Annotated in this window: 56 protein-coding genes, 2 rRNA genes and 1 pseudogene (2 of these 59 cut by a window edge); 20 read left to right on the top strand and 39 right to left on the bottom strand. The window is 41.2% G+C overall.

Going from position 1 to position 57,671, the window contains the following annotated elements; all coding sequences use genetic code 11:
- Positions 1-327, bottom strand: the 5' portion of a protein-coding gene (locus ACYVRH_RS01240) for a methyl-accepting chemotaxis protein (RefSeq protein WP_461255111.1). It extends 2,154 nt beyond the left edge of the window; only the first 327 of its 2,481 coding nucleotides appear in the window; it begins with the start codon at positions 325-327; its stop codon lies beyond the left edge, outside the window.
- A gap of 226 nt (positions 328-553) precedes the next feature.
- Here ACYVRH_RS01240 and ACYVRH_RS01235 point away from each other — a divergent pair, with 226 nt between their 5' ends.
- The 5 genes from ACYVRH_RS01235 (at position 554) to ACYVRH_RS01215 (ending at position 4,767) form a co-directional block, all read left to right on the top strand.
- Positions 554-1,384, top strand: a complete 831-nt coding sequence (locus ACYVRH_RS01235) for a glycoside hydrolase family 11 protein (protein ID WP_461255110.1) — start codon at positions 554-556, stop codon at positions 1,382-1,384.
- A gap of 73 nt (positions 1,385-1,457) precedes the next feature.
- Positions 1,458-1,901, top strand: a complete 444-nt coding sequence (locus ACYVRH_RS01230) for a GNAT family N-acetyltransferase (RefSeq protein WP_461255109.1) — start codon at positions 1,458-1,460, stop codon at positions 1,899-1,901.
- A 13-nt stretch (positions 1,902-1,914) separates the two neighbouring features.
- The gene (locus tag ACYVRH_RS01225; RefSeq protein WP_461255108.1) at positions 1,915-2,646 is read left to right on the top strand and encodes a lysostaphin resistance A-like protein; all 732 of its coding nucleotides are present in this window, start codon (positions 1,915-1,917) and stop codon (positions 2,644-2,646) included.
- Positions 2,647-2,655: 9 nt separating this feature from the next.
- A complete protein-coding gene (locus ACYVRH_RS01220; protein ID WP_461255107.1) occupies positions 2,656-3,294 on the top strand; it encodes a hypothetical protein in 639 nt (212 codons plus the stop codon).
- A 105-nt stretch (positions 3,295-3,399) separates the two neighbouring features.
- On the top strand, positions 3,400-4,767 hold the full coding sequence (locus tag ACYVRH_RS01215; RefSeq protein WP_461255106.1) for an endo-1,4-beta-xylanase: 1,368 nt from the start codon (positions 3,400-3,402) through the stop codon (positions 4,765-4,767).
- A gap of 16 nt (positions 4,768-4,783) precedes the next feature.
- On the opposite strand, the gene ACYVRH_RS01210 is transcribed toward ACYVRH_RS01215, so the two are convergent.
- From ACYVRH_RS01210 to ACYVRH_RS01145, 14 genes are all read right to left on the bottom strand, one after another.
- Positions 4,784-5,992 (bottom strand): hypothetical protein, encoded by a 1,209-nt coding sequence (locus ACYVRH_RS01210; protein WP_461255105.1) that lies wholly within the window; start codon positions 5,990-5,992, stop codon positions 4,784-4,786.
- 65 nt (positions 5,993-6,057) lie between these two features.
- Positions 6,058-8,070: a glycoside hydrolase gene (locus tag ACYVRH_RS01205; protein ID WP_461255104.1), complete on the bottom strand. Its 2,013-nt coding sequence runs from the start codon at positions 8,068-8,070 to the stop codon at positions 6,058-6,060.
- A gap of 86 nt (positions 8,071-8,156) precedes the next feature.
- Entirely contained in the window at positions 8,157-8,312 is a 156-nt protein-coding gene (locus ACYVRH_RS01200) for a hypothetical protein (RefSeq protein ID WP_461255103.1), read from the bottom strand.
- A 106-nt stretch (positions 8,313-8,418) separates the two neighbouring features.
- Complete coding sequence (locus tag ACYVRH_RS01195; RefSeq protein WP_461255102.1) at positions 8,419-9,378, bottom strand: AraC family transcriptional regulator; 960 nt, start codon at positions 9,376-9,378, stop codon at positions 8,419-8,421.
- A gap of 227 nt (positions 9,379-9,605) precedes the next feature.
- The gene (locus ACYVRH_RS01190; RefSeq protein WP_461255101.1) at positions 9,606-9,983 is read right to left on the bottom strand and encodes a hypothetical protein; all 378 of its coding nucleotides are present in this window, start codon (positions 9,981-9,983) and stop codon (positions 9,606-9,608) included.
- Entirely contained in the window at positions 9,980-10,621 is a 642-nt protein-coding gene (locus ACYVRH_RS01185) for a DUF998 domain-containing protein (RefSeq protein ID WP_461255100.1), read from the bottom strand. The genes ACYVRH_RS01190 and ACYVRH_RS01185 overlap by 4 nt, the downstream gene beginning before the upstream one ends.
- The gene (locus tag ACYVRH_RS01180; protein ID WP_461255099.1) at positions 10,621-11,046 is read right to left on the bottom strand and encodes a DUF2141 domain-containing protein; all 426 of its coding nucleotides are present in this window, start codon (positions 11,044-11,046) and stop codon (positions 10,621-10,623) included. The genes ACYVRH_RS01185 and ACYVRH_RS01180 overlap by 1 nt, the downstream gene beginning before the upstream one ends.
- 91 nt (positions 11,047-11,137) lie before the next feature.
- Positions 11,138-11,758: a hypothetical protein gene (locus ACYVRH_RS01175; protein WP_461255098.1), complete on the bottom strand. Its 621-nt coding sequence runs from the start codon at positions 11,756-11,758 to the stop codon at positions 11,138-11,140.
- A 174-nt stretch (positions 11,759-11,932) separates the two neighbouring features.
- Positions 11,933-12,835: a carbohydrate kinase family protein gene (locus ACYVRH_RS01170; protein ID WP_461255097.1), complete on the bottom strand. Its 903-nt coding sequence runs from the start codon at positions 12,833-12,835 to the stop codon at positions 11,933-11,935.
- Positions 12,836-12,961: 126 nt separating this feature from the next.
- Positions 12,962-14,797: an ASKHA domain-containing protein gene (locus tag ACYVRH_RS01165; protein ID WP_461255096.1), complete on the bottom strand. Its 1,836-nt coding sequence runs from the start codon at positions 14,795-14,797 to the stop codon at positions 12,962-12,964.
- Positions 14,797-16,113 (bottom strand): acetyl-CoA decarbonylase/synthase complex subunit gamma, encoded by a 1,317-nt coding sequence (gene acsC / locus ACYVRH_RS01160; RefSeq protein WP_461255095.1) that lies wholly within the window; start codon positions 16,111-16,113, stop codon positions 14,797-14,799. The genes ACYVRH_RS01165 and acsC overlap by 1 nt, the downstream gene beginning before the upstream one ends.
- A 6-nt stretch (positions 16,114-16,119) precedes the next feature.
- Entirely contained in the window at positions 16,120-19,602 is a 3,483-nt protein-coding gene (gene acsB / locus ACYVRH_RS01155; RefSeq protein WP_461255094.1) for an acetyl-CoA decarbonylase/synthase complex subunit alpha/beta, read from the bottom strand.
- On the bottom strand, positions 19,590-21,542 hold the full coding sequence (cooS, locus tag ACYVRH_RS01150; RefSeq protein ID WP_461255093.1) for an anaerobic carbon-monoxide dehydrogenase catalytic subunit: 1,953 nt from the start codon (positions 21,540-21,542) through the stop codon (positions 19,590-19,592). The genes acsB and cooS overlap by 13 nt, the downstream gene beginning before the upstream one ends.
- A 58-nt stretch (positions 21,543-21,600) precedes the next feature.
- Positions 21,601-21,990, bottom strand: coding sequence for an ORF6N domain-containing protein (locus ACYVRH_RS01145; protein WP_461255092.1), 390 nt, complete (start codon positions 21,988-21,990; stop codon positions 21,601-21,603).
- 571 nt (positions 21,991-22,561) lie between these two features.
- Between ACYVRH_RS01145 and ACYVRH_RS01140 the strand changes: the two genes are divergently transcribed.
- Positions 22,562-24,622 carry a methyl-accepting chemotaxis protein gene (locus tag ACYVRH_RS01140; protein ID WP_461255091.1) on the top strand — a complete coding sequence of 687 codons (2,061 nt, stop codon included), beginning with the start codon at positions 22,562-22,564 and terminating at the stop codon, positions 24,620-24,622.
- 234 nt (positions 24,623-24,856) lie between these two features.
- A complete protein-coding gene (locus ACYVRH_RS01135) occupies positions 24,857-27,646 on the top strand; it encodes a hypothetical protein (RefSeq protein ID WP_461255090.1) in 2,790 nt (929 codons plus the stop codon).
- Here ACYVRH_RS01135 and ACYVRH_RS01130 read toward each other — a convergent pair.
- On the bottom strand, positions 27,600-27,878 hold the full coding sequence (locus ACYVRH_RS01130; protein ID WP_461255089.1) for an ORF6N domain-containing protein: 279 nt from the start codon (positions 27,876-27,878) through the stop codon (positions 27,600-27,602). The genes ACYVRH_RS01135 and ACYVRH_RS01130 overlap by 47 nt on opposite strands.
- A gap of 205 nt (positions 27,879-28,083) precedes the next feature.
- On the opposite strand from ACYVRH_RS01130, the gene ACYVRH_RS01125 reads away from it, so the two are divergent.
- The 3 genes from ACYVRH_RS01125 to ACYVRH_RS01115 all read left to right on the top strand — a co-directional run bounded on the left by ACYVRH_RS01125 (position 28,084) and on the right by ACYVRH_RS01115 (position 29,201).
- Positions 28,084-28,377 (top strand): CopG family antitoxin, encoded by a 294-nt coding sequence (locus tag ACYVRH_RS01125; protein WP_461255088.1) that lies wholly within the window; start codon positions 28,084-28,086, stop codon positions 28,375-28,377.
- A gap of 334 nt (positions 28,378-28,711) precedes the next feature.
- The gene (locus ACYVRH_RS01120) at positions 28,712-28,990 is read left to right on the top strand and encodes a BrnT family toxin (RefSeq protein ID WP_461255087.1); all 279 of its coding nucleotides are present in this window, start codon (positions 28,712-28,714) and stop codon (positions 28,988-28,990) included.
- A complete protein-coding gene (locus tag ACYVRH_RS01115; RefSeq protein WP_461255086.1) occupies positions 28,977-29,201 on the top strand; it encodes a CopG family antitoxin in 225 nt (74 codons plus the stop codon). The genes ACYVRH_RS01120 and ACYVRH_RS01115 overlap by 14 nt, the downstream gene beginning before the upstream one ends.
- A 268-nt stretch (positions 29,202-29,469) precedes the next feature.
- Here ACYVRH_RS01115 and ACYVRH_RS01110 read toward each other — a convergent pair whose 3' ends face one another.
- The 4 genes from ACYVRH_RS01110 to ACYVRH_RS01095 all read right to left on the bottom strand — a co-directional run bounded on the left by ACYVRH_RS01110 (position 29,470) and on the right by ACYVRH_RS01095 (position 34,521).
- Positions 29,470-29,811: a hypothetical protein gene (locus tag ACYVRH_RS01110; RefSeq protein WP_461255085.1), complete on the bottom strand. Its 342-nt coding sequence runs from the start codon at positions 29,809-29,811 to the stop codon at positions 29,470-29,472.
- A gap of 149 nt (positions 29,812-29,960) precedes the next feature.
- Positions 29,961-32,153 carry a DUF5018 domain-containing protein gene (locus ACYVRH_RS01105; RefSeq protein WP_461255084.1) on the bottom strand — a complete coding sequence of 731 codons (2,193 nt, stop codon included), beginning with the start codon at positions 32,151-32,153 and terminating at the stop codon, positions 29,961-29,963.
- Positions 32,154-32,317: 164 nt separating this feature from the next.
- Positions 32,318-33,751 carry a hypothetical protein gene (locus ACYVRH_RS01100; RefSeq protein ID WP_461255083.1) on the bottom strand — a complete coding sequence of 478 codons (1,434 nt, stop codon included), beginning with the start codon at positions 33,749-33,751 and terminating at the stop codon, positions 32,318-32,320.
- A gap of 95 nt (positions 33,752-33,846) precedes the next feature.
- Positions 33,847-34,521: a hypothetical protein gene (locus ACYVRH_RS01095; RefSeq protein ID WP_461255082.1), complete on the bottom strand. Its 675-nt coding sequence runs from the start codon at positions 34,519-34,521 to the stop codon at positions 33,847-33,849.
- Positions 34,522-34,543: 22 nt separating this feature from the next.
- On the opposite strand from ACYVRH_RS01095, the gene ACYVRH_RS01090 reads away from it, so the two are divergent.
- Entirely contained in the window at positions 34,544-35,806 is a 1,263-nt protein-coding gene (locus tag ACYVRH_RS01090) for a sensor histidine kinase (protein ID WP_461255081.1), read from the top strand.
- The gene (locus tag ACYVRH_RS01085) at positions 35,803-36,423 is read left to right on the top strand and encodes a response regulator (protein ID WP_461255080.1); all 621 of its coding nucleotides are present in this window, start codon (positions 35,803-35,805) and stop codon (positions 36,421-36,423) included. The genes ACYVRH_RS01090 and ACYVRH_RS01085 overlap by 4 nt, the downstream gene beginning before the upstream one ends.
- A 6-nt stretch (positions 36,424-36,429) precedes the next feature.
- Here the strand turns inward: ACYVRH_RS01085 and ACYVRH_RS01080 are convergent, their stop codons facing one another.
- The 8 genes from ACYVRH_RS01080 to ACYVRH_RS01045 form a co-directional block, all read right to left on the bottom strand.
- Positions 36,430-37,191, bottom strand: coding sequence for an ATP-binding protein (locus tag ACYVRH_RS01080; RefSeq protein ID WP_461255079.1), 762 nt, complete (start codon positions 37,189-37,191; stop codon positions 36,430-36,432).
- Positions 37,188-37,973, bottom strand: coding sequence for an ATP-binding protein (locus ACYVRH_RS01075; RefSeq protein ID WP_461255078.1), 786 nt, complete (start codon positions 37,971-37,973; stop codon positions 37,188-37,190). Before ACYVRH_RS01075 ends, ACYVRH_RS01080 begins: the two co-directional genes overlap by 4 nt.
- A 10-nt stretch (positions 37,974-37,983) precedes the next feature.
- Positions 37,984-39,042 (bottom strand): uroporphyrinogen decarboxylase/cobalamine-independent methonine synthase family protein, encoded by a 1,059-nt coding sequence (locus ACYVRH_RS01070; protein ID WP_461255077.1) that lies wholly within the window; start codon positions 39,040-39,042, stop codon positions 37,984-37,986.
- 18 nt (positions 39,043-39,060) lie between these two features.
- Positions 39,061-39,948: a homocysteine S-methyltransferase family protein gene (locus tag ACYVRH_RS01065; RefSeq protein ID WP_461255076.1), complete on the bottom strand. Its 888-nt coding sequence runs from the start codon at positions 39,946-39,948 to the stop codon at positions 39,061-39,063.
- Positions 39,949-40,038: 90 nt separating this feature from the next.
- Positions 40,039-41,058: a PfkB family carbohydrate kinase gene (locus ACYVRH_RS01060; protein ID WP_461255075.1), complete on the bottom strand. Its 1,020-nt coding sequence runs from the start codon at positions 41,056-41,058 to the stop codon at positions 40,039-40,041.
- Positions 41,059-41,133: 75 nt separating this feature from the next.
- Complete coding sequence (locus tag ACYVRH_RS01055; RefSeq protein WP_461255074.1) at positions 41,134-41,679, bottom strand: DUF6560 family protein; 546 nt, start codon at positions 41,677-41,679, stop codon at positions 41,134-41,136.
- Between the two features lie 12 nt (positions 41,680-41,691).
- On the bottom strand, positions 41,692-42,438 hold the full coding sequence (locus ACYVRH_RS01050; protein WP_461255073.1) for a DUF6560 family protein: 747 nt from the start codon (positions 42,436-42,438) through the stop codon (positions 41,692-41,694).
- A gap of 63 nt (positions 42,439-42,501) precedes the next feature.
- Positions 42,502-43,269 carry a tetratricopeptide repeat protein gene (locus ACYVRH_RS01045; protein ID WP_461255072.1) on the bottom strand — a complete coding sequence of 256 codons (768 nt, stop codon included), beginning with the start codon at positions 43,267-43,269 and terminating at the stop codon, positions 42,502-42,504.
- Between the two features lie 84 nt (positions 43,270-43,353).
- On the opposite strand from ACYVRH_RS01045, the gene ACYVRH_RS01040 reads away from it, so the two are divergent.
- Entirely contained in the window at positions 43,354-44,220 is an 867-nt protein-coding gene (locus ACYVRH_RS01040; protein ID WP_461255071.1) for a Cof-type HAD-IIB family hydrolase, read from the top strand.
- A 181-nt stretch (positions 44,221-44,401) separates the two neighbouring features.
- Here the strand turns inward: ACYVRH_RS01040 and ACYVRH_RS01035 are convergent, their stop codons facing one another.
- From ACYVRH_RS01035 to ACYVRH_RS01025, 3 genes and pseudogenes are all read right to left on the bottom strand, one after another.
- Positions 44,402-44,614: a hypothetical protein gene (locus tag ACYVRH_RS01035; RefSeq protein ID WP_461251195.1), complete on the bottom strand. Its 213-nt coding sequence runs from the start codon at positions 44,612-44,614 to the stop codon at positions 44,402-44,404.
- 220 nt (positions 44,615-44,834) lie between these two features.
- Positions 44,835-45,242: pseudogene (locus ACYVRH_RS01030) on the bottom strand (ORF6N domain-containing protein); the annotation flags it as partial.
- 55 nt (positions 45,243-45,297) lie between these two features.
- Complete coding sequence (locus tag ACYVRH_RS01025) at positions 45,298-46,461, bottom strand: pyridoxal phosphate-dependent aminotransferase (protein ID WP_461255070.1); 1,164 nt, start codon at positions 46,459-46,461, stop codon at positions 45,298-45,300.
- A 271-nt stretch (positions 46,462-46,732) separates the two neighbouring features.
- On the opposite strand from ACYVRH_RS01025, the gene ACYVRH_RS01020 reads away from it, so the two are divergent.
- Together ACYVRH_RS01020 and miaA are read left to right on the top strand one after the other, a co-directional pair.
- Positions 46,733-46,930 carry a DNA-directed RNA polymerase subunit omega gene (locus ACYVRH_RS01020; protein WP_461246432.1) on the top strand — a complete coding sequence of 66 codons (198 nt, stop codon included), beginning with the start codon at positions 46,733-46,735 and terminating at the stop codon, positions 46,928-46,930.
- A gap of 5 nt (positions 46,931-46,935) precedes the next feature.
- A complete protein-coding gene (miaA, locus tag ACYVRH_RS01015) occupies positions 46,936-47,910 on the top strand; it encodes a tRNA (adenosine(37)-N6)-dimethylallyltransferase MiaA (protein ID WP_461255069.1) in 975 nt (324 codons plus the stop codon).
- 46 nt (positions 47,911-47,956) lie between these two features.
- Here the strand turns inward: miaA and ACYVRH_RS01010 are convergent, their stop codons facing one another.
- From ACYVRH_RS01010 to ACYVRH_RS01000, 3 genes are all read right to left on the bottom strand, one after another.
- Positions 47,957-49,024, bottom strand: coding sequence for a DMT family transporter (locus ACYVRH_RS01010; protein WP_461255068.1), 1,068 nt, complete (start codon positions 49,022-49,024; stop codon positions 47,957-47,959).
- An 8-nt stretch (positions 49,025-49,032) separates the two neighbouring features.
- A complete protein-coding gene (locus tag ACYVRH_RS01005; protein WP_461255067.1) occupies positions 49,033-49,890 on the bottom strand; it encodes a septal ring lytic transglycosylase RlpA family protein in 858 nt (285 codons plus the stop codon).
- A gap of 163 nt (positions 49,891-50,053) precedes the next feature.
- A complete protein-coding gene (locus ACYVRH_RS01000; RefSeq protein WP_461255066.1) occupies positions 50,054-50,362 on the bottom strand; it encodes a helix-turn-helix domain-containing protein in 309 nt (102 codons plus the stop codon).
- Positions 50,363-50,519: 157 nt separating this feature from the next.
- Here ACYVRH_RS01000 and ACYVRH_RS00995 point away from each other — a divergent pair, with 157 nt between their 5' ends.
- The 5 genes from ACYVRH_RS00995 to ACYVRH_RS00975 all read left to right on the top strand — a co-directional run bounded on the left by ACYVRH_RS00995 (position 50,520) and on the right by ACYVRH_RS00975 (position 54,796).
- A complete protein-coding gene (locus ACYVRH_RS00995; RefSeq protein ID WP_461255065.1) occupies positions 50,520-51,677 on the top strand; it encodes a PDDEXK-like family protein in 1,158 nt (385 codons plus the stop codon).
- A gap of 43 nt (positions 51,678-51,720) precedes the next feature.
- Positions 51,721-52,497 (top strand): hypothetical protein, encoded by a 777-nt coding sequence (locus ACYVRH_RS00990; protein ID WP_461255064.1) that lies wholly within the window; start codon positions 51,721-51,723, stop codon positions 52,495-52,497.
- Between the two features lie 188 nt (positions 52,498-52,685).
- Positions 52,686-53,348, top strand: a complete 663-nt coding sequence (locus tag ACYVRH_RS00985) for a hypothetical protein (protein WP_461255063.1) — start codon at positions 52,686-52,688, stop codon at positions 53,346-53,348.
- A 90-nt stretch (positions 53,349-53,438) separates the two neighbouring features.
- Entirely contained in the window at positions 53,439-54,116 is a 678-nt protein-coding gene (locus ACYVRH_RS00980) for a hypothetical protein (protein WP_461255062.1), read from the top strand.
- A complete protein-coding gene (locus ACYVRH_RS00975; protein WP_461255061.1) occupies positions 54,116-54,796 on the top strand; it encodes a tetratricopeptide repeat protein in 681 nt (226 codons plus the stop codon). The genes ACYVRH_RS00980 and ACYVRH_RS00975 overlap by 1 nt, the downstream gene beginning before the upstream one ends.
- 109 nt (positions 54,797-54,905) lie before the next feature.
- On the opposite strand, the gene ACYVRH_RS00970 is transcribed toward ACYVRH_RS00975, so the two are convergent.
- The 5 genes from ACYVRH_RS00970 to ACYVRH_RS00950 form a co-directional block, all read right to left on the bottom strand.
- Complete coding sequence (locus tag ACYVRH_RS00970) at positions 54,906-55,466, bottom strand: hypothetical protein (protein WP_461255060.1); 561 nt, start codon at positions 55,464-55,466, stop codon at positions 54,906-54,908.
- A 77-nt stretch (positions 55,467-55,543) separates the two neighbouring features.
- Positions 55,544-56,014: a putative toxin-antitoxin system toxin component, PIN family gene (locus ACYVRH_RS00965; protein ID WP_461255059.1), complete on the bottom strand. Its 471-nt coding sequence runs from the start codon at positions 56,012-56,014 to the stop codon at positions 55,544-55,546.
- Complete coding sequence (locus tag ACYVRH_RS00960; RefSeq protein WP_461255058.1) at positions 55,995-56,225, bottom strand: hypothetical protein; 231 nt, start codon at positions 56,223-56,225, stop codon at positions 55,995-55,997. The genes ACYVRH_RS00965 and ACYVRH_RS00960 overlap by 20 nt, the downstream gene beginning before the upstream one ends.
- Before the next feature lie 138 nt (positions 56,226-56,363).
- Positions 56,364-56,479, bottom strand: a 5S ribosomal RNA gene (rrf, locus tag ACYVRH_RS00955).
- An 89-nt stretch (positions 56,480-56,568) separates the two neighbouring features.
- Positions 56,569-57,671, bottom strand: a 23S ribosomal RNA gene (locus tag ACYVRH_RS00950); it runs 1,829 nt beyond the window's last position.

Raw genomic sequence — 57,671 nt, 5'->3', positions numbered from 1 at the left:
ATACAGATCAAGACTGTTGGGTACTATCTCTTTAATCTCACGCAAATATTCCGCGGCGGCTTCTGTGGAAACCGTCGTTTGCTTAAAAAGATGCGTAATGCCGACAGAGAATTGTTTTAGAGCTTCTTCATGTTCCTTAATAAAAGACAACACCATATCTTGCGAACGGGCGACGTTTGTCTTTGTATTTAACTCAGTCAAATTGGTAACAATATGGCGAAGGTTATAAAAAAAGATTACAGATAAAGATACCGTTATAGATAGAATTATGAGTAAAGTGACGCTTGTAAATAATCTTGCGAAAGATGTTTTTTTGGGCTTTTTCATATTATATGTATAAATATATCAGATATAAGCAAAAAAAAATTAACATTACTGATCATTTTCAGAATTTGTCGAAAAAATCATTTTTTCAGACTTAAATGAACAATTTTAATCGTTTTTACCGTTTTTCAGATACTGGAGTATGCCATTCCATTTTTATTTCAAGAAATGATTAAAAATATTCATTTATAATTTACTGTATATTTATATTCAATATAGGAGAATAAAAATGAAAAATCAATCCGTAACCGGTAAGTTTTTGTCAGTATTGATTTGCTGCTTTTTAGCCGCATGCGCGATAACAAAACAAAATGATGAACAAAAAACAAATAAGGAAACACAGAATACAGAATCAAGCAATAAGATAGAATTTTCCGGTATAGTGTTTAATGGCAACAGCCACGGAAGCAAGCCCTTAGAAGGCTCTCCCTATAGTTATGAAATATGGAGCGCCAGCGGAAATAATAATCGGCTTATTTGGTACGGGCCGGAAAAAGGCGGCGGAGCGGCATTCAGAGCCGAATGGAATAACGCGGATACTTTTCTGGGACGAGTTGGGCTATTTTGGAATAAAGGAAAACCATACGCAGAATACGGAAATGTTTTTTGCAATTTTGAGTTTACACGATCCGCCAATGGCACTGCCGGAGGCCACTCGTATCTTGGAATTTACGGTTGGTCAAAAAATCCGATGATAGAATGGTACATTGTAGACGATTGGTATGGAACGGGAATAATACAGCCTCATAATATCGGAGGAGGAGCGGTAAAAAAAGGAGAATTTTCTGTTGATGGCGCAACCTATTTCATTTATCAGGCCACAAGACCCGCCGGTTCCGGCAATATAGAAGGCAGTAAAGACCCTTTCCCGCAATATTTCAGCATACGCCAGGAACGCCGTCAGAAAGGAACAATTTCAATAACAGAACATTTTAAAGCATGGGAAAAAATTGGCTTAAAATTAGGCACAAATATGTACGAGGCAAAATTCCTTGTTGAAGCAGGAGGCGGTACGGGATGGTTCGACGCCTCATATATTTCGTTTTATCAAAAAGATTGAATAAAACATTATTTTTTATGTTAGGAAATAAAATGTAAATATTAATTATTTACATTTTATAAAGGAGGTTTTTATGGAAATAAGGCAGGTTTTTTACAATGATGAATATTGGGCTAAACTTATTGATTTTGTAAAAAAATCATCTTGGCGGGAAAGCCCCATTATAGCAAAAAATTGGGAAAAAAATAATTTTTTGGATTGGGAAAGGATATTTGTCGCAATTGAAAATAATAACATTATAGGGCATTGTTCATTTAATGAAAGGGACAGTGTTCCCAATGTAGAATATACTCCTTATATTCAAGCTGTTTTTGTAAATGAACAGTTTCGCGGCAATAGAATAAGTGAAAAATTAATTTTATGCGCAATGGCCTACGCTAAAACATTGGGATTTGAAAAAGTATATATTGTTAGCGCTCATAAAAATCTTTATGAAAAATACGGATTTATAAAAATAGATGAAAAAGATGATTATAGGGGCGAACGGCAAAATATATATTTTCAAAAAATAAAGTAAATGAGCATGAAAAATGAATCGGAAATTGTTTCTTTTTGTAATTTTGGCTTTTGTTTTTAATTTGATTTTGTTGTTTATCCATATAAAATCAAATATTCGGTTTGAAAAAGTTAGTATTAACCTGCCTCAATTTGCCCCCGCTTTAGCATTTTTTGCTACCATATTATTATTCAGGGATTTATTTAGGCCAATAGTAATAAGTTTTAATAGAATTGTTTTGGTTAAAACATTTCTCGCAATAATTATTCCAATAGCATTATTTACGCTTACTTATTATATTGGAATATTAATTGGCATTGATGTAAAAATACAGCCTAACTTATTTCCAACGCTAATTACTTGCCTATTTGGATTAATAATTGGAAGTATTGGAGAAGAGATAGGTTGGAGAAGTTTTCTTCAACCGGCATTGGAACTTAAATATTCAAGATTTACGTCCTCAATAATAGTTGGATTAATTTGGGGCATATGGCATATAATTCACTATAAAAACGGGCTATTATTTATGATAGGATATGTAATCTTTACCATATCTATTTCAATTGTATTTGTATATTTACTAAAAGGCATACAAAATAATTTAATTACTTCAACAATATTTCATACGGCAATAAATGCGTCTGCTATAACTTTTTTTTACGGCAATTTTACAAATATAAAGTTATGGTTAATAAGTTGGAGTATATGGTTAATTGCCGCAATAATACTAACAATATGTGAAAGAAAATATTATATGAATATTTAGGAAGTATATATGGTTAATGTATGTTTTCAATGCGGTGAATATTGCGCGGAAAAAGAAGTTGATATTACTAATAATATTGCAATATGCCCTTTATGCGGGTATAAAAATAAGTTTTTTTCAATGCCTTTATTTATTGTCGGGGGAGCGAGCGGAACGGGAAAATCAGCAGTATTAAAAGAATTAATTGGAAATATGGATAATGTCGTTTTACTTGAAACAGATATTATATGGCAGGATGAATTTAATAATCCGGAAAACAATTATAGGAAATTTTTTGAAACATGGTTAAGAATAGCCAAAAATATATCACAATCAGGCAGACCTGTAGTGTTATTCGGCGCTGGTTTTGGAGTTCCTGAAAATATAGAACCGTTAACAGAAAGAAGATATTTTTCCAATATATATTATTTGAATATTTATTGTTCAGACGATGAATTAGAAAAAAGATTAATCAAACGCCCTCAATGGAGAAATTGTCAAGATAAAGAATATATTAACAGACAAAAAGAATTTAATAATTGGGTTAAAAATTACGGAAAAGAAAATAAACCGGAAATTGATTTATTAGACACAACAGATTTAACACTTGAAGAAAGCGTAGAAAATGTTAAAATATGGGTTAATAAAAAATGGGAAAAGAAAATATAATATACGGGTGGAACTTCGCATAAATATAGTAAATGGGTATAAAAAATGATCAAAAATGTTCATTTTTTTTTAAATTTTTTTGATATATATTTAATAAGGAATAAAATGTATAAAACAAATGATGTTTTAGAAAACGTCCTTGACGAAATTGAAAGCGGCCTCAAAGACGATATCAACGCGGATATTCTGGCGGATGAATTTTCACTGTCCTCAGTTCATTTACAAAGGCTCTTTAAACAAACGTTCAAAAAGTCGATTGGAACATATATACGCTCCAGAAAATTATCGGCAAGCATAGGGGATTTGTTATATAGCGGTTTAAGCGTTCTGGACATTGCTCTGGAATACGGCTTTAGTTATGAGCAGGCGTATATACTTAGCTTTAAACGGGAATTTGGGTTTACCCCCGGCGATTTACGCAGAAACAAACATTTGGTAAGAACTACAACGCCGCTTAAACCTATCGGTCAAACTTCAATATATAAGAATGATTTTCTTGTCGGCAATATCATTAACGAGAGGCTTATGGACGGCGCTTATTTTAACGTTATAAAAAATCATTTTAATATTATTACTCCAGAGAACAACCTAAAACCTGCTTCGCTTACGACAAACCGAGGCGGCGCGTACAACTGGTCATACGCGGATCAAATGGTGAACAAGTCGATGGAAAACGGCTTGCTTGTTCACGGCCATGTTCTGGTATGGCATGATTGGACTCCCGAATGGATGACCGAAGGAACAAGAACGGAAGTGGAAGACAACCTAAAAAATTATATTACCGACGTATTAACGCATTATCGCGGCAGGATTCATTCATGGGATGCGGTAAATGAGGCTATGAGAGACGGTCTTTGTGCAAGTGACGCTGGAGACTGGAAAAAATGTCTGCGTACCGATTCCCCTTGGTACAAAGCGTTAGGCGCAAGTTACATCGAAACAGCTTTCCGTACCGCGCGGGAAACTGATCCCGATATTACCATATATTACAATGATTATTTTTGTTATGATGATATGTATAAAGTCGAAGCGGTATGTAAAATGATTAACGACATAAATAACCGGTATAAAAAAGAAACAGGACAAGTTCGAAACCTTATCGAAGGGTTGGGTATTCAATCTCATCATCAAGTTAAATATTTTGATGAAAAAAAAATACGCTTGCCTATGGAAAAATTTACGTCTCTGAACATTGAACTTTCAATAAGCGAACTGGATTTAACTGCCGCCGGTTATGAAGAAGGTAAAGGGAAGGACATTATCATGTCCGAATATGATGCCACGGTACAGGCCGGGATATATGCGCGGCTCTTCAGAATATACCGGGAATATTCCGATTACATATCGCGGGTAACTATGTGGGGCATTGACGATCACAACAGTTGGTTTTCCGCCGGAACTCCATGCCTTTTTGACCGTTACTTAAATCCAAAAAAAGCCTACAATGCGGTATTTAATCCTGTTTATTTATAATTTGTGAGAAAATTTCTCACCATACTACACAAAAACGCAGATTAACCCACTGTCTCTTTTTAAGCGGCTCAATACCTTTGTCCTTATGCGCTTGGAGTTCTCTTCCGTATTCGGAACGGTAATTATACGCAAACGCCACATAGGCATTGGAGCTAAAATTAACCTGTACCTTAGGTTCAATCTCTATATACGCATAAGGGGAATCCTTGTACATTTTACCTTCGCCAAAATCCTGCGCATAAGAGAACGATGCGCCCACATTGAGCAGGTTATCAAAAAATTTGTAATAAAAACTTGGTCTGATATGCAAGACATTTCTGGTTTCCCTTACGTCAAAACCTAAACGTATCTGGGCGGTAAAATTATCCGGATCATACTGGGCAAACAGCCAATTATAAAAGAGGTAATAATCCGAGGCTTCCGCCCCAATTCCCTCCCCATAACCGAGCGCCCACATCGACAAACCGGGCAGAAGATTTTTTAACATATATTCCTCTAGCCTGTACACAAGCTGCCCCCCCTCATTCCCGGGCGTTGTCCTAAAATCTTTATCACTGTCCAGCCTGTAGGCTAAACGCGCATGAAACAGATTGTTTGTATACGAAACGCCGATAACAGATTCCTGCAAATAATCCCCCAAATTAATCACAGTATTTGTACTGGTTGTAGAATCCATACCGCCGTCAAAATAATTCAGCACAAAACCGACATTCAGTCCGTCAAGAACAGAAAGAAATTTAGGCTTAAACTCAAAGCGTATTCCGCCTAATGTTGATATTTCCAGTTCTTTCCACATCTCAGGCCCGCCTGTTCCCCAGGGCGAAGCTCCCAGTTTGCCAAGAGACAGCGTTAGCTGATCCTGAAAAAAATTACCGTACCCAAAAGCGTAATTGAAAAACGGCAGACTGGTTTGACTGAGCCAACTCTCCCACCTGAAACGCGTTTTAAAGCCGACGTTATTGTGGAGATACGCCATATCTATCTGAAAGCGGCCGGGAGTAGGCATCGTTCTATTATCACTATTGTCATTACCTGCGTCATCCCTGCTATGAAAATATGACTTCTCCAGAACTTCGTTAATTCCATCGTCAAACTTGGAATAAAACAAACCTGTTTTAACTTCTCCGTTTACTGTAAAATCCTGGGCAAAAGCGGAAGTGGCTAACGCCATTGCCATGGCCATTGCAAGCGTTGTAATTAATAGTATTGCCAATAATTTTTTCATATTGGATTAATCCTCCTTGATACAAGAAAAAATGAAGAGGGAAAAAATTTCCCCCTTCTCTCATGCTATTTAGTAAACCTTACTGAAAGAATAGTACTGCCCGGCAATGAAACATAAGCCTCATTCCTGTCCTTGGATATGGGAACTGTTTCAGGTTTTGCCTGTCCTGACGCGTTTGACCGCACGGCCTCGGCATTGCGTATAACAAAACCATCAGGAAGCTTTATTTTAATTGTTCCCATGTTTGTTCCACCGGAGCCGCTGGTGTTTGTGGGAGTATACATAACCAGGCTGATCGCGGTTATGTCATCTAGGGTAATATTTTTGTTCACCCTTTCCCTGTCCCGTCTCCATTCGGAGCCGTCATCCCAGTCGGAATTGTCATTCCGCTTAAAGGACACAAAGGCTGTTATTTTTACCGAACCGCCTCCGTTAGTTTTATTCTGAGTAGTATCGAACGAAGCCTGATTTACATTGGAGGCGCTTATGGGAGCGCCGTCAGCCAGCGTGCCTGAAATATTAACACCGACCCTTCCGGTCTCTTTTGCGAATTTGGCGTAATGGGACAACGCGTAGCCACGGGGCAGAATCGCGCCATCTATGGTTCCGTTCTTGCCATCGCCAATCATGCCATAGAAGCGCTTGGATACCCACCAAAAAAACGCGCTTTCGTTATTCAGCCTGACAGTCAAATCCACCTCATTAATGAAGGGCCATACATAGTTCCATGTTGAATCATTTTCATAGCCGCCCTCGCCACTGTTAATGTTATGCTCCGTCATCCAGACTTCTTTGGCGTCAAACAGGGGATCATCAGGGTTACTAATAAATTTCGGATTTAGAGCGAGTGGATATGTATACCTCGACGTTCCCTCAGTCCCGTATATATGGCGGCCTATAATATCAATGCACGCCCTTGAAACTCTGTCATTAAGCGCTGAATCATGCGGTGTAACTTCATTATGCGACTCGCCGCCCATAATTTTTACATATGGAAGCGCCTTACCTCCGCCATATCCGGGTACAGCCGGTTCATTACTGGTAAAATGGCCAATGCCGGGCGTTTTCCAAAAATCCCTGTTTTCCGCATATTGATTATCTCTTCCCCCGTACTCACATCCTTCATAACTCACCACCCATGTATATTCATTCTGCAGAGAAACCGCGTAAATCGGAGCGCCATTTCTTGCCATGATTTCGCAGTACGTCCTCAGGTAATCCGCCCAGTCCAAATAGTTTGCTTTCTTTAATGAACCGCCTCCTTTTATCGAATCATTGGTTTTCCACGCTGCCGGAGGACTCCACGGGCTTGCCATAATATAGCCCCCATACTTGTTGACTATCTTGGCGTTTTTATAATAATTCGACAGGTCTATTTCAGGATATGTCTTGTTGGTGACAAGTTCATCCATAATCTGGTTAATATCAGTATACTCTTCGGACGTAGGCACATAAATGCGTACCATGTTATAACCCAATTTTTCCGGGTCAAACATTGTTTCATAATCCGCCGGAACAGAAACAGGCAAATGATCGAAAGCTATATCATTTCCGCCAAAGCCGCGCACATACTGGTACCGCTGGTCGGTATTTACCGTTACAACCGCGTTTGAAATATCGGCGACATCTGTCTGGACATTCACTATTGCCACGGCGCTGGTTGTCGTTTTAACTGGGTTTTTCATGGTAGTATTTGTATTGGTGGCAACCACATAGAAATAGTACGTTTTTGGTTCAGATGTTATATTTGAGGGAAGAGCGTAAGTCAAGCCAGTCGCGCCTATTATTGCCGTCCCGCCTGTTTTGGCGGCGACCGTGTTTGAATACCATTGCAAGCTTAAAACATCGTCATCTGTCATTTTTTTTACCGATACCGACAAGTTTTTAATATCAGTATCGCCGACAAAGTATATCGCGCCCTGCGGTTGCGTGGTTATTACAGGCGCGGCGGCGTTTTCCGATGATGAATTCAGTTCTTCGTCTTTCAGACTCCCTGCAGGGCAGCCGGTAAAAACAAACGTCAATACCAGCGCGACAAGACAGAAGATTCCTCGAAAATAAAATTTTTCTTTGTTCATTCTTTGTTCCTCCTTAAAATAAATTAGCGTTATAAAAATAATAAAAATGAATATTTTTCATCATTTTTATTTTTTAAAAGATTTTATTATTTGACTAAAAAATACCAGAGGTGTACCGTTTCATCACCAAAATACCACGGGTTCCCATCTGAATTGAGTTGATATATGCCAATCGCTATAACAGAAATTAAAACAAACAGAATGATAACGGGAATTATCCAATCCAATTTTAAACCATACATAAAATCCTCCTTAAATGTTTATACATAGAATGTAATATTCAAGAAGATAATACGCTGTTCTAAAATTGCCACTGATTGTTCCTAAATTGCTTTATTATTTTTAATGTTAAAGCTGTCTGTTTATAATGGGGATGCAAATATTGCAAACTTTTCCGGTATCTGCCGTACTGCGTTCATCGTAAAGTTCAAAGGCGATTGAGTTATCGTCAAATTCATAACCTGAATTGGGAAACCATTCGGAAAAAATAAATTTCCATGCATCTTTAAGTATTGATGAAAAATTATCCTCATTAGACGGAGGCGTTGTAAAAACCGCAAACAGCGCTTCGGGTATCGTATAAACGTCATACCCAAAAGGAATAGCCAACTTTGGCTTTGCTTCCACTCCTATAAGATAAATTGACTTTTCTTCATCATTATCCTTAAAAAAACAAGCTCCGTATTCGGCATGAAATTTAAGAAATGATTCCTTGTGCAGTTTCTCCAACCTTCCGTCCGCCCTGCATTCTTCCCATAGTTCCTGAAGTTTATTAAGGGGTTTTCTTCCGTCATCAATATCGGCAACAGGGCTTTGAGGATCCAGATAATGCGACGACGGGGACGAAACGCTTATAGGCATTTTTATTTTAAAAGCGAAACCCGCTATCTTAAAAGACGCTTTCTTCGCTATTATTTTTGGCTCTATAACAAATTCGGAAATAAATTGATTGGATTTTGAAAGGTCGGAGATTTTTGGGACATCGAATGTCGCATAAGCGCGGTAAATTTCAGGCGGACACCCAAAATAACGGCGAAACGCTTTTGAAAACCCCGAATGAGTTTCAAATCCGTACTCAACCGCTATGTTGAGTATCTTGCGTCCTGAATTTAATTCAGAAGCGGCATAAGCAAGCCGCCTGTTCCTGACATATTCCATAATGGAAGTTCCAACGCCGCATTGAAAAATCCGGCAAAAATAATACGGAGAAAATCCCGCCCGTTCCGCAAGTTTTTCAACATTCATTTCTTCTTTTATATGTATGTCAATGTACCGCAGCATTTCCTGTAAAATATCAATATGCTCCATGTTATTGCCCCCCTTACAATACTATACATTATATTATCCTTTACTGTTCCAAAATTGCTTTTTTATATATTTTCTGAAAATGATTAAAAATATTTAGTATCAATTAATAATTTTTTTATTCTTTACAAAGTAAAGTCAGAAATTTGTAATTTCAGTTTCCGAACAGTTTTCTTTTAAGAAAAAGACTTTCAGGGAGAAAAGATGAAAAGTTTTTATTATTTCTGTTGTTATTGGCATATGTCGGCCTGTTTTTTATGTGCTACAAATAAAATCATATATTTTTTCACAACCCCACTTGGCAATTTCCTGTATTCGCGGGAATAAGGAACACGGCCGTCAAACATGTATAGTTTTCCAATAATTCCATTCAAACCGGCAGGAACTTTATATTTGTTATATCTTCGTATGCATACGATAACAGACTTGCCGTTATCAGGCGGCTTTGCAAGAGCGTATAACGGCTCATAAAGTTGTTTTGATTCAGGAAATGTTTTAATTCTTTCATCTAAATACTGAGAATATTCTTCAAATACTGAGGAAGGAATTATGCCGCACGCTACGTAACCTAATTCCAGCGCCTTATTTTTTATTTCTTGCGTTTTCATTTTAAAACTCCTTCCTTTTTTATATTATTATACATCCATAATGACATTATTCCTATATATATTACTATTGAATATACATTTATACGTTCTGCAAAACCAAAATATTCTTTTGGCAATATACCCACTAACATTGACCCTGCCATTAATAAAAATAATGTAATAAATGAAATAATGCCGAGATACTTATAATTTGTCTTCCGCATAAATCCAATACCAAAAAGCATAAGTGAAACTACAGTAAATAATACGACAAATACGGTAACAACTATATGTATTATATCCTGAAAAGTACCCGCATAACCTGATTCGGATAATGGGAAAAATGTGTATCCAAAAAATGATACTATGTTCATTATACAAAAAACACATGAAGCAACATTAACAATTTTATTTATTTTGTTTTTAAGATAAGTAAAAAGACATATAGTGAATATTACGGAAAACATGCCATAAATAAACGCGAACGCCCGTGCTATATTTCTTGACGGAGAATTTGAAGCGGTTAAATCACTAACTGCCTGAGCCATTGGATTATAACCTTCATAAAAAATATTCCCAAGAATTACGTGGAGAAAATAAAAAACAACTGAAAATATGCCAAATAAAGAAATTATTCTTATCACACTATGTTTTTTCATTAAACTTTTCCGATATTTATTGTTATCCTGTTTGAAACGGCATTTATTGAAATTTTCTGCTTATTAAAACCGCCCGGAATACCGCCAGTATAATTTGATAAGCCAACAGGCTCTCTTGGAAAACCTAAAATATTTGTATCTAATATTCCATTATTATTTGTATCCTGAAATAACGCTATTAAATACTCGCCTTCCGGTATATCAAATGAATGGGCAATATTTTTACTTGCGCTTTCCAATATAAAAGAAGTATAAGGAATGTCTTTTTTGTAATCCCTTTCATTTGAATATATTTTTACGTAAATTTTTCCATCATTTACATTTATTCCGGTAATATCCAAAGTGAAAATTATATTATTATCAGCGAATATATTTCCAATGCATAATAACGCTAAAAACGCCAAATATGCTATTTTTTCATTCATAATTTTATACCTCCCTTAATATGAATTATCAAAATATAACGATTTTACACAAAAACCACTTTAGTATAAAATATTAGCAATAAATAATTATTCATTTAAATTGCAACCCCATTACCATTCCAACGGTATTTAACGCGGGATTATTTTCATAAGGCTTTCCATTTGATGAATGAAACCATTTTAAAACCGTATATGCTTTATAATTATTTATCGGATATTCCATCCCTAATCCTATATTTGTTCCAATATTAACATATGTTCCATTTTGCGGAAATTCTCTTGTATAAACAACTAAACTCATTCCACAACCTTCAATAAATATTCTGGAATTTATTTTTGGAATAGGTATAACATACATTCTGACGCTCCAATTTAATTCAAATCCAAACGTCATTCTTCCGTTTTTTGGCCTTTCATTTCCAAAATTGTCCTTTTGGATTTCATTTAACATATCATAAGCCAATAATCCATTTAATCCAATTCCAAAATCAAATAAATTGTATTGAGGAGTAATGTATATTAATTTTAATACCGCGTCATATCCGCATTGCAATAATTGAATATTATCATCAAAATATGAGGAATAATAACCTAAATAAATTCTATTATTAAAATTTCTTTGGAAATAATTACCTTCAAATGTTTCCTGAGAAAAAATATTAATTGCCAAAAAACCAAACATCAAAATAAATATCGCGATCTTTTTATCCATATTAAAGGTTAAAATACCAAATTTACAAAATAAAAAATTAACAGTATTGATCATTTTCAGAATTTATCGGGGAAAAATTCATTTTTTCAGGCTTATAATGAACAATTTTGAACATTTTTAACGTTTTTCATTGTTAAGCGGTATATTTTCAAGTAAATCATACGGTTTCAGCATTTAAACGCCTATCGGTTTTATTTTTAATAATTCTTCTTCTGATAAAAATCCTTGCGCAGCTCCGTTTTCCCCTATCTTATATGAAGCAAATATTATCGCTTTTTCTATCGCATAATACGGGTCTTTTGTTTTATTATAGAAATATATAAATGATGAAAATAACGCGTCTCCGGCGCCTATTGTATTTACTATGTCTCTTGTTTTTACCGCCGGATAATGTTTAATTTTATTTTCCTCCCTTATATACATTAATACGCCGTTTTCACCAAGCCCTATTACGATTATTTTATTATTATATGTTTCTATTATTTTTTTTAAGAATTCTTTTTCCGTGCCTGAAATTTTTTCATTGCTAAAGAATAATATATCAGAATATGCCATAAAATCTCCGCTGTATTTATCATTAACATCATCCAATACATGTACGTCTGTCGCTATTGTCTTGCCGTAACTTTTTACCTTTTTTAATAAATCCCTTGAATAATTTATATTACACAATACCGCTATGTCAATTGTATTAATTATCTTATCAATTTTTTCCGTTGGATATTTTATTTCCTGTACATTTTTTAAATCACAAATAATTTTTCTTTTATTTTCGTTATACAATATTACAGATTGCGACGTTTTTTCCGCTATAGGTAAAACATATTCAGTATTTATGCCTATTTTTTCCATTTCATTTTTTATAATATCCATGTAAATATCATTACCTGTTACTGAAAAAAATATGGGCTCGCCTCCCAATGTCTTTATTGCCTTTACAATATTATATCCAACGCTGGCAACTGTGGTATTAACCCCGTAAAATTCATATTCTATAGGTGTATATTCTATGGGAAATTTGTCTATTTTAGCGGTTATTTCAATTCCTATATGGCCGGAAACTAAAATACTATTCATACTTTTTCCTAATAATAATTATGTTAATTTTTTCTTGAAATTGTCAAGAATAATTTTATTATTACAGACATGGAGATTTACAGATTTAGCAAATCTAATCTCTATCAATAGAGGAACTTTTTTGAATCACTCAAATAACTTCTTATCCGTATGCGGTAAAAAAAGAGCGCCTGTGTATCTGTCCATGTAGTTAGCCTCGCTGCTTAAATCCATGTACGTTATTTTATTGGCAATCTCATGCATTTTTTTCCTTCTTTCTTCGCTAACCAAAGAAAGATACGCGCCCAAAACCGAAGTGTTGCCCAGAAAGGAGAATTTTTCATTCGGCAGACGAGGCAGCAAGCCGATAGTTCTCGCGTCCTCAAGATCAAGAAACCTTCCAAAACCGCCGGCTACGCAAAACTTTTCCACATCGTTAAACGACATACCGGCGTTGTCAAGCATTGTTTGGCAGGCGGAAAAAATAGCGCCTTTCGCGCGGATAAAATTGTTAATGTCGCTTTCATTGAGCGATATTCCATCGCAAAGAAAATATTCTCCCTTTTTTTGCGAAAACTTTCCGGCGGAGTCAATAATTCCCTTCCTGAAAAGTTCCGCGATAGCGGAAATTACCCCTGATCCGCAAATACCGATTGGTTCCGCGCCGCCTATCGTGAAGATTTGCGGTTTTCCGTTTTCATCAATCACTACCCTTTCTATCGCGCCTGAACACGCCCGAACTCCGTGTTTTATTCCTCCGCCCTCAAAAGCGGGGCCGGCTGAACAGGCGCAGGCGAAAATAAAATCGTTATTTCCTAGAACAATTTCCCCGTTAGTGCCAATGTCTATAAATAAAATAAGTCCGCCTGAATAATTTTGCGGCGCGGCAAGAGCGGTACAAAGTAATCCGGCGGTTATGTCGCCCCCCACATAGCTTCCCACGGCGGGGGCGAATAATACGGGAGCGTTTTCACACACGCCTATTCCCACAAGACCTGCCGTATAACATTGCGGCAGGAAAACTGCCGGAGTGTACGGGGAAAGGCGAATATATTCAGGAATGACACCTAACAGTAAATGAGTCATTGTAGTATTTCCTGCCGCAGATACGCAAACTATCTGATTCGCTTCAATTCCCGCATCTTTACAGGCGGCAATTAATAGCTCATTAATTGTTTTAAGTATCCGCGTTTTTAATTCGGGAAGGAATTTTTTCGCATAATTAATTCTGCTTATCACGTCCAAACCGCACTCGATCTGTCCGTTATACGCGTTATGAACCGCGATAACTTTTCTGTCTTCCATGTCTACAAGCCACAACGCGACAGTCGTAGTTCCTATATCAACGGCAATTCCATAGGCTTTTTGCTGTTTTTTAGAAACATCAATTATTTTGGCAACATCATCTTCCGTAAAATAAAAAGCCTGTACTTCGCCTTCGGGGAAAAAACCGCTTTCAACGGACGCGCCGGTTTGCTGATTCGGCGAAGAATCAAAATTACGCAATTTTTCAGGTAAAACAGCTAACACATTAAGCGGTATTTCTACAGCCTTACATTCCGTTTTCTTTGTAAACGCTTTTGTAAATCTGTCAATGTCAGATAACCCGTCCAACAGCGCGGGTTTTGCTATTTGAAGATTTACTTTTTTTAAAAAATATTCCTTGCTTTCCGGCAAATATTCGGACGGGTCGTTAAAGTTTTCAAATTGGCCTTCCTTGCCGGAAGATTTTCCGTAAGCTGACTTTGGAATCTCCACTGTAATTGACTCATCAGGAACGGCAGTCTGGCAAAGAAGCGCGTCTTTAACGCTTGCCCCATTACCCCCCGACGCGGTTATTTTTACGCGGCATTTTTGGCACGTTCCCTTGCCGCCGCACGGAGTCTCAACAAAAATTTTCGCAGAACGCGCGGCGGACAGGAGCGGAGAGGCTTTTTCCGCTTCTACCGTGATATTATCCGGTAAAAAAGTTATTTTAGGCATTATTTTTTCATCAGAACATTTTTAATAAAGCCTTCCAAATCCCCGGCTTCACCGGGACCTACAAGAACTTTATAACCCGGCATATTTTCTTCAAGCTCGCCTGATATTTGCGCGACATAACCTGGGATAACAATTTGTTTTGTTTCAGTCTGTTTTTCAATGTCTATTTCCTTAATAAACTTGGCGATTGAAGCGCCTGAAAATTTTCCAGCCGCCCACGCTGTCAGCACGCTAAAGCCCTCGCATTCGGGGATAACAAGCCACGCTGAAATGCCGCTATTCTCAATTTCTCCTGAAACCAAAAAGTAGGTTAACGAAAAATTTGTCGTAACAAAAATAGGCGATTTCCTGTCAGGCTCGCCTATCGCGTAAAGTTTTGGCTCCACTTGAATTGGTTTTTGCGGGTCCGTATAAATATTTTGGCGCAATGTAAACAACGGCATAAGCTGCGCAGGATCAAAACTTGGCATAACTATAATTCCGCCGAATTTATCAATCTCCGTAACGGCGGCTACAACGTCATCAGCCGCGTTTCCCGTGTTGATAAATTTCAATGTCGCGTAACCTAAAGCCTTAATGTTCTTTTTAAGCGCGGCTTTTCTTGCGATTGAATTTGTCTGGAAACTTTCAGCAAGAGAATGGGTTTGAAATTCAATTATTAAATCGTTAAAACCGCCCTCCTTTATTTTTGCCGTCAATTCAAAAATGCCGTCAATGTCCGCAGATGTAACCGCAATCACTTGGTTGTCCCTTTTTGCGATTTTAACCGCTTCTTCCGCCGTATCCGCAGTTATGCCGCATAAAACGCTTTTGGAACCCGCCACCGCCGTGGAAGCTTTATCAAGGGAGGCAATATCTTTCGCGCGAAGCAACAGCGGCAATTTTGTTTTCTCGTAAACTTTAGCGCAGTAATCGGCAAAAGATTCGCCCTGCTGGGTGACGGCAATAGCGCCTATAAATAATTCTTCGCCAACGCGGACAGGCCTGTAATTTTTAATTTTTTCAGCTAACGCAATATCCGCGCCTTCGTCAAGATTAACCGCAATAACCGGTTTGTTTACAAATGTTTTTTCGTGCCGGTACATTACGGTTTCTTCGCCAAGGGGGCTTATAACTTCAGTTCCTATTTTTACGCCTTTTACCGGCGGCTCGCTCGCCGCTCCCAGCACCTGCTTTGCCTCATCGGAAGCGTAGGGACATTCGGAGAGCATCGCTTTTTTCGCCGCAAGCTTCATGGCGAACGCCATACACGTGCTTGAACCGCATTCTTTGCAGTTTGTACCGGGAAGGAGTTTTTGAATTTGTAACCCGCTCATTGCCATTTATTTACCCTCCCTATCCATCAAACTATTGATGGTTTTCTTTATTGTTGTTACTGCTTCCGGCGTATAAAGAATCAATATGTCAGCTCCGGCGTACAACAGAGTTGTAGCCGCCGCAATTTCCCAATAAGCGGCGCGTTTCGCCAAGTCTCCCCAATCGGGGAAGCTTGATTCTGGCGCTTTAAATTCTTTAATCTTCGCGCACTCCTGTCCGACAGAGACAATCATCGGGCTTAAGAGCATATTGTCTCCTCCAAGCCCCGTTAGGCGAATACGCTCCATTACGGAATATGTGTATTCAATGCCGTAACCAATTGTGCTTGTCATCGGGTCTATGATTATTTTGTCGGGAGCCAAGCCCATGTTGGTTAACAAAATATTTAACTGTTTGCTGATATTAACGTCAATTGGGGCTTGCGCTACAAGCGTGTGGCCATAAGCCATCGCGGCCCCGGCGATAGTTCTGTAATTATCCTGCTCTACCCAGTTAAAGAGAAGATTCTCACCTTCGCAGTTTTGGGCGATTGCCTTCATCACCTCATTGTTTTTTTCAAAGTGGCTGGTGCCTGTGATAATCAGAGGCACGTCTACCGCTTCAAGAATTGATTTTACAAGATCGACGCTCTGCTTAGCGCTGTAGTTACTGCGCTCTGGATGAGTGCCGTCAAGTTTAACGCTGATTAAGTCCGCCCCGTACTTTTCCACGCAGAGTTTCGCCATTTGCGCCGGGTTGTTTAAAACGTCTCCGTAAGCCTTGCGCAGAATTTCCGGGTACTTTTCGCTTACGCTGTCAAAAACTTCCATGGCGACTAACGGCTTGTTCGGCATCTTGCCTTCCCAAAAATGGAACGGCATACAGTCTGCGCCGCCTATTATATGCGTTTTTCCGCGCGTGCCACCCTCTGATTTTAAATTCCCAAGTTTTACGGAATATATTGAACAGCTTGCGCTGTCCGCAGGAAGGGCGAAACTTTTAATCGCTGAAATACGCTCTGATGCAGATACTCTAGGTTCTTTTAAAGAGGCGGCTAATTCGGCTTTAATTTCCGCGCTTGCGGAAGACGGAGCCTTGCCTAAAAAACGCTCGCTTAAAATGTCAATTATGCCTGTAATAACTTCTTTTGTTACATCCGCTTTTATTCTTTCTGTAATGGCGGCAATGTCAACATTCAAGGGAATAATCCCCACTTCTTCCGTTTTCGCGGACGCAGGTTCGCCTAACGAAGCGTCTTTTTTAACAGTATCAGTTTTAACAGCCTCAGTCTTCGCGGCATCTTCCCCTGCCTGTTCGCTCTGCGCGAAACGTGACATATCTTCCATTTTCAACGCGGGGTGTTTAACTTTTTCCATGAATTTTCGCGTTTCTTCGGCTGTCACGGCATTTGTCTCATCCGCGATTTGATCAATAAAACCGGGCAGTTTTTGCTCGTCAAAACGCCTTAACAAATCGTTACGCAAAAGGTCTTTCAATTCTTTGGTCATCCACACGACCCTCGCGTAACCGCCCTCCGCAGACAGGAACTTTCTGCTTGTAAGGAAAACTTTTCCGCAACCAAAGAAGCCGGGAGTTTGCTGGCCACCGCCGACAGAACCTGCCAATGTTGAGAATGTCATTCCAATGGGAGTGTCGCCCAAATATTCGCGGTTAACCGCCATTACGCCGTTGCACTCCGGCACGTAGGCGCAGATAACTTCAAAACAGCCGCAACTTGTCATCGGCCTGTCCATGATTGAATAAGCGCAGAAAGTTTCTACCGTTTTATGGCTGTTCGTAAAAACATAATCGCTTACTCCAGACCAGATTCCCTTTACAGGATCAAGGCACTCGCCTTTTTTAAGCGGCTGATTGGGGCCTGTTTCGTCAATTTCATACGCCGCTTTGCCGTCCAGCCAGTTGTACGCGCCGCATAGGCCAAGCCTCTCCGGCGTGATAACACATACGTGATTGGGGGCAAAACTCTGGCAAAGCAGACAGGAATAAAAAGTATCCACCGATTCATCGGTCATGGCTTCCAGTCTGCGGTTGCGCTCGTCGTAGACTTTCCGCGCGATGGCAAGCCTTTTTTCCACTTCAGCTTGATCTGTAACAAGCGTTACGCGCACTTTATCAACTATCGCCGGATAATCCGCCAATAATTTGGCGTGGAGAATTTCCCCGTAGTGTTTAAGGCGAATGCCTTTTTCATAACCTGTTTTGGAAACGCGCGTCCATACAATGTCCCTCTGTCCCATGTGCCAGATTCCTTCCGCTCCGTTAATCATGTGGTGAATTTGCCGCTCAAGTATCGGTTCAAAATCAGGCTGCATTTTTCTGCCAGCAGCTTCCACCCAGATGCCGAGGGGTAGCCTGCCGCCCGGTTCCACGGTGTCAATGTCAGGGCCGATAATTTTAATTTCTCCGTCGTTAATCGCGTCATATTCCACGCTTGTAACAAACTCAAAAGCAAGTGTTTTGTTGCCGCCAAATTCAACATGGGTGTCCTCTTTGCGGATTCTTTCCCCTTCAAACGCCGGGCCGTAAGCGACAGGAATAGGCACATTAACTATTTTTATTTTACAACCCCGCACTTCAAGGGCTTTTTCCACTATTTTATCATGAGGCACTTTTGAAACTACATGCTCGTAAGTGCATACGCCAGTCGGCAGAATTTCAGGAATGTCGGTGTCTGAAATAACCGGGAAGCCGTAATTAATTGCCCCCGCAGCCGCCGCGTATTTGTCGTTTGTTACTTCACCTAACGCCATTACAAAAGCGAAAATTCTATTTTTGTTATATTTTAAGTTAGCCTCATAATCGCCCGGCTTTACGCCGCCAAAGGAAAGCGCGGCGCGGTTGGCGAACCCAAGCGCGTAAATTAAAGCGGAAACGTCGCGCCCGAAAGGCACAAGGCGGGTTTCCCAGCCAAGTTGTACGCCTTCGGCGGCTAGTTGCTCCGCAAATTGCACTCCGTCTGTACAGCCGCCCATAAACACATAAAGATTTTTCTGCTGCAGTTCCTTAGCGATTTTTACCGCCGTGGCGTTGTCGGGCGCGGCTCCGGTAATCGCGGCAAAACCGGGAGCGGTTCCGTCTACAAACTCAATCCCGCGCTCGCGCATAATTACATCGTTAGCCGCTCCAAGCCAAATGCCGTCAACGGGATTAGGGCCGATAAGGTATTTGCACGCTTCGATTACTTCGCACGCGAAAAGAGCGGCGGCTCCCGCGTCAAGTGCGCTGCCAAGGTACGGCAGCCAAACATTTTCAGCAGGTCTCGCGGGCAGAAGCGCTTTCGCTTCTTCCAGAATATCCCGTAAATCGGCAAGCGTTTTCATTTTTTTGCCTGTAAAAGAATAAATGACAGGCAGAAAATAATTTGTATCGGGAAAACCAACAGGGCAGTCTAAACCTTTTTGTTTTACCGCTTCATCTAACTTTTTGACAGCTTGGGCGATAAACTCTGCTGCTCCGTCAATCGCGCTGGTACATATTAGTTTTGACATGACAACGCCCTCCTGTCTTTCATATCGAAGAGTTTGCGCTCAGCTTTTTTGTTGATTCCAAGCGCGTCTCTTGCCTGATTGATCAGCTCTACAATGCGATCCGCAGCCTTTATCGGGTCGTCAATAAAATGAAAACTTGCCCCGTATTCTTTTCTGACTTCGTTGTGAAGGTAATCGCTGACAGCCTGCGAGCCTGAAACATAAAATGGATTTCCCAATATTACGTCAACTCCGCTCGCGACAAAGTAACAGCCAATCGCCACCGCCTTCTCGCTCATCCACTCAGGCGCGACGCCTACGGCGGGTAAGGTCGCAATATCATCACCAAGACCGCCCTCAAAAACAACTTCTGTCGCCGCCTCAAGAATTCTTGAGTTGTCAACGCAGCTTCCCATGTGCAGTATAGGCGGGATGCCCACCGCTTCGCAAACTTCCCTAAGCCCGGCTCCAGCCTGTTCTAACGCCACTTCCGGCTTCAACAGCCCCGCCTTAGCGCTTGCGATAGCCGAACAGCCTGTTTGAAGCACGAGTATATTTCGTTTAACAAGTTCGAGGGTGAGCGTATTTGTATAATCGTCCGTTTTCTGCTTTGTGTTATTACAGCCGACAATTCCAGCTATGCCGAGAATTCTGTTCGCTATAATCGCGTCATTCAGCGGGCGGAAAGAAGCGCGGTAGCGTCCGCCAAGCATATATTTTATCGCGTCTACCGAAAAACCCGCGACAAGTTTTTCATTGTTCGCAGGAATATTCACTTTTGATGAATCTCTATTCTTAAAATTATCAATGGCGCGTTTTACAAGTTCTTTCGCGTTCTTTACAGGATCGCCTCCATGCTCCACGTTGACATGGCTCGCGCCGATAGTTTTGGCGATGTCGGCGGTAGAAATAATTTCCGTGTGATAATTTTTCGCTACGTCGGGAAGGCTCGGCATACAGCACTGTACGTCTATTATCATCATTTCGACCGCGCCGGTTACTATTACCAATTCCTGCTGAAGAAAATTTCCGGCAAGCGGAACGCCGTGGCGGATTAAAATTTCATTGGCGGTACAGCAGATGCCGGCTAAAGTAATCCCCTTCGCACCCGCAGACTTTGCGTATTCAACAATCTGAGGATCAGAGACGACGCTAGTCAGTATTTCAGAAAGGGCCGGCTCATGTCCGTGAATTAAAATGTTTACCGTATCTTTTTTTAACACGCCAAAATTTGCGGCGCTTTTTACAGGGGACGGAGTTCCAAAAAGTATATCGGAACAAATCGACGCTATCCTTGAGCCGCCCCAGCCGTCCGCAAGAGACACTTGAAGAGCGTGATGCAATAAATTGAGATAATCGTGATCAACGCCCATCGTTGTTCTATGCATAGCCTCTACTACCATTCGATCTACGCCGTTTGGTTTGATGCCAGTCGCTTCCCATACGCTCTGCCTTTTTTTAGGCGCTAATTTTAAAGTTTTTAAAAAACCTTCCTGTTCTGAAAATTCGCTAAGGAACAAATTGGACAGTTCCAGAGCGACTTCCTCGGCGCTTCTGCCCTCTTCTTCCACGCCGTAAAGCCGCGCCGCGCGGCGCAGAGCTTTTTCATCTTTAATTTGATAGCCTTGCGCTTTTCCTTGCGCGACTTCTTTAAGCTGCAATACCAAATGCCGCCCGTGATCGGAGTGGGCGCTTGTTCCGCCTACAACTTCGCGAAGAAAATTCCTGGCAACAATCGTGTCGGCTGTCGCGCCGCAAATCCCCTTTGGCGACTTAGGCGTAATTCTGCACGGCCCCATGTGGCAAATACGGCAACAAACGCCGCTTTTGCCAAAACCGCACTGCGCCTTTTGAGTTTCCGAACGGTCAAAACACGTTTCAACGCAATCGGCATGGCTTTTGTCCAACATAGCCGCCGAAGCGCCGTCGCTTACCTTTGACAAAGTATCCTTACTCTCCATAAATCTTCCTTATATCATCAGATCATTATTTTTATTATATTATATACATAATATTTTATCAATTTGTATTATCCAATAATAATGATATATGGGATTGTTGTTCAGGCTTTTCTTTAGCGTCCGCCAAATTAGCGATTGTATGCGACAATTCACGCAGTTTGGCAAAAGTTTCAATAATGGCAATCGTCGCCGCCGTCGCTTGCGGACTTCTCAATATTGTGGCAAGCATATACAGGCCTTTTTCCGTAAATGCTTTTGGCGTACCCGGATAATTTTTAATTTTTTTGAACTTATCAAAACTTTTGATAAGTTCATCCTTGTCAGCTTCGACAATATAACCCACAGGAAATTTATCAGGATTATTCTTAATAGCCTGATTTACCTCTCTCGTTTCCACGCCGTAGATACTCGCCACATCGCTGTCAATTAAAACTTTCTGCCCTTTCACTTGCAAGTGGTCAGGCGTTTATTTGGCTGTGAGCCTTTCCGGCGACTAAATAGCGTAGGTAGAAAGCTTTATCGTGGGTTCGTCGCCTGACGTTTATTCTCTGAATTTTCTTTGTTTTATTACAAAGTCTCTACGGCGGAGAATTCCAGAAGATGTTTTTGCCATGCGCAGGGCTAAAAAAGCCTACGGCTTTTTTAGCTTAGGAGTTTTGCCAAACACAAAAAACAATAAAAAAGCATAGAGCCTTATCAAAGGCAAAAAATCACAGTGAATACTGTAGTTCTCTCTTTGGCAAAACTCCCAAGCAATCCGGCGTAGCCGGATTGCCCTGTACTTAAAGACTTTATAAGAAACGGTGACTGTCACCACTTTTGGAAAGAGGTGACAGTCACCCTTTTAGTGCGTTACCCCTGCACATTTTTATGATTTTTATTGACAAATATTTGAAATTAAAGGATAATTAAGCAAAAATGGGATTTTAAATTCCATAATATAAAGGCAGGAATAACAAAAGATAAAGGTAAAACAATCATTAAACGTAGTTTTAACGGTTATTTCCCTGGCGGGAATGTTGGCAGGCACAATATCGGTGTCAATTATTTTTATATCGCAAATGCGCTCCATGACTATCAAACAGATGGAAACCTACATTCAGGAGCAGACATCAGCCATTCAAAATAATCTGATTCTGACCTTTGCCGCCTATGAACAGGCGCTCAAGCATACAACATCAGCCATAGCTGCTCTCTATGCAAGATCGGGCGCGCGTAGCCTTGATGACAGCGCAATTCCAAAGGATGATTTGGCCGCCCTTTTTTTACGAAACAGGAGCGTCCTGAAAAACGCGACACAAATGTATATGGGAAACAACATACCCACTTTTGAGCCGGGAAGTTATATTGTATTTTCTCCGTTCTGGAATCCCCCCGATAAGTATGATCAACGGACAAGAGCGTGGTTCAAGGACGCGAAAGCCCGCCCAGGGGATGTAATTTACACCGATCCCTACACGGCTTTGGCAACCCAAACCTTCTCAACTTCCCTTACCACCATCATATACGATAACAACAAAAATGATCTGGGTGTTATTGGTACGGACATAGCGATTAGTTCACTGACAGATATTGTGAACGAAAAAAACCATATTGAAGGAATGGAAAGCTGGCTGCTTAACAAAGATGGACTTTTTATCAGCAACAAAGACCAGGAAAAAGTAATGAAAGTTAATTTCTTTGAGGATCAGGGCCTTGAACAGTACAAGGACAGCGTATTGAAAAACGAAACGTTTTACGCGATGAACAGTAAATACATAATCTCCTCGTCGCTAATTAAGGGACCGAATTGGATAGTAGTTACCACCATACCGACAAGCGTGGTATTCGCGGAGCTAAACAGGGTTCAATTATCAGCCGTAATCTTTGTTTCAATTTTAATAGTTGTACTTTTGTTTATTATGATATTCGTTATCCGCGGCATTACCAAACCTATTACAATTATTACCGGCGCGCTTAAAAAAATATCCGAAGGCGATCTGACGCAGAGCATCAATGTAATTGCTAAGAATGAAATCGGCGAACTTGCCCAAGATTTTAACTCAACAATGGATAAAATCAAAACCATGATTGGCATCATCAAGAAAGAAGTGACAAATCTGTCTAATATAGGCAATGACCTTTCCAGCAACATGACCGAGACCGCCGCCTCGATAAATGAAATTACCGCAAACATTCAGAGCATTAAGGGGCGCGTCATAAACCAGAGCGCCAGCGTTACCGTAACCAACTCCACAATGGAAAAGGTTGTCGCCGACATCAATAAACTCAATGGTTATGTTGAAAATCAAGGACGTAATATTTCTCAGTCTTCGTCCGCCATTGAGGAAATGGTCGCCAACATCAATTCTGTTACCAACACGCTGGTCAGCAACGCTTCCAATGTTAAGACCCTCAAGGAAGCCTCCGAAATGGGGCACAACGGATTGCAGGAAGTAGCAACAGACATTCAGGAAATATCGCGCCAATCAGAAGGCTTATTGGAAATTAACGCGGTAATGGAAAACATCGCAAGCCAGACAAATCTGCTTTCGATGAACGCCGCGATAGAAGCTGCTCACGCCGGAGAAGCGGGCAAAGGATTTGCCGTAGTTGCCGCCGAAATCCGCAAACTTGCGGAAAGTTCCAGCAATCAGTCCAAAACAATCGGCACGGTGCTGAAAAAGATAACGGAATCAATCAAAAAAATTACCAGTTCCACCGATACCGTACTTAAAAGGTTTGAGGCGATAGACTCAAGCGTTAAAACCGTTTCGGATCAGGAAGAAAATATCCGCAACGCGATGGAAGAACAGAACGAGGGAAGTAAACAACTCCTGCAAAGCGCCGACGGTTTGAAGGAAAATACACATCAGGTAAAAAGCGGCTCGCAAGAAATGCTTGAAGGAAGCAAAGAAGTAGTGAAAGAGAGCCAGAATCTTGAAAAGATGACGCAGGAAATTGAAAGCGGTATGAGCGAAATGGCCTCGGGTGCGGAGCAGATTAATACAGCTGTACACAATGTCAGTGATATGTCAAACAAGAACCGTTCGGCTATTGACAACTTGATGAAAGAAGTCTCACGGTTCAAAGTGGAATAGATACTCGGAACACATTACTGCGTTACCAAAAAAGACTGCCACTACATATAGCGGTGGTCGGGTAATGCAGACACTGTTGCGCTACCCCACTCCCTCCGTGTTCTCAGCGTGAGGTTCTTCTTCTTCCATTGCTCATTGTTAATTGCTAATTGCTCATTGTTAATTGCTCATTAAACATACTTTTCAATTTTTAGAAAATGTGGTATATTCATTATTAAAGGAGAAAATAAAAAAATGAAAATTGTTAAAAAAATACTAATAATTGTTTCTATTACGGTAGTCGCGATATTTTTGATATTGTTGGTTACGCCTATTCTGTTCAAGGGGAAAATCCTCAACATAGCCAAAACAGAATTGAATAAGATGTTGGAGGCGCAAGTTGATTTTTCGGATCTCAAGTTGTCATTTATCCGTAATTTCCCGAACGCTTACGTGGCTTTGGAAAATTTAACGGTAACAGGCAAAGGCGAATTTGACGGCGAAACGCTGGTTGCTTTTAAAGTTTTTAGCGTAACAGTTGATACCATGAGCGTCATCAAGATGAGCAATATACGGGTAAAATCAATACTGCTCGACCATCCCCAGATAAACGCCCATATAGCGGAAAGCGGCAACGCGAACTGGAATATCATGAAACCAAGTAATGAGGAGAAAAAGCCGGCTGAGGAGGCTCCTTCCGCTGAGGTTCCAGCCGATAAAGCTCCCGCCGAAAAAAGCGCCCCTGAAAAAGCCTCTCCTCTCAAGGTTGCCCTTAATAAGTTCGAGATACGTAATGCCAAACTTTCTTTTCAAGACGACAAGAACAAAATGAAGGCGACTGTTGATGACCTTGATTTCACTTTGCAGGGCGATATGTCGTTGGACAATGTTGATTTAAAAATGAAACTAGATATTACCGATATAAATTTTTTGATGGATAACATTCACATGCTCACCAATGCGCACGTCGGCTTTGTTTCGGAAGTTGGAGCCGATCTTAAAAATATGACGTTCACTTTAAAAGATAATAAATTCAACCTGAATGAAATTATCCTGAAATTCGCGGGTTCGGTGCAGATGCCCGGAGACATCATTGTTGACATGACCTTTGCCACCGAAACAATAGATTTTAAAAATGTGCTGCGGCTTGTTCCGTCCGTATTTATGAAGGGCTTTGAATCAATAAAAACGACGGGCAGTTTCGCACTGTCAGGCAACATAAAAGGCACATACAACGATAAACAGATGCCCAACGCCGGCATAAATTTCTCTATTGATAATGCCATGTTCAAGTATCCCGATCTGCCCAAGTCGGTAGACAATATCAACATCAAGCTAAACGCGTTTTACGACGGCGCCGTGTTAGACAATACGACGCTTGACTTGAACAAACTTCATTTCGAGTTAGCCGGCAACCCGTTCGACGCCGAACTGCACGTAAAGACGCCTAAAAGCGATTTGCAGGCGACGGCAAAATTTTTAGGTAAAGTTGACTTTAACTCCCTTATTGATATTGTTCCGCTGGACAACATCACTTTGAAAGGTTTGCTGGAATGTGATTTTTCGTTGGCGGGACGAATGTCAACCATCGAAAAAAAACAGTACGAAGATTTTGACGCCAAGGGCATGGTGAAACTGAGCGGCATTGATTTTAAAAGCCCCGATTTCCCGCAAGCCATAAAAATCAACAGTTTGCAGCTTAATCTTTCGCCAAGAAGAGTTGACCTTGCGGACTTCAACGCCGTCGTAGGAAAAACTGACATTGCCTTGAATGGCACGCTGGAAAATTTCATACCCTATGTTTTCAAAGGCAGCACCGTAAGCGGCAATCTTAACTTAAAATCGAATAACATTGATCTAAATGAATTTATGGGCGGCGATAAAGAACCTGACGAAAAACCCGCTGAAAAAAAGGAAGACAGTTCCCCGATGAATGTTATCGAAGTGCCAAAAAACATAGACTTCGCGATGAAGATCAACATCGGCAACCTCCTGTTTGACAAATTGAAAATCACCAACACTATAGGTTCGATATTAGTGAAAGACGGCAAAGTGCAGATGCAGAACCTCGGCATGAATTTGCTTGATGGAAGCATGAATCTCACAGGCGAATATAATACGCAAAACGTCAAAGTTCCATCGGTTAATTTCGGCATGAACATCAAACAGTTCGACGTAAAGTCGGCTATTTCATCGTTTGAAATACTGGAAAAAATATTGCCTCAGCCGCAGAACTACGACGGAAAAGTGTCGGCAAACTTGACATTGAGCAGTATTTTAGACGAACATCTCAGTCCCGTTATGAACTCAATAGCTTCCAAAGGCCAACTGCAAACGCATAACCTGAAAATTCAAAATTCAGAACTGTTCGGCACGATGGCCAACCTGTTGAAAAATGAATCGTGGCGCACGCCCACTCTGAACAACATTAATGTCAAATATGAGATTAAGGATGGACAGCTTACAATTGACCCGATACGAATGAACATCGCGCAGACCGCGCTCGAAATTACAGGCAGTCAGAGCCTTGACATGTCATTGAATTACAAGATAAGCGCGACAGTACCCGCCTCGGTAGTCGGTTCAGGCGCGACTGATATTTTGAGCAAAATCCCCGGCGGCGTAAAAATAAACGAATTCAAATTGACGGGATTGATTGGCGGCACGGCTGCCAAGCCTGTTGTAACACTTGGTGTTGCCGACATGGCAACCAGCGTTGTCGGAGCCGTTAAGGAACAACTGAAAGGAGAAGTTGATAAACAGATAAACGCCATCATGGCCGAAGCCGAAAAACAGGCTCAAACCCTCCGTAACGCGGCAAAGCAAGCCGCCGACAAAGTGCGTAAAGAAGCCAACAACGCCGCCGATAAATTGGAAGCCTCGGCAAACGATCCTATTAAAAAGGTTGCGGCTCAAGTGGCGGCAAAAAAACTTCGTGAAGAAGGCAATGATAAAGCCAAAAAAATAGAGCAGGACGCTGAAAAACAAATTAAGACCCTTATGGATGCCGCCAAAAAGAAAGCTGACGATTTAAAGAAGGGTTAATTTTCAAGTTTTTGAACCGGTCAAAAATTTTGACCGGTTCGCCCTTGTCGGCTTCTACAATATAGCCCACAGGAAATTTATCAGGATTATTCTTAATGGCCTGATTTACCTCTCTCGTTTCCACGCCGTAGATACTCGCCACATCGCTGTTAATTAAAACATTCTGCCCATTAACTGATACAATAGCTTTTTCTATGTTTGAAAAAGCTATCGCCCCTACCCGTTTTTTCATTTTTTTTCGGCTGGTAACCTACACTATATGATGTCCAGTGCTATTGCGCTACCAAGAAAGAGCAATCGCTTGATTGACAAATAGTATACAATGTAGTAATATGAATTATGCAGATAATATGGGATACCGATAAAAACCGCAAACTTCTTGCTGATCGAGGTCTCTCATTAGAGGTTTTTACGTCTTTGATCCTTGATAAAAAAAAATGAAAAAGATGTTGGACGCTTTTGAGCAATCCATTGAAGACAATGCGGAAAAGTTTGTGCCGCTTTCAGACACTGAAAAAACCGAAGTAGAAACTATTATTAACGCGGCAAACAAAACCAAAAATATTAACATTCGCATTTCGGCATACGATATTGAGAAAGTCAAACAATTATCCACAGAAGAAGGAATTCCCTATCAAACGCTTATTTCCAGTGTTATTCATAAATATATTACGGGGAAACTTGTAGATGAAAAGGTTGTTTTGAAATCAATGGAGTTGTTAAGGCATTAGATTATACAATAAAACTACCACGAACCAATACGAACAACAACAAGATTTGGACTAAAAGTTCGTGTTTTTCGCGTGGTTCGTGGTAGAAATTTTTCTTTTTAGACCCTCCTCAATTATTCATCTTGAGTGATCTGCCTGGTGCCAGAGCGTGTAGATTTTTTCATCTACACCCTTCGGGTGCTTGTATTGCTCGACTCACCGTCATGTCATTTTTTTAAAGGCACTATGAAATTTGGGTGTCAATTACGCTGCGTGTCCGGCGTGTCCGCAGTTTTTAGAAGGGGTAGCCGAGTTTCTATTGACAAAATAATTATATTGTAATTATATTGTATATATGAGAATAATCTGGGATGAGAATAAAAACCAGGAAAACATAAAGAAACATAATGTTTCATTTGAGGAAGCAGAAACGGTTTTTTATGACCCTAATGGTAAATTAATTGATGATCCAGATCACTCTGATGACGAAGATAGATTTATAATTTTGGGTTTGAGTAAGATGCTACATTTGTTGGTTGTATGCCATTGTTATAGAGAAAATGATGAAACTATAAGAATAATAACTGCAAGAAAGGCAACCAAAAAAGAAACAAAATATTATGGAGGGCAATAAAATGAGGAACGAATACGATTTTACCAACGCCAAGCCAAATCCGTACATAAAAAAATTACGGAAACAAATCTCAATACGACTCGATATTGATACAATAGGATATTTCAAAAAGAAGGCGGAAGAAACCGGCATAGCATATCAAAATTTGATAAATTTATATTTGACAGACTGTGCAATACATTCTAAGAACATAAATATAGTATGGAAATAAATTACATCAAAATTTCCGACCGCTCTTTTTTCTCCTTTTTTGATTGTTTTACCAACTTAGGGCAAGATGTATGCCTAAAAATTTTACTTGGGGTCCTGTCGGCGGAAAAAACACTGCGACGGGGCGCAGCATTTTTTTCGCCGCCACCCCTCAAGTATTTTATTGGGCATACATCTTAACCACTGATAAGTGTGTAATCAACAGCATTATTAAAAAAATGATGACAATCCCTGTTTCCTACTTTTTAGAGTGATTGGTATTGTTGCGTTTACAATGTTGCTTTTACTTCATTGAGAGTATAAACCTCTGGTTGATAAGTTATTAGCATTGTTATTTTTTTTGTTTTAGAATCTCCATAAAAACAACATGAATAATATGCGTTTTGCAATTTTTTTTCATGTATTATGTTTTCCAATTTTTCGTCAAGTTTAATTTTTTGCTTTTTCAAAAAATCCATGTTTAATAGTTCTGCTTTATCCTCATCAGGTTCTCTGTATTCATCCATCTCTTTCTCAAAAACATAGGAAATCTTATTATAATCTTCCGTGTTAGCTACAATCATGCCCAATATTCCATACATGATATTTTTCTTTATCATCTTGTCATCCATCTTTTCTTCCCCTTCCTTTAATTCACACTTTCCATGAAAGTGTTATTAGCAAGAGTGCCAGCCATCAAAAACAAATAACCGACACTATGCGTTCCCCTCTCCAAGTAGCATACCCTGCAACGCAAGGCACGCTACTTGCTACTTAAAAATTACTTCCCGTCCCAGTATGCCGCTTTACCGTCTCCCACGGCGACAAACTTCTCATTTCCGGCTGTCCCGCCCCAGGCGATGTCTCTTATGACACTTGTATCGAATGTGGTATCCGCTACTGCTGTCCAAGATACGCCGTCAGCCGAATACACCGCTTTGCCGCTATAGCTATAGCCGCCATAGGAATTGCTGGCGACGCCCACGCCGACGCCGACAAACTTCTTATTTCCGGCTGTCCCGCCCCAGGCGATGCCGTAGCTGACATAACTTGTGCCGAATTTTGTGTCCGCTACGGTCCATGTTACGCCATCAGCCGAATACGCCGCTGTGCCACCCCCACCCTCTATGGAATAGCCCACGACGACAAACTTCTCATTTCCGGCTGTCCCGCCCCAGTCGATGCTGTAGATGGTGTCACATTTGGTGTCCTCTACGGCTGTCCAATTTACGCCGTCAGACGAATACGCCGCTTCGCCGTTATTCCCCACGGCGACAAACTTCTCATTTCCGGCTGTCCCGCCCCAGGCGATGCTGTAGATGAAGGGTTTTGCACCGAATGTAGTGTCCGATACGGCTGTCCATGTTACGCCGTCAGACGAATATGCCATTTTGCCGATATAGTCAGCACTGTCATAGCCCACCACGACAAACTTCTCATTTCCAGCTGTCCCGCCCCAGGCGATGCCGTTGATGTGGCTGATGTGAACCACACCACCATCCTCAACTGGTGGTGGTGGATAGAATGTGGTATCATCTGCGGCTTCCCAAGATACGCCGTCAGCCGAATACGCCACTATGCCGTATTCTCCAACAGCGACAAACTTCTCATTTCCAGCTGTCCCGCCCCAGGCGATGCCGTTGATGTTTGCTGTGTTGAATTTTGTGTCCACTACAGCTTCCCAAGTTACGCCGTCAGCCGAATACGCCGCTGTGCCGTTATTACCCACGGCGACAAACTTCTCATTTCCAGCTGTCCCGCCCCAGGCGATGCCGCTGCCGCCGTAGAAGCCCGATACGGCTGTCCACGCCACAGGAACATAAATAATGGTTACTGTTTTTGGCGAACCGCTCATTACATAGCCTTGTTTCGCCACTGCTACGTTAAGGTCTCCGCCTGCGGTAAATCCGCTTATGGGCAATATGTACGACGGACCTGAACCGATGAGCGTTCCTTTGGTTACGGTTACTCCGCTCAGGGTGATGTCGTCAGCGGAAAGTCCGCTTATCGCCTGACTAAAGTTCAGCGTCAACTGCGTTGTACGTTGCGTAGCTGAGCCGTTCTGAGTTACGCTGTTGAGAGTTACGGCTATAGGAGCGTCGTTTGAAACAACGGTTACGGTTACCGTGTAATTTTGGATTGAGTCGTCATGCGCCGTTACGGTATAGATAACGGGGTTGGTAAAGTCCTGCGCTCCTGTCGGGCTGTAACTTTTTCCCGTGTGCACAACGGTCGGCGTGAGAGCGGTTACTATCGTTCCAGAGGGTACTGTTACGCTGATTTCTTTTTCAGGTTCATTTATTACGCCTGTCGCCTCAGGGCTTGTAAAAATAAAGGAGGTTATGGCTTTTGCGCTGGCTGAGGCAACAGTTACGGTTACCGTATAAGGTTGAGTTGTGCCGTCTTCCGCCGTTACGGTATAGGTAACGGGGTTGGTAAAGTCCTGCGCTCCTGTCGGGCTGTAACTTGCGCCCGTGTGCACAACGGTCGGCGTGAGAGCGTTTACTGCCGTTCCGTAGGGTACGGTTACGCCGATTGTTTTTGCGGCTTCATTTATTATACCTGTTGCCGCCGGACTTGCGAAAGTAAAGGTGTTTATGGCTTTTGCGGCGTTGGCTGAGGCAACAGTTACGGTTACCGTGTAACTTTGGGTTGTGTTGTCATGCGCCGTTACGTTGTAGGTAACGGGGTTGGTAAAGTCCTGTGCTCCTGTCGGGCTGTAACTCTTGCCCGTGTGCGTAATGGTCGGCGTGAGAGCGGTTACTGCCGTTCCGTAGGGTACGGTCACGCTGATTGTTTTTGCGGTTTCATTTATGGTACCTGCTACCGCCGGGCTTGTGAAAATAAAGGCGGTTATGGCTTTTTCGGAACTTTGCGTACCCGGGTTACTGCCACCGTCTGAGCAGGCTGCCATTGAAAATCCAAATACCATGACAAAGGCAACAATTGTTAAACCTTTAAATACGTTCTTCATAAAAAACTCCTTTCATGCTTTTCCGCCATTAGGCGGTATTCCTAAACAAGGATATATGAGAATTTTTGCTCAAAAAAATCAGTTTGTCATGAGTAAAATTTACACAGTTTTTGAGGTGGGCAAAGGAGCTAATATTTTATTCATAACGCTATGAAATTCAGGTATCAGAGACGCTGCGCCGACTCACGAAAACTCGCTAGTTCTTTTTCGTATTTTGCCAATTTTTTGACGTTATAAACCGGATTTTTCTTTAAAGCCGTTATCCCACATTCCATTTTTTCTATTGCCGAATTGGAAATTTCTTTTTTGTCAGCGGAAGAAATCTTTTTTCCTGAACCAAAAATATTAAAAAGAGCGTTTTTCACGCTTAGTATGGCTTCTATTCCAGCCTCAATAAACGCGGAACTGCCGTCTAATGAAATATTGCTTATAATATTTTTTCCTGTTTCCGCGTCAAATTTTTGATCTATAGAAAAAGTAATTCCGTTTCTATTAATACGAAAATCTTCAAGTCTGGCTTCGTATTTTGCCAGTTTTATCGAGTCATGATTCGGATCGTTCTTGTATAAATTAATCCCCTGTTCGATTTTTTCGATTGCCAAATCGCATAGAGCGCGTTTTTGATATGATGTAATGCCATTACCGCCGCTTAAGAATGAAAAAATCCTGCTTTTTATCGGAAACATTGTAACGGATGAAAAAAATGAACTTTTTATCGGGAACAATGACATAAATGAAAAAAGAGAATTTTTTATTGACAACAGCGAGTCGAGGCTTTTCATGACGAGCTTTATACCGCCATCAAATGAAACGCTATTAATGATCGTTATATTTTTATTGTAAAAAGCAGCTTTTGCATCCTCTGGTTCATCATAATTCTTTATATTAAGCCGATCTAATTTAGATTTTTGCAGTTCAATTTGAAATTCGTCTACTTTTTTTGCGTCCTTGTCAGGAGCGCCGCGTAACAACCCGATGCCTTCTTCAAGTTTTACAAGACAAGCGTCGGCAATCGCCTCTTTATTTTCAAATCCTATAGTATCGTCGGAGGAAGCATAAATGGTGGAAAATACATCAAAAAGATTTTCGATTTCATTGATGGTTTCTTTCGTATTGGAAAAAGTCACGTTGTTTATAATTTCCCACGAATTTTCAATTGTTCTTCTGGCTTCTTCTTCTTCTGCTCTTTTTTCTTTCTCAGCCGCGTATTTTATGCCTTTTGCGACGCCTTTTACAGCTAACTTCCCTAAACCGCCCGCAATTTTTAAACCGCCGCCAATAAGCTCATCACCGCTGAGAGATCTGTCGTTAGATGCACTACGCAGAATTTGACCCGCTCCTTCAAATATTTTTCCACCGTCACTTTTCGCCTTGCTTTTGAACCCCAGACTGGCATTTATTCCTTCCGCAATACGCATTTTACCTTTCCGAAAATCCCCGCATACAACCGGCGCGTTATTGCCAAAGGCTTTATTAGTACCATCTTTACCAAGAAGCTGACACACACAAGGCGTATCACCGTTTGATTCATCATACCATGCTCCCGAACAATCCGGACACTGCTTTGGATAAGGCCAACTTTTAAATTTCCCTGCCATATTAATTTTTCTCCTAATAAAAATTTCGCAATACACAAGCTTTGCGTTCTATTCTCTAAATTTAATCATTTTTTTGAGTTTGTCATGAGTAAAATTTACACAGTTTTTAAAAACTTCCTGTACAACAGCGAGACCCCGTAGCCGCCGAAAATTGCGATAAATCTGTCTACAATGTTGATAGGCACGCGGGAAAGAATCGCCGAGGCAAGAAGCGGCGCGTTGTTACGCAAAAGTCCAATCTTAAAACTGTCTTCTGGGTAAAAAACTTTGGGAGCCTGAAGCAGGGTAAGGATATAATCGATTATTCCCCCCGTTACGCTGATCAAAATGCAGTCAAGCACGACTATCAGCATAAGCAGGGGGGCAAGGTTAAAAAAAGCGTACAGCGTAGGGTCTTTGCGGAAAGCGGTATCAAGGGGCTTTATTTTATGGCGAAAGAAAAAAATCAGCAGAATTTCAAAAATAACGCACAAGACAAAAGGGTATGACCACCATACGGCTTGGACATCTAAATTTATAAGCCAGGTATATTCAAATGCGGTAAACACATGAAGAAGAAAAGCGGTTATAAGAGCGGGAAAAAGACCAACGCTGAAATATACCGCCACAGTAAACAGCGTGTCAAGGTACAGGGGCAGACCGCATACGCCGTTAATAAAATAACTGATAAGCGTATTTAACAAGCCCGATACAAGGCAAAGCAGCGCTATTTTCCAAATCGAAGCGGTTTTAACCGCAGGTTTCTTTTCCGCTAATTGAACATCGCTCATAAATATCTTATTATACCCATAAATGCGAAAAAATGTTAAGGCGTTTTTAGTAATAGCCGTTGTCCTGATACTTACGGCAAACTGTGAAAAAAAAGTTTCTCAGCCTTGGCTGACAAGGCAGCCTTCGGTTTCCGATATAGCCGACTCATGGTTTAATATAAACACAAAACTTACTCCAACGGATACGGCGGAAACATCGTTTTCAGACGGAGTTGTATTACAAATCGAAGCGTTTAATGACAGCCTTAACAGATTTCTAAACTCTCCAGTCGGCTATCTGTACCGAATGCACAGAAAAAAGGATATGCGTTCCGTTCAGGAAATTTCCGCCGCCATAAACAGGCTTAAAACCGCCATGCAAAACGGCGACAAGCAGAAAGTTTTTTCAAATACCCTTGAAATTGACAGGGCGATTAGCATACTGCAACGTGTTGACGCAGAGCTTTCTGTTACAAGCCAACTTAGTTCTTTTCTGCTGTTCTTTTTATTTACTTTAATGGTTATAACAATAACTCTTAGTTTGTCGGTTTTGCAAAAAAATCTTAAAAAAGAAAAATTACAGCATCAGCAGAGTCTGTCTTTTTCGCGGGAAATCGTGCTCGCGCAGGAACATGAACGCTCGCGGATAGCCAGGGAATTGCACGACACTGTGGCGCAAGACCTTTTGCGGCTTTCGCTTCAAATGGAAATTATCAAAAAAGATGCCGTATCCGAAAAACAGAGCGGTCTTTGCGCCGAAGTAGCCCAGGGGCAAACGGAATTGTTAAGCAGAATAAGAAACATCTGCGATGATTTAATTCCGCCTGATTTTCAGCCAAGCGGCATAAAACATATCCCTTTACCCGACGCGTTGCGTAACCTTTGCCAAGCGTTTGAAAAACGCACAGGCATTGAATGCAACATAATGGTACACGATAACGCGGACTTCAGTTTTCTTGACGTAGATATGCAGTTGCATTGTTTCCGCATTGTTCAGGAATGTCTTGCGAATGTTGAAAAACACGCGAAAGCCGACGAGGTATCGGTTCTTGTCCGCAGTAACGCCGAAGGGAACCTGTTGCTGTTTGTTACAGATAACGGCAAAGGTTTTACAAAAACGGACAATGATTTTTACCGAGTGATAAGGGCGAAGGGGCATTTTGGCCTGTGGAACATGCAGGAGCGAGCCGCCTCCATGAACGGCGTTTTTAGCATTGACAGCGAAGAGGGGGAAGGCACGTCAATAAGGTTAATAATATCCTCCCCCCCCAAGTCATTTCCGGCGAGGCAACAGGGTAATTTATGATTTCTATAGCCCTAATAGACGATCATCCCCTGCTAACCAACGCTATTGGCGTATGGTTGGAAGCCACAGGACGCTTTATCATCGCAGGTACTGCGGACAGTCTCGCGCAAGCCCGCGCGCTCATGAAAGAACTTGACCCTCTGCCTCAAATTGTCATTCTTGACATATCGATGAGCGGTGGAAACAACGTTCAGGAAGACGGGCTTACTTTTATTCCCGAACTTAAAGAAGTTTGCAAGGGAAGAAAAGCGCCCACGCCCGACGTGCTGGTATGTTCAATGTACGAAGACTCATTTTTAGTGCAAAGAGCGATGGAGTTGGGAGCGAAAGGTTATGTGGCGAAATCTGCTGTAGCGGATGAAATAACCGCCGCCATAGACGCCATACTTGCGGGTGAAACTTATACGAGCGTCAAAATCAAAAAACAGGATCAAAAAAAGACATTTCTTGCCCTGACCCGCCGCGAGAGCGAAATTGTCTCGCTTGTAAAACAATCATTGTCTAATCAGCAAATTGCCAAAATGCTTAAACTTGGCAATCGTACTTTGGATAATCATTTAAGGAATATTTACGAAAAAACAGGCGTTAGCTCACGGAAAGAGTTATTTGATTTGTGATACTTATTATACAGACGCTAATTCCATTACTTTTTTATAAACAGGGTTTGAATCGGAAATCTGCAAAAAATTTCTGTTCTCCTGCGCGAAGAGCGAAACTTCATCATCATCGGGAAGACCGATGACAATATCCGCTTTTGTTTTCTCGCTTATCTCTTTCATTCTGTCGGGAAGTTTATCGCTTCGCAATTTGTTCACCACAAGCGCAAGTTTGCCGTAAGCCATTTTCATTTCGCCTGCAAGCTCAAAAAGCCTTAACAGGGTTTGCAGTCCTGAATTGGAAGCGTCGGAAACCAGTATCATAAGGTCAACTTTTTGAACAATCCGCCGTGAAAGGTTTTCAAGACCGGCTTCGTTATCCAACACCACATAGGGATATCCCGATGAAATTTCGGCGATAATCTCTTTAAGCACGTTATTCGCGTAACAGTAACAGCCCTCCCCTTCCGGCCTTCCCATAGCGATAAGGTCAAAGCCCTTTTCTTCCACAAGGGCGCTTTCCAACTTTAACCGCAAAAGCTCGCGCTTGGAAACATTAATATCCGCCCCGGCGGAATTGCGAACGTCTTCCCGCGCCCTGCCTACGGTATCGGTAACATGTACGCCTAACGCCGCGTCAAGGCAGCTATTAGGGTCGGCGTCAATCGCAAGCACGGGAGATTTTCCCACCGCCAATAAACTTTTTATTAATAACGCGCTGACCGTAGTTTTACCAACGCCGCCCTTTCCCGTTATGGCGATAAGTTTGCTGTTTTTATTCGCGCTCATACATTACCCCGATTCGGTATTTTCAAAATAAGCTCGACAAGGGTTTCCAAACTTGCGCGTTCTTCAGCGCTCATTCCGTCCAGCGCGGAAACTCCGTCCCTGTCCGCTTTGCGAATGTTTTCCGAATACGGAAGAAACGCGGACACGTTAAAACCTGAAAGCCCGTTTGCGATAAAGCGCTTATCGTCTTCGCAAGTTACCTTGTTCCCCACAATCACAAAATTGGCAAGCCCTATTTCCTTCGACATCTTGATAACCGTATCCGCGCAATCAAGCGAGCGCTGGCCAGGCTCAACTACAATAACCATCACGTCTACGCCGCTTGAGGTAGCGCGTCCTAAATGTTCAATTCCAGCTTCCATATCCATTATAAGAGTTTCATTTTTATACAAGACAAGATCGTTAACCAACGCTTTTATAAAAACATTTTCAGGACAGGCGCAACCTCCACCGCCTCTTTTTATTGCTCCCAGAACCAAAAGCTCCACCCCGTTATGTGAAACCGCAAATTTTTCCGCCACGTCGCTGACATTAGGATTAAGTTTAAAAATTTGCCCATACTTGTCAATCTTTGCTCCCGTTCTCTCCTCGATGAGCGCGATTTCCCGCGAGATGGGGGTAATTTTAACAGTTTTAGGAATACCCAAAGACGCGGCAAGGTTAGCGTCAGGATCGGCGTCAAGGGCAAGCACTCGGCCGCCCCTTCGCGCCAGAATTAAAGCGATAGAAGCGGCGACAGTGGATTTGCCGACCCCGCCTTTTCCTGAAACTGCAATTTTCATCTATAACCTTTTAAGCGTATTTTTCCTTCATCCGTTTGGTTAAATCGCATAAAAGCGAAAAAACTTTTTCCGCGTCTGCCGCCGCAAGAGAGCCTGTCCCGCATGAAGGAGTGATCATCGCCTGATCGATTATCAGTTTTTTATCAATGCCTTTTGAAGCAAGATTATCCATAACTTTTTCAAGCTGTTTTTCAAGGGACTCTACCGTCTGCTCTCTGATTTTTTCGGAAGTAGGCACTACGCCCCATGCAAGCACTCCGCCCTTCTGGAGATGTTTTTTTACGCTGTCGGCATAAATGGCGATTGTATCGCCGTATTCAAACGCGTCAAAGTTTACGATGTCCACGCCAGCATCAATAAGAATGCTCCATTCGGTATTGCCGCAGCAGTGAATGCCCGCGATAGCCCCTTCGGCATGGAGCGCTTCAATTGACTCGGCTAAAATGCTTACCACGTCTTCTCGTTTAACGGAGACATAGGTGGAGCTTCCAAACGCCGACAAAATTGGTTCGTCTAAAAAGCAGATAATATTTTCGGCGAAAGGTTTAAATTGCTGAATCTGCCAGCGGCTTTTCATCGCGATTGATTTTACAATTACGTCACGGAATTCTTCGTTGTAGTACATGGCGCGTTTGTTTTCATCTACGATTGAAAGCGCGAAAGTAATCGGCCCCGTAGTCTGCACTTTAAGCCACGTTCTTTTGGAACCCTTTTCTTTTAAGTTTTTTAAAAGAGCGTAGATGCCTTTGGAATATTTTTCGCTGATTGCCATTTTAGAAAAATCATTCGTGCCTTCGTCTGTTGCCGCCATATAAGCCTCATAAAACTCCGCGAATTTTTCCGAATAATCCACGTCAGTTTTAAAGTACAATCTGTTTTTTTCGGTATCAACAACCGCGCATGGCATATTCTCCGAGTATTGCACTTCCATTTGCTCTAAAAGCCCAAGACGCGGAAGCTGGGGCCAAATCGGCGCGTCCATGGATTTTAACGAAACGCCAACCGCGTAGGCGGGATCCTCAAAAGGCATTGAGCCGATGGCGGTGGAAAGAAATTTGGTTTTCATCATAATAAATTCTCCTTATAATTATTTATTCAACGCTTCTTTAATTGCTTTAATGTGAGCCGGCGTAGTTCCGCAACAACCGCCGATTATGTTCGCTCCGGCGGCGGCAAGTTTTGGAGCGATAGCCGCCATATCTTCGGGAGTTTCGGGGAACACTGTCTGCCCGTTTACATTTTTGGGAAGACCCGCGTTGGCGTGAACAAGAATGGGAATAGTTTTATTTGCAGATCTCATAATAGTTACGATTTCGATCATTCTCTCAATGCCGTTGCCGCAGTTTGCGCCGACAATATCCGCGCCCGCTTCGATAACCGCGTTCATCGCTGAAACAGGATCAGCCCCCATCATCGTTCTGTACTCTCCCTGTACTGTTTTTTCAAAAGTAAACGTGCAGATAATTTCCAATTTTGTATTTTCCTTGACAGCCTTAACAGCCTGACAAGCTTCCTGTATATCGCTCATAGTTTCGATACATGCCGCATCCGCCCCGCCTTTTTCAAAAGCGACCGCTTGCGTTTTAAACGCCTCGTAAAGTTCCTCTTCCGTAACTTCTTCGGTAACAAGCATTTTCCCGGTGGGGCCGATAGACGCTATTACCCAATGATTGTCCCCTGCCGCTTGGCGGGAAATTTTCGCCGCGGCTTCATTTATTTCCGCCGCCCTGCCGTCAAGTTTAAAGTGAGCCAATTTAAAACTGCTTCCGCCAAAACTGTCCGTCTCGACCATGTCCGCGCCCGCGTCAATATAATTTTTCGCCACATCCAAAACATCAGCCGGCCTGTCAACACACCACAACTCGGGACATTCCCCGGGTTTCAAGCCCTTTTTATGCAAAAAAGTTCCCCATGCCCCGTCAGAAATTAACACTTTTCCAGCTTTAAGCGCTTCCGTAATTTTTTGTCTTGCCATATTTTTCTCCTTAAAATTTATCTCGTTTGAGGTTTTATTATTCTATCCTATTATTCGGGAAAAAACAACATTAAAAACGAGCGTTAAAACCTACCTCTGCACCCTTCCCGACGCGTTGCCTGAAGCCAGCTTTTTAACTTCATCGGCGGAAACCAGATTTATGTCGCCCTCGATTGTGTGTTTTAAACAGCTTGCCGCGACTGCAAATTCCAGCCCTTCGTCGGGGGACATTCTTTGAAGGTTAGCGTAGATAAGCCCCGCTCCGAAACTGTCGCCGCCGCCTACCCTGTCCACAATATGAACCGCGTATTTTTTAGAGAAATAAAAATCCTTTCCCGTGCAGAGCATCGCGCCCCAATTGTTGTCGTTAGCTGAAATTGATTCCCTTAATGTAATCGCCGTCTGCTTAAAATTAAACTTTTTAATAAGGGCGGCGGCGACTTCCCTGTAGCCGTCATGGCTGATTTTACCGGCTGTCACGTCGCTTCCCGACGCTTTAATGCCAAAGACATCGGCGGCGTCTTCTTCGTTAGCTATGCAAATATCAACGTACTCCATAAGTTTGCCCATAACATCGCGGGCTTTCTCCCGCGTCCAAAGATTGGCGCGGTAGTTTATGTCGCAGGAGACGGTAATACCCTTTAACCGCGCAGTTTTTACCGCCGCCATGCAGATTAATGCCGCGTTATCTGAAAGCGCGGGCGTTATCCCCGTAAAGTGAAACCAATTAGCGTCTTTAAAAATTTTATCCCAGTCAAAGTCTGACTCCACGGCCATAGCAATCGCGGAATGGGCGCGGTCATAAATCACTTTAGACGGACGCTGGGAAGCTCCCTTTTCAAGAAAATAAATTCCAACCCTGTCGCCGCCGCGCACTATCAGGGAAGTGTCTACCCCGAATTTTCTAAGGCTGTTAACCGCGCCCTGCCCTATTTCGTGCTTGGGAAGTTTTGTCACAAAAGCCGCGTCAATTCCAAAACCGGCAAGAGAAACAGCGACATTCGCCTCGCCGCCGCCGTAAATCGCGCCGTAAGAATCCGCCTGAACAAAACGATAATAACCTTCAGGCGCAAGACGCAGCATAATCTCACCAAAAGTAATAACTCTCATAAAAACTCCTATCTGTTAATAATATATTATTTTTTATAGAAGAGTAAAGTATAAAAATGTTTGCCGTCGCGCGTTTCACCACTCAATAGGCACGCTCTCGTCTTTTAATCGTTGCACAAACGTACGGAAACCGGGATAGTCGTCTCTAAGAAAAAAAAGAGTTTTCTTTTCATGATACGCTTTAATATAATCTCTTTGTACCGTACTGCCGTTTTTCATCAATATTAATTTAATTCCATATTTAACCAATGTAATATGATTAAAACCAAACAATTTCTTGCTCCCAAAATAAGGCGTAAATGTTATTTGTTTGTCTTTAACTTTAACTTTCCACCTGACGCATATAAAGACAACAAAATTGCCAAGTAATAAAACAGGCAAGAAACCAAGCGCAAAAGTAAATTTTTGAGACGTATCTTCAATTGTCATTAATGACATTACATATATGAATAAAAGAAAAACGGTGAAGAAAACAAAAATAATAAGGTTTGTTTTTGGTTTGCGGACGGTAAAATCATCCGCGTCTGTTATTATTCCTGTTTTATTGGCTTCTCTCAGCGCGAGAAAAGGCACGACAAAACAGAGAACGCAGGAAAAACTTAACAATAAATATACATACATTAGATTGCCTCCTTATTTATACTCCCCACACCCTTTGCATATAGAAGAATTAGAACTATTTACTTGTTCGCATTTTTTACAAACCCACGTATCGCCTGACACGGGCGCAAATAACGGTTTATATCCTTGACTTTGACTTGTTCTTTCCTGAATTATTTCTTGAAATAAAGGTGAACGGCAATTAGGACATACTCTATCTGAAACAGAATATACGGTATTGCATTGCATGCATTTTTTACCAATTACAAAACGCGCAACTTTATCTTTTAAGCATGAAACCAAAACATTATAACCCGGACACGCGGATTTAACGGTAAAAAGCTTTTCCTCTTGATGATAGGCGGTAATATATTCTGTAAGCCCCGCATCCGTTTGTTTTATCCCCTGTTCTACTTTTGTAATATCGTCAATAGTAAAAGTTTTCTTTCTTCCAAGGTAAGCTCTGGACGTTATTTGATTTCCATTTACAACGATTTTAAATCTAAGCCATAGAAAAATACCGATAAGACCGAATAATGGTAAAAGCCACAATACCAACGCTTGCTTTAATTCTTTATCACTATCAAAATTAAAAGGAAAATCTACGTATCCTAATGCAGACGTAAACATTATGGTATAAATTATATAAAATATTAAGGTGCTTTTTTTATAGCGCACAATAAAATTATTCGGATCCATTTTACCTTCCGCATCGAATTCTATTTGCCTTATTTTTTTCGATATAACAATAATGAGAACAAAAACTGTGATAATAATCATTATCGCTATTCCAGCCGTTTGTTTGCTTCCTTTTTTGCTTTAATTTTTTTCATTTTATCCTTTTTAATTTTTTTCTTTTTTGGCTAATTCAAGATTCTGCCTTGCATATTCGTGATTCGGATCTGCTTTTAGCGTTGATTCAAAGTCCATAATTGCCTTGTCGTAGTCTTTTTTTAGGTAATACAAATAACCTCTATTGTTATACGCCATAGCAAAATTGGGGTACATTAGGATCACCTGGCTATAATCCGCGATTGCCTTGTCATAATCGCCCTTATTGGCGTAAGAATTGCCTCGGTTATAATAAGCCTCGCCATAATCTGATTTTAAACGGATTGCCTGTCCATAGTCCGCAATTGCCTTGTCGTAATCTCCTTTATCGGAATAAGCGTTGGCGCGGCTGAAATACACACCCGCTTCATTGGGATACAACAGAAGTACGCGGCCATAACCCGAAATTGCCATGTCGTAATCGCCTTTATTGGCATAGGCATTGGCGCGATCAAATAACGCATCGCCAAAGTCTGGTTTAAGCCGTATTGCCTGATTATAGTCCGCTATTGCCGAGTCAAAGTCGCCTTTTCTGGCATACGCGTTACCGCGATAGTAATACGCTTGCGCGTACTTGGGGTAAAGCTGCAACGCCTGCCCTAATTCAATAATTGCCTTGTCTAGTTCGCCATTAATGGCATACGCGTCAGCGCGCTTTAGATACTCTTCCGCCGCTAAGGGAGTTTGTCCCCATAAAACGGCGTTTGCGGCGGTTATTGCCAGTAACACCGCCAGACACAACGCTTTCATAACTTTCTTTGCTTTATTATCAGTATTCATTTCTATCCTCCATATATAAAAAATATTATATCACATTTTTCATTATAAGTTGAATAACTTATATTCTATCTGTATACTTGCGATATGAGAAGTTACGATCCAAAGAAAATCAGGGGGCTCGCGATAGACCTTGACGGAACCACATTACTGCCCGAAGGAGTCTTGGGAGACAGGACAAAAAAATGTTTGCAAAAACTTATTTCAAAAGGAATGCACATAATAATTTCGACCGGAAGGGCGATTGAAGCGTCGGAAAAATACAGGAGCGCGATTGGAACGGAAGGACCGATGGTTTTTTTTAACGGCGCGGAAGTAGCTGACGTTCCTTCAGGCAGAATGCTTCATACAAATTTGATAAGCCTTGACGTTGTCGATTTTGGAGCGAATTTAGCCCGCGAGCTTGAAATACATTATCAAGTTTATCTGCCCGCAGGAATTTCACCTGACAGCGGCAAACAGGATCCAAAACAAAGATGGGAAGCGTTATTAATAGAAAAATATGGTCCCGAAGCTGAGATGTATTACAAGCACACCGGGGTTAAAGCGGTAATAAAAGATTTAAAGAGCATTGCTTCCCTGCCGCTTGACGGCTGTATCAAGGGAATGTTTATCGCCGATCCTTCTCTGCACGATAAAGTGCGGCAAAAATTTAAAGAGCGTTTTGGCGATAAAATAAGCATAATGCGAAGTTATCCGACATTTTTGGAAGTCATAAACAACGGAGTTTCCAAGGGCGAAGGCCTAAGAATCGCGATGGAACACAGGGGGCTAAAACCCGAAGAAGTAATCGCCTTTGGAGACGAAGAAAACGACGTGCCTATGTTCTCTGTCGTGGGATTTGCCGGAGCCCCCGAAAACGCGAGAGAAAAAATCCGCGAACAGGCGGATTTGATTTACGGTCCAAATACGGAAGAAGGACTAGCGGTTTATCTTGAACAGGTTTTTTTGTAGGAAGAGAGACTAAGAATTCTACCACGAACTACATTAACAGTCGACGTCCAAAAAGAAAAATTTCTACCACGAACCACACGAACTGTACCTTCGGTACATTCACGAACTTTTTGCACATATCTTATCATTGTTTGTGTTGGTTCGTGGTAAAATTAAAACTTATTGGACAGCCCCCTGTTAATCATGCCTCGCCGTCGGCAAGGGTGCAGATGGCCTGCGCCCATTTCACATACTTGAGCTTCGCCAAGTCTGAAACGGTTTTTACCTTAAAGGCTTTTTTGAGCAAATCAGCATCACCTTCACTGATGCCGGAAAGCGCGTCTACCGGAGCGGCGGCGATTTCCTTGAATGTCATTTTTTCGTACTTCTTGTCTACAATTTTGTCGATGTTCATTTTTGTCCCCCATTTATATTTAGTATTTTCTGGTTTCTACCATTGTGTACATTTTATTATCTTATCTAAATTTTTGTCAAGGAAAAAATGATAGAATTATACCTCGAAATTATGATAAAAGCAGACGTCGGTAAGATATGCGTAAAAATTATTGGGATCTTAGTAAAAAACGATGAACGTAACTTTTCAAAATTAGCGCAATGTTGAGCCAGCAGAGTAATTAAAAACCAATTCTTTTAGTTTCCGGCGGCTTTTTAATAAGATTATTAAGAGCGATAATTATTTCATTCACCCGCTTATCATTTTTTTCGATATAGAGCATAAGCAGTTTGCGAAGTTCTGCTATTTGTTTATTTATATCTGATTTTGTACCTGACTTATCAAGCACATAATGTCTTAACTGTACAAAAGTCCGCATAATATTGACATTTACTTTTATCGCAATATCGCTATTCAAAAGCCCCGAAAGCATAGCTATTCCTTGTTCGGTAAACGCATAAGGCAAATATCTTAAACCGCCCCAACTTGAGGTGCCAATTTGGCACCTCAAGTTTTCACATTCTCTTTTAGTAAGCTGAAACATAAAATCAGATGGAAAACGTTTTTTATGTCTTTTTACAGTTCTATTAAGAAACTTGGTTTATACCTTATACAACACGGCAAGATCGCCGTCGAGCATAACTTTACTTTCTCATTCGCTCTTTCATTTTTTCCAATCTATTCAACGCTTCATAAAGAGTGTCGTTCTTTTTAGCGAAATGAAAACGTATCAGCGTATTTACGTCTTCTCGGAAAAAACTGGAACCGGGAACCGCTCCTACGCCTACCTTTTCAGCTAACTTCTCGCAAAAATCCAAATCGCTTTTATAGCCGTATTCTGAAATATCAAGCATTACATAGTATGCGCCTTCGGGATTTGTGTGCCGTATGCCGAGATCGTCTAACCCTTTAAGGAAAAGTTGCCGCCTCTCGGTATATTCACGTAACAGTTTTTCGTAGTATGCGGCGGGAAAACGCAATCCCACAACCGCCGCTTCTTGCAGGGGAGCCGCAGCGCCCACTGTTAAAAAGTCGTGTACTTTTTTTGCCACTTCAATAATTTCTTCCGTAGCGATGATATATCCCAACCGCCAACCGGTAATCGAATAAGTTTTAGAAAGTGAACTGCAAGAAATTGTCCGTTCAAACATACCGGGCAGGGACGCAATGTAGGTATGGGTATGGGGAGCGTAAACGATATGCTCATACACTTCATCGGTAATGATATATGCGTCATATTTTTTCGCAAGATCGGCGATTACTGTTAATTCGTCTCGTGTAAACGCTTTGCCGCAAGGGTTGGAAGGATTGCAAAGTATCAACGCTTTGGGGCGTTGCTTAAAAGCGGCTTCCAATTCATTCGCGTCAAAGTTGAACAAAGGCGGACGCAGAGGAACATAAATCGGCTCCGCCCCCGACAGAATCGTGTCCGCTCCGTAATTTTCATAAAACGGCGAAAACACAATCACCTTGTCGCCGGGGTTTGCGACAGTCATCATCGCAGCCATCATCGCCTCGGTACTGCCGCAAGTTACAACAATTTCACGCTGAGGGTCAATTTGCCTGCCCATCAATTTTGACTGCTTGTCGGAAAGAGCCTCGCGAAAATTTTGCGCTCCCCATGTAATGGAATACTGATGCGGCCCCGTATGCGCAATAGCCGCCAATCGGTCTAAAATTTCCTTTGGCGGATCAAAATCAGGAAACCCCTGCGAAAGATTAACCGCCCCATGTTTGAGCGATATGCGGGTCATGCGGCGAATAACGGAATCGGTAAACCCAGCCGTCCTGTCTGATAATTTACGCATAGTGAAAAAACTATAACGGCAATAAGAAAAAACAGCAAGGGCACTTTTACGTTAAGGTTTCTCACAAAGGACACAAAAGAAGAGAAGATCACAAAGAGGGAATAAGGGGTTGTTGTTTGTTATCTTATCGTGAAGTCCGCACATTGTCTTCGGACAAAAACCCCTGATCCCCTTTGTGTCCTTTGTTCCTTTGTGAGCTTTGTGTGAAATATTTCGAATAAAATCCTTCCAACCACTAGACATAAGTTGATAAATTCGCTATAAATTAGTTATGATATTTCCATTAAAAGAACTAATTGAGTACGGCGACAATATGTACGAAATAACCACTGCGGCTTCACGCAGGGCTTATCAGCTTTCTTCCGTGTTGGAAAAAGATGAAAAAGACGATTACGACGGCAAAATGGTCGCCCTTGCCGCCTTACAGGTTTTTACCAAAGAAGTCCAATTCCGTCTGGAAGCTGAATAGTACTTTTGGAAACCTCCGCTATTCCGGTATTAATTCTCTTTGGCCCTACAGCGTCAGGCAAAACCGGCATTCTCCTTCAACTTTTTAACTCCCAATCCAGCTTGCAAGCCGAGGTTATTTCCGCCGATTCCATGCAAGTCTACAGAGGCATGAACATCGGGACAGCCAAGCCTTCGGCTGACGAAAGAGCAAAGCTCCCCCACCATTTAATCGATATCCGCGACCCTAGCGAACAATTTAACGCAGGCGATTTCGTCCGTCTTGCCGATGAATCTTGTGCCGAAATTACCTCTCGCGGAAAACTCCCTGTAGTGTCGGGCGGAACGGGTTTTTATTTAAAAAACTTTATTTTAGGATTGAGCGAAGCTCCCCCCGGCGACAAATTGCTCCGTGAACAATTAAGACGTGAATTAAACGAAAAAGGAGCAGCGTCTCTTATGGAAGAACTTGCCTCCTGCGACAGCGTGAGTGCGAATCGCATCCACATAAATGACGAGTACCGTCTTCTTCGCGCTCTGGAAGTTTTCCGCTCCTGCGGCAAGCCCCTTTCATCTTTTGAAGCCAACGCCGCTAAAAACCGTTCCAAATTTAACTTTCTTGTAATAGGCCTTTCCCGCCCCAGAGAAGAACTGTACCACCGAATAAACTTACGTTGCGCCGATATGTTCAAACAGGGTCTTGCCGCCGAGGTAAGTTCGCTTTTCAAGTCAGGCTACACGCCCGAAGACCCGGGTTTGCGAGCCATCGGCTACAGAGAATTTTTTGTCGAAGCGGCACAAGACGGCGATTTTTCCGCAGACAAACAAAGCAAGTGGCGGCTTTCGCAGGATACCGAAGGGGTGCAAGCATTAGTCGCCCAAAACAGCCGCCGTTACGCAAAACGTCAAATCACTTTTTTTCCGGGTATTCCCAATGGTAATTGGATAGAACCTGGGCGCGATGATGTGGAGACGGCGGAGAGAATTAAAGCATTACTCTAAAATTTTTATCAGAATATTTCACACAAAGAACACAAAGGGACAAAGATCACAAAGAGGGATCAGGGGTATTGTCCGTTATCTTATTCGCCTTAACAATCACATCCCACTGAGTAGCCAACATCCCGGCAAGCATCAGAATAAATCCCAACAATGACCATAAACTGATTTTCTCGGAAAGCAATAACACTCCTCCAAGAGCAGCAAAGCATCCTTCAAAACATAGGATTATAACCGCATGGGCGGGAGGCGCGTCTCTTTGGGCGACTACTTGAAGAGTATAGGCAATTCCTACAGAGCCAAGTCCGCCATAGAGGATTGGAATTAACATCTGTAAAGAAAGACGCAGAGCGCCATTTTTAAAAGCGGCAATAAGAGTGGGAAAAGGCAGCCATTTAAAAAGACCTTTATCAAGCAATGAGGGATTAATTTTTTCTACAGCGGAAGTAATGTGAGGTTCAATAAAAATTGCGCCTAACAGCATTAATACTCCGCAGACCGCAAACTGCCCGGCGGAAAGTTCTATGGGATCAATGGAAATATTACGCTGAATATCAACATTCATAAATCTATCGATAAGCAGAACATGCGCGGTCCATAAAAATGCGCTAATAACGGTAATTATATCACCGGGATTAATTGAAGAACGGCCAGCGGCGCTGACAAAGTAAAGTCCTGTAAGAGTCAGAACGGAACCAATCCAAGTTGGAAGTCCGGTTTTTCTTCCCAGAAAAATTCCCACAATCGGGGTAAATACAACATAAAGCCCCGTAATAAAACCGGCGTTCCCGGCTGTAGTAAAAATCAAACCAAACTGTTGAAGAATTACGGCTATAAAAAGACAGCTTCCCGCCGCAAGAGAAGCCTTTAATAAATAAATAAGCGACAGCCGCGATGGCCTCGACTCTGAAGAAGCCTCTTTTTTTCGCCTGATAAGAATAAGCGGAACAAGCGAGAGGCTTCCTAAAATAAAACGAATTCCGTTAAATGCAAAAGGCCCAAAATATTCCATTCCTGAAAGTTGGGCTACAAACCCAAAACCCCAGATAGCCGCAGTAAGAATCAGAAGAAAATCCGCCCGTAATGCGGAACGGCTGATAAGAGGTTTATTATTCATAAAAATTATCAGTTTTCTTCTTTAATTATCGCTTCCCTAAAACCGGCAGCGCTGATTTTTTCTGCGGTTAATCGCACGTCGCTTCCGCGAACTCCGGCTACTACCACGCGGTAAAATTCAATATTATCTCCGTTAATAAATCGTTCATAAGCGGGGTTTAGTCCTGAAGCTTTTAATTTATCAAACGCCTCAACCGCGTTTTTTGCGTTCTTAAAAGAGCCAACCTGCAAGCGGTAATTTTTTCCAGCTACAATATTCATTTCCGGCGTTAATTTAATTTGATTAGCAGGGATAATAACAGTAACAGGCTGAGAAACAATTACAGGCGCGGTTTGAACAGGAGTATTTTGAATCGGCGCAGTTGGAACAGAAATAGTTTGAATTGGCGCGTTTTGAGCGGTTACGGGAGGAGTAACAACGGGTGTGGCGGACTGGGAAGTAATCACTGGAGCAGCCATTTGCGTCCCCAAAACAGGGGTTGATACGACGATCTTATCTAGACTTTCAACGGTAACAGGCGCGGTTCCCGTAACAATCATATCAAGCTTTTCAGCCGCAGCCCTTGACACATCGATTATTCTCGCCGGAACAAAGGGACCGCGATCATTTACCCTTACCGTTACGCTCTTTTTATTATGTTGATTTGTAACAACAAGCATAGTGCCAAAGGGCAAGCTTGGATGAGCCGCCGTCATCTGCGAAGCGTCAAAAATTTCCCCCGACGCGGTCGGGCGACCCTCAAATTCCCTGCCATACCACGATGCTATTCCTTCCTGACGGAAAACATCCGTCCCCTCGGCCAGTAATTGAAACGGGACAATTACTGACAAAAACAAAATGGCTAAAAATAAATAATTCTTTTTCATATCGTTAATATCGGCATATTACTTTTTACTCTGTAATTCTATAAAGACAAAAAAATGCCCTCAAAAAGAGGGGGAAAACGGCAAAAAGGAGCTTCCCTCACACGCTAGTGTAATTTATTCATTAATTAGCAAATGGTTTAACTATGAGGCAATGGGTATTTGTTCATTTTTTCCCAATTTCGATAACCGCTGCCCTTAAAAATTTGTCAAATTGGGACAATAAATCCTCATGGATTTCCGATACCGATTCTGACGGATAGTTATTCATAGAAAAAAGGTTTGGAGCGTCGATTTTTAATGCCTTTGCCAAGCGTTCTATCATATTAAACGACGGAGTACGGCGCTCAGCTTCTATCATGGCAATATAAGTAGGGGCTGTATTTATCATCTCCGCCAGTTTTTCCTGAGTTAATCCTAAAGATTTCCTACGGGCTTTTATATTAGAGGCTAAAATCGACTTTAAATATACCATATTATACCCTACAGCCAATAGTTAAATAATATACATTTGGTTATTTTTTTAGATAAACTATTTGCAGAAACTTCTATCATGTGGTATATTTATAGTGTAAAAACAACAGTAAAAGGAGTTTTTTACGGATAAAACACTGGAAAATAACGTTTGTCAATTGTTGACTGAAGTCGCAGGGGTCAGGAAACGCTTTGAGGAGGAGTGGCGGAAGACAGGAGAGAAATATAACCTCTTCATGGTTGCCGGAATCGCCCACAAAGAAGTCATCATGTGCCGTGTCCTCGCTGACTTGCTTGATCCGCAGGGCAAACACTGTCAAGGAAGCCGATACCTTAGCTTGTTTTGGGAGACCATATCACCAAAATTACCGGAGCGGCTTGAGCTTATTATCAAAGACACGAAGGTAACGGCAGAGTATGTCATTGATGAAAACCGCCGCATTGACATTACCCTTGAGGATGGCAGGGTTTTCGTACCCATCGAAGTTAAAATTTGGGCGGGAGACCAGCCAAAACAGGTGGCAGATTACTACGAATTTGCAAAAAAGAAAAACAACGTTAATGTTCCGGTACTCTACCTAACCGTTGACGGACATGAGCCATCGGATTTTTCAAAAGCCGGTGTCGGCAAGAATAATTACGTGCCGCTCTCTTTCAGGGACGACATTCTCGCATGGCTTGATGCGTGTGAACTGGAGAATACGCCGGAAACAACGGTTCCAGTGCGGGAGAACCTGCGGCAACTAATTGCGGCGATAAAATCGCTGTGCGGAAAATCGGAGGATGCAAAAATGGAAAACGAGATTTTTGAACTGATCACCAAGAATGATGACTCAGTACGGGCGGCGCTTGATATAAGCCGCAATATGGATTTTAACAAAAAAGTATTGGAGGAGTTCAAGGAACACATTACAAAACTAGTGCAAGATAAGTTCACGCCCCCTGTTGCTGTGTTTCGCCCCAACAATGGCGATGGTTGGGATATGATTCAAATTGAAATCATGGGCGGGGATTACATTCTTGATGTGAATTATGATTGGAAAAGTTTTGAAATAGAATGTTGCATCGAAAATGAAAAAGAACGCAATCCACAGATTGAGGTTCGCATGAAAGATGAAATGGTTAATTTCACAAAATGTAAAAATGAAAAAAATGACAAAGTTTTTTCCATCTGTACAAATCGATATCCCTTTAAGGAACCTGTAGACGAAGATTTGTATTTCTACAGACTCGCCAAGTTGTATACAGAGCATCCGCAGGAAGTGGCAGATAAAATCATTGATATTGCCCTCGCACTTGAAGGCGTGAAGGGATAAATATGGAACATTGCGGCATCTTGCCTAAGGAGAAAATTCTGAAATGGTTATTTGTTTAAAATGCGGAAAGGAACAGACACGGCGTTCAGGGGCAGGGTGTGAATACGATCTTGTTATAGATAATGTAAGTGCGGATAAAAGTTTACACGCATGGATGGATCGTGATGAATTCATCAATGAAATCCGTGAAAAACTTCTTCCGTTTATCAAAGAACGCATTGCGGATTTGCAGAGAAAACTTGCCAAAAACAAAAAAAAGCTAGATGAGCTACAAGCGGCGTATGCCGTGTATCTCAATGAAGAACTTCCTCGAGATGCGAAACGCTTGTTCATATCTGAAATGATCGGGAGCGTCATAGGTGTTGTGGTAGGTATTTTGCTTATCTTATTCCCTTTCAAATGGCTTATTTCAATAATTTTAAATATTTTAAATGAGTTTGGCCTTAAGATTCATCCCTTCATCGTTTTACTAATGCAAGTTTTAATGCTAGTTTTAATGCTAGTATACGTGGTTTATTTCATTAGGAAGCCCATAGTAAAATATTTAAAAACTATAGACTGTGCGAAATCACAATCACAAGAGTATGCCGATAAACTTGCCAATGAATGGGTCGATAAACTCGCACGCAAATGGCTTGACGACAATGGGCTTAATAAGTTGAGGTCCGATATTGAGTACAATATTATAATGTTTGAGGCTCGCATCAAAAACGCGGAACGCGCGCTAGTTGGAAGTGATGAAGAATTACTAGATTTTTACAACGAGGACAAGAAGACTAAAAGCTGGTACATTGGAAAAATTTATGAAGGGGCATGGTAATGGAGACGCAGGGGGAGCCATGCACGGTTTTTTTTACAAACAAGGAAAAGTTCTTTTGTTTGCTTATATAAGTTATGTGCCATATAACCTGAAATTTTGGGTAAAATTATTTTATTAAAATAATCCAAAAAATGGTTTTATGAATTTATACACATAAAACATTGGTTACCAATGTAAAGGAGAAAAAAATGGGAGAAATGATAGTATGTCCAGAATGTGGTAGGACGTTTCATCACCTGCATCATGCAGCAGGGAATACTGCATATTGTTCAGATGGATGCTATCGAAAAGCGAAAGCAGCGAATAAAGCTAAGGAAGCTGAGACTGCTGAGGCTGCTTCGAGGTCTATTGCAAACATAGGATATTTACTTAAACTGATTGGAATTGTATTTGTAGCACTGGTGGTAGCGATTACATTTCTTTTTTATAAATTTCCAAAATTTTTATATGGAAAAAATAAAAAGTTCTTGTATGCCTATATTATTACTTGGGCAGTTCTTATTGCTGGTACAGTAATTTATTTTTCATTTTTTTCCCCAGAAGCAGTTTCCGGTATTAAGACCAAAATTGTTTCAGCTACTTGTGAAACAGATGAAAAATTTGTTTCAATTGCCAAAGAAGCTGTCTCTGGATTATCAATAACCGTACTCGAAGGTGAAGAATTTACTACTTATTCTCAGTTAGCTCTTAATACAGTAAAAGAGAGGAATAAGACTTATAGCTTTAATAATTCTGTATTTTTTGTGAGGCTTCCAGATAGCGTAAATGTTTATCTTTGGTTCAAAACTAAAGACGATATAAGAGCTTTTGTATATAAAACAAATGAAGTTGGCAAAGAGAAGTCTAAGTAGACATTTACGCCTCTATTTCTGGTTTGTGAATTATTGCGTAAAAAAACTAATTTTGGATACAGTATAAACTCTATCCTAAGGAGAAAATGAATGTTTTTGAAAAGGCTATTTGTTTTTTTTGTACTATTTATTATTTTAGGAAATTTATTTGTTTCATGTAGTTCAATAATAGCTATGTATGGAATACCTGAACCACAAGAAAAAGAATCTGTGGTAAGGAAGAAAATAACAAAGGCAGTTGATAAAGCCTCTTCAGAGTTAATTAAAAAATTACCCGAAAAAATAAGAATTGCCGTTATATCCGGCAGTTCTTCAGCAGATAGTAATGATCAACAGATAGTAATAAACTTATTAAAATCCCAAGGGTACTCTGATGCTGATGCTCGCTCTCTTGTTCAAAAAATGGATAAGCAAACATTAACAACATTGGCTGCACAAGCAAGATATGCCGCACAATTAAATGCACAAGGAAATTATCAAACAAATAGTTATGCTGATTATGCCATTGAAGATTTAGAATATAATCTGGTGAACGTTGGTTTTAGGCTGGTGGATCGTCAGCAAATTGAAAGAATACGTAATGAACAAAATTTTCAAACTTCCGGGAACGTTGATGACAATTCGGCTGTTAGTATCGGAAAAATGTCAGGCGCTAATGCGGTTGTTATAATTACTGTAAATTATGCAGACGGTTCCGGTCGTCTTACATTAAAGGCATTAAATGTTCAAACAGCCGAAATTATAACTATGGCAAGGCAGGAATTTTGATGAATAAACGAGATATTGCAAATAGGATAAAAGCGCAATTAGCTTGCGAAAAAGGGAAAAAATTCAGACATAATGACGAATATGAAAAATCAATCAAAAAATTCACAGAAGCCATAAATATTGATCCTGATAACGCTTTTGCGTATGGCGGTAGAGGCTCTACTCACGCATTAAATGGGCAAGATGATTTGGCGATTGAAGATTTTACTAAATCCATAAAAATCATGGAAGGTAATCTCGCATGGCTTTACGGAAACAGAGGAATGTGTTATGAATTTAAAGAGCAATATGATAAGGCTATTGAGGATTATAATGTAGCTATAAAACTTTCTCCAGATGATCCCATTCATTATGAAAACCGTGGATTCGCTTATGAAAAAAAAGAGCGATATGATTTAGCGATTGAAAGTTATACTGAACAAATAAAGCTTGAACAAAGCACGTTAGCTTATAATCTTCGGGCGTTAGCGTATGAAAAAACCGGACAATATGAATTAGCAATTAATGATTTTAGTGAAGCCATTAAATTAGAACCTGATAATGCTGATACTTACGCGTGGCGTGGATATATTTATATAGAATTAGGAAAAAAAGAGCTTGCAAAACAAGATTTTGATAAAGCCTTTAGTCTGGATCCGGAAAATGAAACAGCGAAGGATTTTGTAAAGAAATTGAATTAATAAGAATTTTGACAAAATATTATTTCTCTAGCATTGGGCACGCAACGTAGCTGATACCAAAATTCCATCTAGTTTGGGGAAGTGGGTAGTATGCGAAGAAAGCGGGCTGCTACCCACTTCCTCTTTTACTATTTCTAATTTGTTCTAAAATATTTACTATAAGTAACCCTTCTATATTATCAGTATTTATTCCATAATTTTTTTTTATTTTTTCTTTTGCTGTTAATTTAGATTCATCTGCCCAACAAAAATCATATAATGAAGAAATATCCGAAATAAACATTTCCATATAATTCAAATCAAATATTTTATCAAAAAATTCTATTGCCTCTACTTCATAATTATCAATTTTTGAACTACTTGCGAATACTATAGCCATTTTTTTCCCTGGTCTTAGGAGTTTCTTATTTTCCGATTTATGTTTTTCAAATTTATTTTTTAACTTCAAAAACGCTTCTTCTTTTGTATTTCCACTTCCGCTCATCGTATACCAGTTAATAATCCTTGCATTCCAAGGATAAATTTTAATATTCATTTTTGAAACATCAACAGGTTTTTGTTTTATATATTCTATGGGATAATTTTTTAAATTCCAATCTTTACAAGTGTAAGATAAAATATATTTTATTAATACCTTAAACGGTCTGGAAATATTTGTTAACTTATTCATTCAATTAATTCACCATTTATTGGGAGTAATGTCAATATGACAAATTGTTCTTATGAGAGGTACAATGCCCCCTTACGCTATTGAAATGTATGCCTAATAACTAAATTGGTTCGTGGTATAAAAAAACAATCTATCGGTTTATAATTTTCCCAATAATCTTTTGGCGTTACAATTTTGGTTTGCTTGTACAGAGGAAAAGTAAAATCATTGGTATTTCCAGTTATCACAAAATCTGCACCACATTCGTCGGCAAGTTCCAGTATCTTGTTGTCATCTTTGTCTGAAACCAGATGAAGAGTTAGTTTGGGGTTATAACGAGCTGCTTTTATTTCAATATTGGCTAAAACGGCTCTTGCTTTTGTGGTAAATCCCTGAAATTGCACAAATTTTGGACGTTCCAGTACGGCATAGTATTCTGCCATAAGCGGCGGTGAAATACATAGACATATTTTATCTTCAATAAACAAATCAAAAATTATACGATAAGGATAACTCTTTTGAATTAGCGAAGAAACTATTACATTGGTATCAATTATAATTTTTTGCATTTCTGCGGACAGCCTGAACTTCTGATGTAATATCTTCCGTTGTCATGGAAGAAATACCGCAAATATCCGCTTGGGTAATTGCGGCGTTCATATTTTCTCTCATTATTTCCTTGCTGACAATATCAACAAAATCCGAGAAGGACAATACATTATTGGTTAAGCCAAATTTGTTATATTCTACGTCAGATATGGCAACATTAAGCGTTTTCATAAATAGAATATAATAAAAATATCTTTTTTTTTCAAGAATATAAAGACAAAAAAAATACCCCCAAGGGGGGTTGGGGGTAAGAAAAGCGGAGTTTTTTTATTTTAAGCAAAACTCCACGCTGGCAAATAAATAAAAAAAGCCCGGCAATGACCTACTTTCCCGCACCTTAGAGATGCAGTATCATCGGCGCGGGAGGGCTTAACTTCCGTGTTCGGAAAGGGAACGGGTGTGCCACCTCCGCAATAATCACCGGGCATCTGACCACTAAAATGCTCAAAGAAATATTATCAAAAATAATAAACATTTATAAAGCATTTTAGTGGTCAGATAAAAGAACAATAATATGGTCAAGCCTCACGGCAGATTAGTATTGGTCGGCTGAACATGTTACCATGCTTAGACCTCCAACCTATCGACCAGGTAGTCTTCCTGGTACCTTTAGGGGGGTTAAACCCCCAGGGATGGTTTATCTTGAGGAGGGCTTCCCGCTTAGATGCCTTCAGCGGTTATCCCGTCCCGACGTAGCTACCCGGCACTTGCCCCTGGCGGGACAACCGGTACACCAGCGGTCGGTCCATTTCGGTCCTCTCGTACTAAAAACAGCTCCTCTCAACCATCCAACGCCCATGGCAGATAGGGACCGAACTGTCTCGCGACGTTCTGAACCCAGCTCACGTACCGCTTTAAATGGCGAACAGCCATACCCTTGGGACCTGCTTCAGCCCCAGGATGCGATGAGCCGACATCGAGGTGCCAAACCTTCCCGTCGATGTGGACTCTTGGGGAAGATCAGCCTGTTATCCCCGGAGTACCTTTTATCCGTTAAGTGACGGCGCTTCCACTCGCTGCCGCCAGATCACTAAGACCTACTTTCGTACCTGCTCGGTCTGTCAACCTCGCAGTCAAGCCTCCTTGTGCCTTTACACTCATGCGCCGATTTCCAACCGGCGCGAGGAGACCTTCGCGCACCTCCGTTACTCTTTTGGAGGCGACCGCCCCAGTCAAACCGCCTGCCTATCACTGTCCCCGGCCCGGATTCACGGGTCGGGTTAGAAACCTAATCAAACAAGGGTGGTATTTCACCATTGACTCCACACAAGCTAACGCCCATGCTTCAAAGTCTCCCACCTATCCTACACATGTCTAATCAAGTCCCCATGATAAGTTACGGTGAAGGTTCACGGGGTCTTTCCGTCTAACCACGGGTAACCGGCATCTTTACCGGTACTTAAATTTCACCGAGTCTCGCGTTGAGACAGCTCCCAGATCGTTACACCTTTCGTGCGGGTCGGAACTTACCCGACAAGGAATTTCGCTACCTTAGGACCGTTATAGTTACGGCCGCCGTTTACCGGGGCTTCAGTTCACAGCTTCTCCTTACGGATAACCGCTCCCCTTAACCTTCCGGCACCGGGCAGGTGTCAGCCCCTATACATCCCATTGCTG

The organism is Treponema sp. R80B11-R83G3, assembly GCF_054786115.1.
The sequence above is the reverse complement of the archived record's forward strand: the minus strand, read 5'-3'. Positions and strand labels throughout refer to the sequence as shown.

Coding starts and splice junctions, on each gene's coding strand:
- ACYVRH_RS01235 (WP_461255110.1), top strand. CDS start 554: ATGAAAAATCAATCCGTAACCGGTAAGTTTTTGTCAGTATTGATTTGC.
- ACYVRH_RS01230 (WP_461255109.1), top strand. CDS start 1,458: ATGGAAATAAGGCAGGTTTTTTACAATGATGAATATTGGGCTAAACTT.
- ACYVRH_RS01225 (WP_461255108.1), top strand. CDS start 1,915: ATGAATCGGAAATTGTTTCTTTTTGTAATTTTGGCTTTTGTTTTTAAT.
- ACYVRH_RS01220 (WP_461255107.1), top strand. CDS start 2,656: ATGGTTAATGTATGTTTTCAATGCGGTGAATATTGCGCGGAAAAAGAA.
- ACYVRH_RS01215 (WP_461255106.1), top strand. CDS start 3,400: ATGTATAAAACAAATGATGTTTTAGAAAACGTCCTTGACGAAATTGAA.
- ACYVRH_RS01210 (WP_461255105.1), bottom strand. CDS start 5,992: ATGAAAAAATTATTGGCAATACTATTAATTACAACGCTTGCAATGGCC.
- ACYVRH_RS01205 (WP_461255104.1), bottom strand. CDS start 8,070: ATGAACAAAGAAAAATTTTATTTTCGAGGAATCTTCTGTCTTGTCGCG.
- ACYVRH_RS01200 (WP_461255103.1), bottom strand. CDS start 8,312: ATGTATGGTTTAAAATTGGATTGGATAATTCCCGTTATCATTCTGTTT.
- ACYVRH_RS01195 (WP_461255102.1), bottom strand. CDS start 9,378: ATGGAGCATATTGATATTTTACAGGAAATGCTGCGGTACATTGACATA.
- ACYVRH_RS01190 (WP_461255101.1), bottom strand. CDS start 9,983: ATGAAAACGCAAGAAATAAAAAATAAGGCGCTGGAATTAGGTTACGTA.
- ACYVRH_RS01185 (WP_461255100.1), bottom strand. CDS start 10,621: ATGAAAAAACATAGTGTGATAAGAATAATTTCTTTATTTGGCATATTT.
- ACYVRH_RS01180 (WP_461255099.1), bottom strand. CDS start 11,046: ATGAATGAAAAAATAGCATATTTGGCGTTTTTAGCGTTATTATGCATT.
- ACYVRH_RS01175 (WP_461255098.1), bottom strand. CDS start 11,758: ATGGATAAAAAGATCGCGATATTTATTTTGATGTTTGGTTTTTTGGCA.
- ACYVRH_RS01170 (WP_461255097.1), bottom strand. CDS start 12,835: ATGAATAGTATTTTAGTTTCCGGCCATATAGGAATTGAAATAACCGCT.
- ACYVRH_RS01165 (WP_461255096.1), bottom strand. CDS start 14,797: ATGCCTAAAATAACTTTTTTACCGGATAATATCACGGTAGAAGCGGAA.
- acsC (WP_461255095.1), bottom strand. CDS start 16,113: ATGAGCGGGTTACAAATTCAAAAACTCCTTCCCGGTACAAACTGCAAA.
- acsB (WP_461255094.1), bottom strand. CDS start 19,602: ATGTCAAAACTAATATGTACCAGCGCGATTGACGGAGCAGCAGAGTTT.
- cooS (WP_461255093.1), bottom strand. CDS start 21,542: ATGGAGAGTAAGGATACTTTGTCAAAGGTAAGCGACGGCGCTTCGGCG.
- ACYVRH_RS01135 (WP_461255090.1), top strand. CDS start 24,857: ATGAAAATTGTTAAAAAAATACTAATAATTGTTTCTATTACGGTAGTC.
- ACYVRH_RS01130 (WP_461255089.1), bottom strand. CDS start 27,878: ATGAAAAAACGGGTAGGGGCGATAGCTTTTTCAAACATAGAAAAAGCT.
- ACYVRH_RS01125 (WP_461255088.1), top strand. CDS start 28,084: ATGAAAAAGATGTTGGACGCTTTTGAGCAATCCATTGAAGACAATGCG.
- ACYVRH_RS01120 (WP_461255087.1), top strand. CDS start 28,712: ATGAGAATAATCTGGGATGAGAATAAAAACCAGGAAAACATAAAGAAA.
- ACYVRH_RS01115 (WP_461255086.1), top strand. CDS start 28,977: ATGGAGGGCAATAAAATGAGGAACGAATACGATTTTACCAACGCCAAG.
- ACYVRH_RS01110 (WP_461255085.1), bottom strand. CDS start 29,811: ATGGATGACAAGATGATAAAGAAAAATATCATGTATGGAATATTGGGC.
- ACYVRH_RS01105 (WP_461255084.1), bottom strand. CDS start 32,153: ATGAAGAACGTATTTAAAGGTTTAACAATTGTTGCCTTTGTCATGGTA.
- ACYVRH_RS01100 (WP_461255083.1), bottom strand. CDS start 33,751: ATGGCAGGGAAATTTAAAAGTTGGCCTTATCCAAAGCAGTGTCCGGAT.
- ACYVRH_RS01095 (WP_461255082.1), bottom strand. CDS start 34,521: ATGAGCGATGTTCAATTAGCGGAAAAGAAACCTGCGGTTAAAACCGCT.
- ACYVRH_RS01090 (WP_461255081.1), top strand. CDS start 34,544: ATGCGAAAAAATGTTAAGGCGTTTTTAGTAATAGCCGTTGTCCTGATA.
- ACYVRH_RS01085 (WP_461255080.1), top strand. CDS start 35,803: ATGATTTCTATAGCCCTAATAGACGATCATCCCCTGCTAACCAACGCT.
- ACYVRH_RS01080 (WP_461255079.1), bottom strand. CDS start 37,191: ATGAGCGCGAATAAAAACAGCAAACTTATCGCCATAACGGGAAAGGGC.
- ACYVRH_RS01075 (WP_461255078.1), bottom strand. CDS start 37,973: ATGAAAATTGCAGTTTCAGGAAAAGGCGGGGTCGGCAAATCCACTGTC.
- ACYVRH_RS01070 (WP_461255077.1), bottom strand. CDS start 39,042: ATGATGAAAACCAAATTTCTTTCCACCGCCATCGGCTCAATGCCTTTT.
- ACYVRH_RS01065 (WP_461255076.1), bottom strand. CDS start 39,948: ATGGCAAGACAAAAAATTACGGAAGCGCTTAAAGCTGGAAAAGTGTTA.
- ACYVRH_RS01060 (WP_461255075.1), bottom strand. CDS start 41,058: ATGAGAGTTATTACTTTTGGTGAGATTATGCTGCGTCTTGCGCCTGAA.
- ACYVRH_RS01055 (WP_461255074.1), bottom strand. CDS start 41,679: ATGTATGTATATTTATTGTTAAGTTTTTCCTGCGTTCTCTGTTTTGTC.
- ACYVRH_RS01050 (WP_461255073.1), bottom strand. CDS start 42,438: ATGATTATTATCACAGTTTTTGTTCTCATTATTGTTATATCGAAAAAA.
- ACYVRH_RS01045 (WP_461255072.1), bottom strand. CDS start 43,269: ATGAATACTGATAATAAAGCAAAGAAAGTTATGAAAGCGTTGTGTCTG.
- ACYVRH_RS01040 (WP_461255071.1), top strand. CDS start 43,354: ATGAGAAGTTACGATCCAAAGAAAATCAGGGGGCTCGCGATAGACCTT.
- ACYVRH_RS01035 (WP_461251195.1), bottom strand. CDS start 44,614: ATGAACATCGACAAAATTGTAGACAAGAAGTACGAAAAAATGACATTC.
- ACYVRH_RS01025 (WP_461255070.1), bottom strand. CDS start 46,461: ATGCGTAAATTATCAGACAGGACGGCTGGGTTTACCGATTCCGTTATT.
- ACYVRH_RS01020 (WP_461246432.1), top strand. CDS start 46,733: ATGATATTTCCATTAAAAGAACTAATTGAGTACGGCGACAATATGTAC.
- ACYVRH_RS01010 (WP_461255068.1), bottom strand. CDS start 49,024: ATGAATAATAAACCTCTTATCAGCCGTTCCGCATTACGGGCGGATTTT.
- ACYVRH_RS01005 (WP_461255067.1), bottom strand. CDS start 49,890: ATGAAAAAGAATTATTTATTTTTAGCCATTTTGTTTTTGTCAGTAATT.
- ACYVRH_RS01000 (WP_461255066.1), bottom strand. CDS start 50,362: ATGGTATATTTAAAGTCGATTTTAGCCTCTAATATAAAAGCCCGTAGG.
- ACYVRH_RS00990 (WP_461255064.1), top strand. CDS start 51,721: ATGGTTATTTGTTTAAAATGCGGAAAGGAACAGACACGGCGTTCAGGG.
- ACYVRH_RS00985 (WP_461255063.1), top strand. CDS start 52,686: ATGGGAGAAATGATAGTATGTCCAGAATGTGGTAGGACGTTTCATCAC.
- ACYVRH_RS00980 (WP_461255062.1), top strand. CDS start 53,439: ATGTTTTTGAAAAGGCTATTTGTTTTTTTTGTACTATTTATTATTTTA.
- ACYVRH_RS00975 (WP_461255061.1), top strand. CDS start 54,116: ATGAATAAACGAGATATTGCAAATAGGATAAAAGCGCAATTAGCTTGC.
- ACYVRH_RS00970 (WP_461255060.1), bottom strand. CDS start 55,466: ATGAATAAGTTAACAAATATTTCCAGACCGTTTAAGGTATTAATAAAA.
- ACYVRH_RS00965 (WP_461255059.1), bottom strand. CDS start 56,014: ATGCAAAAAATTATAATTGATACCAATGTAATAGTTTCTTCGCTAATT.
- ACYVRH_RS00960 (WP_461255058.1), bottom strand. CDS start 56,225: ATGAAAACGCTTAATGTTGCCATATCTGACGTAGAATATAACAAATTT.